Source organism: Arthrobacter sp. 05T423, assembly GCF_056396245.1.
On the sequence record NZ_JBFTLC010000002.1, the window covers coordinates 1 to 57,671 of the forward strand.

The following is a 57,671-nucleotide window of genomic DNA, read 5'->3' on the forward strand; positions in this document are numbered from 1 at the left end:
TCCCTCCACAACCCTGAAGGGTCGGTTATGAGCGCCGGCTTCTTCGAGCTGAAGGCCTCCGAACCCCTGGTGTACACGTACACCTACGACGAAATGAAGGTGGTCGTAGCCGGTGAGTTCATCCTCACCGACGAGGCGACGGGCGAAGTGACGCACGCGAAGGAGCGCGATGTGCTGTTCTTCCCGAAGGGAACGACAGTCAAGTTCGAGACCCCCGAGTACGGTCTCGGGTTCTTCACCGGCCACCGCTCCTTCGCACCGTAAGGACCGGTCGCGCGCCCGCCTGCCTGCACCGTTGCGGGCAGGCGGACGCCGGCAAGGAAGTTGGCGCCAGGGAAAGCGTATGCCGTTGGGACCCTTTGTGGTGAGAGCCCGGACTATCAGTGACCGGGAGCCGGCGTCACGCCGGCGCCTTACGTTAAGCCACACCCTGCCTGACGAGCCAAGAAGGAATTCCACGCCGCCACTGGCTGCAGTCCTGTCTCAGGCACGACCGCGCAGCTTCCCGCTGCCTCCGGTGCATTCAAAGCCTTCCGCAGCCGTCAGCCGGCCAGGGACAATCGGCGAACCCGCCCGGACCGCCTGCGATTGGAACTTCTGTTCCGGGTTTGTTTGGCGTGGGCACCCCCAGTAATCCCGAGGCTCCCCGGGCGCCGGTTTTCTGGCGGACGACCAAAGGGCCGCGAACACACCACAGGATGTGCTGCTGCGCGTGGCACAGAACCAGAATTGGAGTTGGACCGTTGAGCACCACCATGATCAAGAAAGACCCTGACACGGCGCCCGCCGAAGTCAATAAGGACCGCGGGCCCAAGGTCAACTGGCGCGTCCTCATCATCGCTGCAGCCATCACTCTGGCATTCTCCGTCTGGGCGATCCTGACGCCCGGTAACGCGGAGGACACCATAAAGGCGGTGGTGGGCTGGACCGCGGAAAACCTCGGCTGGGTTTACGTCCTCACCGTCACTGTCGTCATCGGTTTTGTTCTGTGGGTGGCATTGTCCAAGGTGGGCTCGATCCGGTTGGGCCCCGACCACTCACGTCCCCAGTACAAACTCTTCACGTGGGTGGCCCAACTCTTCGCGGCCGGCGTCGGAATAGACATGCTGTTCTACTCCGTGACCGAACCCATCACCCAATACATGTCGCCCCCCGCCGGTCAAGGCCAGACCGCGGCGGCCGCCCAGGACGCCGTGGTGTGGACCATGTTCCACTACGGGATGGCCGGCTGGGCCATGTATTCCCTGCTGGGTATGGCAATGGGATATTTCGCCTACCGGCACGGCAAACCCCTGTCGATCCGGGCAGCCCTGTACCCATTGCTGGGCAAACGCGTCCACGGTGGGGTCGGCGACACGATCGACATCATCACCCTGGTCGGGACGGTCTTCGGCGTGGCCACGGCGATGGGCATCGGCGTCGTGCTGCTGAACGTCGGCTTCTCCATCATGTTCGGGCTGGAGCAGGGCCTGGCACTGCAGATCGCGCTGGTGATTGTCGCCGTCGTACTGACCATCGGTGCATGCACTTCCGGTGTTGACAAAGGAATCCGCTGGATTGCCGAGCTGAACATCTGGTGTGCGGCAGCCCTGCTGCTGTACATTCTGGTGACCGGCCAGACCTCCTTCCTGCTCAACTCCCTGGTGGAGAACATCGGCCAGTTCATCGTCACCATGCCCGGCCGCACACTCCAGACATTCGCCTACGAGCACGGCGGTTCGGAATGGATGGGCGGCTGGACCCTGTTCTTCTGGGCCTTCTGGCTGGCCTGGGGCCCGTTCGTCGGCCTGTTCCTGGCACGCATCTCGCGGGGCCGGACCCTGCGCGAGTTCGTGATCGCCGCGATCACCGCCCCGGTACTGTGCGACTTCCTGGTCGTGAGCATCTTCGGCAACAGCGCCATGCACGAGGTCCTGGGCGGTAACACCGCATTCGCCAAACTCGCCATCGAAAGCCCGGAACAGGGCTGGTACGCGCTGCTCGGGATGTTCCCCGGAGCCCCTTTCCTGATTGGTCTGGGCACCTTGTCCGGCATGCTGTTTTACATCACCAGCGCCAACTCCGGCGCCATGATGATGTCCAACTTCTCCTCCACCATCCCCGACCCCTCCCAGGACGGGCCAAAGTGGCTTCGAATCTTCTGGGCCCTGGTCACCGCGCTGCTCACCATCGCGATGCTGGTAGCAGGCGGCGTGACCACCATGGAACACGCCACACTCATCTTCGCCCTCCCCGTGACCATCATCGCCTGGCTGATCATGGCCTCCTTCACGAAGGCACTGCGCATCGAGCGCGCCCAACGTGAAGGCCGGATACTGCGCCGGCGGTCGACGGCAGCGGACGGCGGGCACGTGCCGGAGCGCACCTGGCGGCACAGGCTGGCCGGAATATGGTCCTATCCCTCGAAAAAGCAGGCAGCCCAGTTCATGGAAGACACTGTGCATCCGGCCCTGAACGAACTTATCGGGGAGTTCACCAAGCAGGGCCACCAGGCCACCCTGGACATTGTCCCGAACGACCAGACAGGCATTTCCAGTTACGCCCTGGTGGTCAGCATCCCGGACCATCGCGACTTCCTCTATCGGGCGCAGGCCGTGGAAGCACGCATGCCGGTGTTCGGTGGGCGGATGTTCCCGGAAACCGACGTCTATTACCGGGTGGAAGTCTTCACCGAGACCGGCTCCGAGGGCTATGACCTGATGGGTGTAACGCACGAGCAAATGATCGACGACGTCCTGGCCAGGTACGAGGCACACCTCGGCTTCCTCACCTACCTGAACCCCCAAGACGCCCAGAGCACAGGCAGCCGCATCGAGGACTGACCCGGACACTGGCCAGCAGAACCACCCCTCCATCCTGTCGGCAAGCTCTGCGGGCGCCGTAGGGTCTCCGAGTAAGAAACCCTGCACCTGGCTTCAATACAAAGAAAACCAACCGGCATGGGGGCGGCGAATTCGCCGCCCCCATGTTGATTCTCCGGCGTGCACATCTACCCGTTTCTGGCAGACCTGGCCACCGCGTAACCAGTGCAGCGGAGGCAAGACCTCGTTGCCGAACTCAGAGCTGGCCGCCGCCTGTCCAGGGCGGTTCTTTCTGGAAGGCCTCGGCTCCATCTTTTCCTGATCCTGCCGAACTGGCTGCCGCGTGGCGCAGGATGAGAGCTTTAACTTGTAGGCCGGTGGCAGGAAGTCTAGACGCCGGCCTTGATCAGAAGCGCATCGAGCATCATGAAGAACATGGTCCGGTGATCGGCTGCCTTTGGGTCGGTCAGGTACTGAATGACCGCTCCGTCGTAAATCATCAGGAAGGACCTCACCAGCAGAGGAAAGCTTATGAGACATTCTTCGCCGCTGTTTGTTGCCGCGGACGAGAAGATGTTTCCCAACTCTGTTACGTAGGCGGGATAGATTTTCGCGGCCAGCGGGCTGACAGCGATATTGCGTGTTGCCCACAGAATCATTTCGATCTCAGCAAGGAGGCTGGCCGGCTCTTCTTCCAGCGCCCGCCAGTAGCCTTCGGCGACTTGTTCCACGGCCTTACGCAACCCCAGATCGACCGGGACGTCACTGGAAAATAGGCTCAAATTTTTCAGCCATGCCTCGGCGGCCGCGTCCAGGATCTCGTCTTTCCCCGTGAAGCAATAATGCGCCGTGGCCAGGGGCGCATTGGCTTCCTTGGCTATCGCCCGGATGGTCACGGCCTGAACGCCCTCACGACGCATCAGTTCAACAGTCGCCGCTATCAGCTGTTCTTTTCGTTCTTCTGCGGGTACCCGCATAGCTCACTCTCCAGTCTCCCGTTTCCGGCCGGGTGGGGCCTGTTCCTTAACACTAGTGTCCTACCCATTTGTCCCGAACCACTGACTGGAACAAACGTCCCGTCGGGGTTTGCGAAGCGCAGCGCCTCAGTCCCCCTGCCCGCTATGAACGCGCGTTCCATGACCGGGAAGGCTACTTTCGTCGGCACCTGTCCAAACTTCGGTCGCGGTGAGCTGCTGAAGGTCAAGGCGAAGGTGCAGGAGCGGGACCGGATAAGGCGTGGTTGGCTTGCCACCGCGGGCCGAGAAAGCGGTCACCATGCTTTCCCCCTCAAACAGGGGTAACAACCACGCCCTGACCCGAACGAACATCCACACTTTTCATAAGGTGCGGAACAGAGACTGGTCATGTCCCTGGAGCAGAGTGGCTGTGAACCGTAGCTTCAGAACGCCGGGTCCGAGCGCAATTCCGAATCGCGCTCGGGACCCGGCGGACAGGCGGGCAAGCAGCACGCTTCAATACGCGGAGCGCGGGACTCAGAACCCGACCCGTCAGCAGAGCCTGCACGCAGCAAGCCCACCCGGATGGTGACCGCCACGGTTTGAATGTCCTACCTGCTGCGCCCACCTAACGGGCCTTTCAACTTCCGCGGGTTCCAAGTTCCGCCATCTGAAGACTCCCCGCATTCGTGTGGCCGCCCTCCGGGCGTCCAGCCTTTGACCAATCTCTTGCCTGCCCCCGCTGCTGCCACATAGGCTCATGGTGTGAGTGGCGGGGACGGCAATCCGAAAAGCGGATCCGGCCCGCGACCCGTGAAGGAAACAAGCATGGCAACAGGTACAGTCAAGTGGTTCAACGCCGAAAAGGGCTTCGGTTTCATCGCCCCCGACGACGGAAGCGCTGACGTGTTCGCACACTTTTCGGCAATCGCCTCCAGCGGTTACCGCTCCCTCGACGAGAACCAGAAAGTTCAGTTCGACGTCACCCAGGGCCCTAAGGGTCCGCAGGCTGAGAACATCCAGCCGCTCTAAGCGGTTCTTAAAAAGCTGACCGGCACAAGCCGGTCAGCTTTTTTGTTCCCACAGTGCCCCTTGCCGGAAACATGCTCAGCATGACCACGATGAAGGCCCGCCAGCCTAAGGCGTCAGCTCCGGCGGGCGATTCACCGAAACCGGCCGCGAGGAAGCGCCCGTCCAGTTCGCCGGCGAGGAGAAGTTGGACAAGCCCAGAAGCCAACCTCACAGGCAGAGGGTTGGAGGCTACGGTGAGCGGACGGCGGACCGGGTACGCGCGGGTCAGCACGCTGAACCAGAACGAGAAACGCCAGCTCGAAGGCCAGATTCTTGATCGGGGGGTGTTTTCGGACAAGGCCTCCGGCGGGGACACCCCCAGATCTCAACTCGCCGAGCTGCTGGTGTCCGCCGGAGACGTGGACACCGTGGTTGTGCAAACCATGGACCGGCTCGCTGGAGTGTATCGACCCTGCCTGCAGGGCTTGTAGGCCGAGGCAACCGGCTTTACAGAATAATAATTATCGGCGTTTCAAGTGGGCTGTCACTAAACGAGAGAGTCGTGCGTGTGCCCCCGTTTTCGGCGTATCTCACCGGACGCCGGCCCAAGGAGTCCATCTGCTGCATGTCTGTTCGAGGTTCACTTTGGTACAGGACCGGTTCCTGCGACGCCCCGCTTCTTGGTGGCTTCCCTACCGCGAGAGTTTCGTGTGGATACTGCTCTCGATAGGCATAGGCCAGCAGCGGAAAGGCCCGGGTACCTACCTGCTACAGGTGCAGCCCGTCCCTATCAAGGCTGGAGGGTGTGGCTCGAAAGTGGATTGCCCGGCCGGAAAAGTGCTTCCAGAATGTGTCTAGGTCTACGCGGAGGTCCTTTCCTTCCCTCGGGTGTTGGCTTGATGGCCGGTGGAGATGGATCTGCCCGGCGTCCGTGATCCCCACCAGCACCGCGAGGTGCCCGGAGCTGACGGGAGCGTCGAAGGAGTGACCAATGGAGACCACGAGCACTCCCGGGCCCGTGGCCAGAGAGGTGAGTTCATCTGGGTTTTCAGCCTGTGCACGCTCGGCTTCGAGTCCGTTGCGATGCGCATGCCGGGCCAGGCCGGCATGGTTCCGCCCGGAGTGTTCGGTGTAGGCATGATCCCGCAGAAGCTCTTCAGTTATTGCTGATGGAAGCATCACTGATCCAGGGAGCAAGCGTGCGTAGACCATGCGCAGGCAAGCGACCCCGCATGACCTGGTGTCCCAGAACCGTGCGGCTTTTTCGCTGGGGTAGCCCAGCGCTTCCCAGTCGTGACCGACCATCGAACTGTGGAAGGGAACTGCTGCAGGGGCCTCTGTCGTCAATCTGCTCACCGGGCTGTAATACGTGATATCGCCGCGGATATCGCAAGAGCAGCCTCGGATGCTTCTTCGGTGGTTGTCGTTCGTCCGAAACCGATGCGGATACTCGAACGTGCGTCGTCGGGGCTTAGGCCGATGGCCATTAGGACGTGGGAGGGTTTCTGGTCGTTGCTGTTGCAAGCAGAGCCGGCCGACAGGGCTAGCTGTGGGACACCGGCCATCAGGTCTCCTGCGTCCACGCCTGGGATCGTGAGATTAAGGCAGTTGGGCAGACAATCGTTCGTCGGCGAATTGGCCAAGATGCCGGGGTGTCGGGTCATTAGCAGGTCCATGAATGTGGACTTGAGTCCATGGACTCTTGCCCGTTCACTGGTCAGTGCTTTCCGGGATATTTCCAGGGCTTTGGCGAAGCCAACAATAGCCGGAAGGTTCTCCGTGCCGGGGCGCTTGCCGCCTTCCTGGCCTCCGCCGTGGAGCAGCGAAGGAACTCCATTGTTGGATGCCTGGAATGTATCGCTGATGTAGAGTGCACCCACTCCCTTGGGTCCATAAATTTTGTGGCTGGAGAAACTGATCAGGTCCGCGGGAAACTGATTCAGATCCTCCAGAAGGTAGCCGATGGCCTGTGTGGCGTCGGAATGCAGTGGTATGCCGGCCTCCTTCGTCACCGAGGCGATGTCCGTGATGGGCTGGACCGACCCGATTTCGTTGTTGGCTGCCATGACGGAGACAAGGCGTGTGGTTGGCTTGATGGCCTTCGCCACGTCGGCAGGATCAACGAATCCGTCGCCGTTGACCGGCAAGATGGTCAGGTCGCCTCCTCTGCGTTCGAACGCCCTGGCGGAGTCAAGCATCGACTTGTGTTCGATTGCCGTAGTGATGATGTGGCTTCCCGGAGAAGGCTCAACCATGGAGATGGCCCAGTTGTTGGCCTCAGTGGCGCCTGAGGTGAAATACAGCTCACGGGGCTTGCAGGCCAGCAGACGAGCCATCTTGCGCCGTGCGCTGTCGATGGCTTGCTGGCTCTTCATGCCGGCCATGTGGGGGCTGGATGGGTTCGCCCAAAACCGACGTCCGGCGTCATTGACGACGTCTGCGACCTCATCGTCAAGCGGGGTCGTTGCCTGATAGTCAAGGTAGATCATGCTGCGTTCCGTGCCATATCTTCGGAGTTGTAGGAGATGAACACAGAGTCGTGTGTCTCCGGATCGAAAAATACCTGGACCACGGCTTCCTGTCCTTCGGCTTTGCGGGTGAGATACATCTCAGTCCCCTTGATCACTTTGTCCTTGTCCGCGACCCTGTTGAAATCGAAGACAACGCGGCTGGATCGCTGCTTTGACGCGCTCAACCGCTTGAAGGACAGCTCGAGGTATTCGCTGACGATAAGTGGGCATCGTGGGATGCCCACCCCTGCCGGGTTCAGTGCACCGGCGATGACCTTTGGATAGAGGCTGGAATCGAAGAGGATTTCGCCTTCCTGGAGCCGGATCGTTCCGTCGCTTGCTGGATTCTTTTGCCACCGCTTGAGAAACCTGGCGGCCCGGTTCCTCAGTGTCCTCTCCCTTGCCACGTCAAACGTCGCTTCGAAGGGTGCGCAGATATCCTGCAAAACGGAAGTGTCGATGTCGGCCGGCGCTACCGGCTTGAGCTCACATACATCCTGAGAACAATCCATGCCCAGATCGTTGACGATGACGGTGTACACCGGTTTGCGTGCCAAGGCGTAGGTTCTCTGCAGTTCTTCCCCCAGCCGGAGCCCTGCTTTCAGCGATTCCACCGAGAATTCGTCGATGCCCGTAGCGGTGTCGAAGTATCCGCAGGCAATCAGGACCTGAGCGTCACGTCGAATGGGAAACGGCAAGTCCAGTTCAGACAACAATTCGATCGTTTTCAGCTTCTGCTCCTCGTTCTTCGTTAAGTGTTTGGGTGCGGACATCAGCCCGGACTGCCAGGGCCGCACAACCGGTGAGGATGATCAGGCCCATAATCTGGCGTCCGTTGAGGAACTGGTGCAGGCCCAAGACACCTACGGCTGAAGCCAGCGCAGGGTCGATGGCCGACACCAGCGCGAAAGGCAGCGCCCGCAGGCGCTTCATAGCGAAAAGTTCCATCGCAAATGGGATCACCATCGTCAGCAAGGCAACGATGAGTGCCTGGGCGCCGATGCCAACGGATGCGGGAATCGCCGGTGACGGAGCCAGGAACAGCCCCGCCAGAACGACAGCGAACGCGACCCACAGCGCCTTGGACAGCACCACCAACGGGTGAGCGGCCGCAGGCATTGCAGTGCCGACCCGGATGTATACGCTCAGCAAAATGCCAGTCGCAAGAGCCCACAGGATCCCGGAGACGTCAGTCTCGCCACCGTAGTCGGCGATCAGGAAAAGCCCGGCAACAGACCCACAAACCGGTCCCCTAACGGCCCAAGGTCTTGTCTTCATGCACCCGAGGACAAGGGGGACTACAAACTCAATCGAAACAGCCAAGGACAGCGGCAGCAGGGAAATTGCTTGATAAAAACACAGCTGCATAAATCCCAGAACGAGACCGTAGACAATGGTGCGCCGCTTAGGAATAACAGCGGAGCGCCGTGCCAGCCAAAATGCCGGGAGCAGCAACGTAGCCCCAAATCCCACACGCAGGCATGTTGCCAGTGCTGGGCCAACCGCCTCGATCAGGCCAATCGCGACACCATTACCGAACTGAAGGGCAGTCAAACTCGCACCAACGGCTAATACACCCGCCGGCGCCTTCCCGAAGTTCCTCAAAGAAACCGCGCACGCAATAACAACACGCCAAACGTTCCCCACAGCGCCATGCGCTCATCCCCCAAAGATGTCGTCCTACTTCGCAACACCGGGGACGCTACATGAGGTTATCAGAACGTCAAAGTCACACACACCGCACCGCGTCAGGAGCAGGAGTCGGTCAATCCCTGAAAACACAAGCTATTCCAGTCCTTTTGTCCCCAAACAGACCGCACGGTTGACGTCAAGTCAACCGAAATATTTCTCACTTGGCATGGGTTGACTGTTGGTGCGCCGCTCCAGACCAATCACGAATCCGCAGGTCAGAGGCGCTTTGTGTGCCGTAAACCCCACGGCGGCAGCGTCTTCGCCGACCCCCGATGCGCGGACAGCACAACGCGTTCTTTTATTGGAAATAGTTCCCTCCGGAAGGCTAAACGGACTCGGATCGCCCCTCTGGAAGGGGGCCAATTGATTTATCGGAACACATTCACCAGGTACAGCACGACATATGGTCGATTACCGGCGTTCAAACCACGGGAGTGGAAGTAGCTGCGAGAGGTCCCGTTGGGTTGCTGATAGTGGATATCACGTCAAGTAGAAGTGCTCCGATTGCAGAATCTGCAAGACGCCGCATGCACAAGTGCGGTAGCGGGACCCTGCCGACCATTTCATGCGTGCCCCAGGGCCGGGACGTCCCCTTCTTGCGCTGTCATCTGCCATGCACTCAGGCGGCTCGTTATTAAAGTGGTCGCTCACATGCTCCTTGACACCCCAGCCCAATGCGGGCTATGTTCTATTTCACATCCACTAACTCGCGTTAGTAACGCGCATCAGTGGACTAACCTGACGCTCAAAACTGAGCCCTTTTACTAGACATCGGACGGTCAATGAAGACGAACTCACGGCAGGCCAAAGTGACGATGCAGGATGTCGCCAACCATGTCGGAGTCTCCCGGACGACTGTTTCATTTGTTCTGAACGGCGGAACTGACAACGGGATTCCACAAGAAACCCGTGACCGCGTCCACCGGGCCGTAACCGAACTGGGCTACCGCCCGAACGCGGGAGCGCGAGCGTTGGCAGCCAAGCAAACCAAGCTCTACGGGCTGATTACGGAAATCGTGACCGCGCCTTATGCTGCCAACATCGTCCGGGGGGCCCAGGAACAGGCCGCGCGGGAGGGCAAGACCCTTCTGATCGCGAGCACCGACGGCAGCAGTGACGGCGATCGGCGGGCCATCGAGACGATGCTTGAGCACCGTGTCGAGGGTCTGATCTATGCAACAAGCTGGCATAGGGGGGTGCGGTTGCCTGCTGTTGCAGACGAGGTGCCGACGGTCCTGGTTCACTGCTTTGACGAAGCGGCCAACCTCCATTCCGTCATTCCTGACGAGACTCAGGGCGGCTACGCTGCCACAATGAGGCTCATCGGAGCCGGACACGACCGGATCGGGCTCATCAACCTTGATCCGGTCATTCCGGCTGCCATCGGCCGCCGGACCGGTTACATCCGTGCCCTTGAACAGGCGGGTATAGGTCTGGATGAGAAGTTGGTCATTAACGAGGACGGCGAGGCAGATCAGGGCTACCGCGCGGCGTCCTCGCTCCTTGACAGCGCTGTGCCGCCTGCCGCGATCTTCTGTGCCACTGACCGTATGGCCATGGGCGCTTACGACGCCATCAAAGAACGACGGCTTCGTATTGGTGACGATATCTCCGTGGTTGGCTTCGACAACCAGGAAGTTATCGCCAACTACCTGCGACCGAGCCTGACGACCATCGCACTGCCGTTCCGGCAAATGGGCGCAACCGGCGTCGGGCTGCTGGCAAAACTGGCAGCGAACCGCGATCTGGCCCCGCTCCAACACGTTATCGAATGCCCTCTGGTGGAGCGTACATCTGTGCGCCAGGCCGTCCTGACGTCCACCACCCGCTAACCCCATCTCCACTTCACTGACGAATCGAGTTCCCTCATGCCCAAAATCCATCCCAAAAGGTCACTGACGGTTGTTGCAGCCACCTTGGCGATCGGCGCCCTGGCTCTGACCGGCTGCAGCGCCGGAAACACATCTGGAGGCGCAGCAAAAGGTGGAGGCTCCTCCAACGGGCTCCTGACAATCCCCCGGGAGGACACCGCAACGTTCACCAGCAACTTCAACCCGTTCTCCCCGAACGCGCTTCCGATGACGCAGCAGTCGGTCTTTGAGCCCCTGCTGATCGTCAACCCCGTCAAGGGCGAACCCGTACCATGGCTCGGGGCATCGTGGAAAGCCGACAAAAACGGCGAGGGAGTGACATTCACGCTCCGCGACGGGGTCAAGTGGTCAGACGGACAGCCTCTGACCGCCGACGACGTTGTGTACACCTTTGAACTCCAGAAAAAGATCCAAGGCGGATTCGACTACCTGGCCAAGGTCTCCGCCGTCGACGCGCACACCGTCCGCTTCGATTTCAACAAGCCCTACGCACCCGGACTTTACGAAGTCGGCCAGCAGGTCATCGCCCCTAAGCATGTCTGGTCCAAGATCGCGGACCCGGCAAAGGCCACCAACGACAACCCGGTGGGCACCGGCCCCTACACACAGGTCTCCCATTTCCAGACACAGTCATTCGAACTGGATAAGAACCCCAATTACTGGCAGCCGGAAAAACAGCAGCTTACCGGGATCAGGATGCTGGCATTCGCCGGCAACTCCGGGGCCAACCTTGCCCTGCAGAACGGCGACGTGGACTGGAGCGACCAGTTCATCCCCAACGTCCAGAAAACCTTTATCGACAAGGATCCGGCACACCGCCACTTCTGGTACCCCACCACCGGGGGCACGATCAACTGGCAGCTGAACACCACCAAGGCTCCCTTTAACGATCCAGTCGTACGCAAAGCACTCAGCATGGCCGTGGACCGCGATCAGGTCGCCAGCCTGGGCATGTCAGGCTACACCCACCCGGCCGACTGCACCGGCCTCAGCGACGCCTACAACAGCTGGCGCGACCAGAGCATCGTCGAGAAGTGCGACTGGACGAAGCTGAACACGGACAAAGCCAACCAGATGCTCGATGCCGCCGGCTACAAAAAGGGAACCGACGGGATCCGCACCCTCAAGGACGGCAAGCCGTTCCAGTTCAAGTTCTCTGTCGGCTCGGCATCTTCGGACTGGCTCTCCGTCGGGCAGATCATCTCCAAGAACATGGAAAAACTCGGTGTGAAGGTCGAGGTCAACTCCCCTGACTGGTCCCAGGTCGTCTCCGGGTACACTGACGGATCCTTCGACAGCGGCATCGTCTGGAGCAACTCCGCCGCGACGCCCTTCGAGTTCTACCGCGGCGTAATGTCGCAGAAGGTTGTTGTGCCGGTCGGCAAAAAAGCCAACGAAAACTACCACCGGTTCGGCGACGCGGAGGCGACCGCAACGCTCGACAAGCTGGCGGCAACGGCAGACCCGGCAGCGCAGAAGACCCTCATTGACTCCCTGGAGGCCCGCTTCAATGACGTGGCCCCGGTGATCCCGCTGTTTTCCGGTCCGGCGTGGGGCGCCTACACCGACCAGCGATTCACGGGCTGGCCCAGCAACGATAACCAGTATGCAACTCTTTCGGCCCGCTCGGCCACCACAGTGCTGGTTCTGACCTCACTCAAGCCGGCCCAGTAGGCATCAGGTGGCTGTTCGGTGCCACCGGCCCCGAACAGCCACCAAGCCGCTGCACACGGCATCCGCACCCGTTACCACCTGCCGGACCCGGACCGATCCCCGGGCGGCGCAACAATCATCAAGAAAGAAGCGGAATCATGGTATTCCTCCTCCGCCGCCTGGGGTTCTACGTAATCGCCTTCTGGGTCTGCATCACCCTGAATTTCTTCCTCCCGCGGCTGATGCCCGGGGACCCCGTCAGCAGAATGTTCTCCCAAGTCCAGTCTCAGATGCGCCCGGACCAGGTGGATGCGCTCCGCCGGCTCTTCGGTCTGGACGACCGGCCCCTCTGTGAACAGTACCTCGCCTACATCGGCAACATCTTCCGTGGGGACATGGGCATCTCGCTGTCCCGGTTCCCCTCCCCCGTTTCGGAGGTGATCGGATCACAGATCGGATGGACCCTCCTGCTCGGCGGCACTTCCCTGGTTATTGCCGTCATTCTGGGTAATTTCCTCGGCGTCCTGGCTGCATGGCGGCGCGGAAAGTTCCTGGATTCCGTCTTTCCTCCGCTGCTGATTTTCGTCGGATCATTTCCCTACTTTTGGCTGGCCATGGCCGCTCTGTATCTGTTCGGGATAACCCTGGGCTGGCTGCCTCTGAGCCATGCCTTCTCCACGGGGCTCAGCGCCTCGTTCTCCTTCGAATACATCGGCGACGTAGCCGCTCACCTCATCCTCCCGGCCCTGACCATTGTCCTGGTCTCCATCGGCGGCTGGATGCTGGGGATGCGCAACACGATGATCGCCACCACCGCTGAGGACTACATCACGATGGCCCGGGCCAAGGGACTCCGTCCGGCACGGATCATGTTCCAGTACGCGGCGCGCAACGCCATGCTGCCCTCAGTGACGTCGTTCGGCATGTCCCTTGGCTTCGTCGTCGGCGGCGCTCTCCTCACCGAAACCGTGTTCGCGTACCCGGGCATCGGCTACCAGCTCCTGACCTCCGTCCAGGCGCTGGACTACCCGCTGACCCAAGGCATCTTCCTGACCATCACCGCCGCCGTGCTGGCAGCTAACTTCCTGGTCGACATCATTTACGTACGGCTGGACCCCCGGGTCCGGGTCAGCTAGAAACAGGTCCCCCATGTCACTTACAGACTCAACACCTACCGCGACCGCCACGGCCGGCAATCCCACCGTTCAGGTACCGGAACCTCCGGTCCCCGGACGCCTGGCCCACGGAGGGTTCGTCCACGGCATCCTCACGAACAAGAAGGCCCTCTTCGGGCTGGCCGTCCTGGTCGTATTTGCCCTCATGGCACTGCTGGCACCCCTACTTGCCCCGGGAAACCCCTCCGACTTCGGCCCCGACGCATCCCTGGCGCCATCCGCGGCCCACCTGCTCGGAACCACCTCCAAAGGCCAGGACGTGCTCGCTTTGACCCTGTGGGGATCGCGAAGCTCACTGACGGTCGGATTCATCGTGGGCATAGCGGCGACCTTCATCGGCTGTCTCGTCGGCATCGCCTCCGCGTACTTCGGCAAGGCCATCGACGAACTGCTCTCGCTGCTGACCAACATTTTCCTGCTCATCCCCGGACTTCCACTCCTGGTGGTCCTCGCCGCCTTCCTGCCCCCGGGCCCCGCCACTGTCGTCATCGTCCTGGTCATCACCGGCTGGGCCGGCAGCGCTCGTGTGCTCCGCTCCCAGGCACTGTCTCTGCGCAGCAAGGACTTCGTCGCCGCGGCCGTGGTGACCGGTGAGAAAGCCTGGCGCATCATGTTCCGGGAAATCCTGCCGAACATGGCCTCCATCGTCATGAGCACCCTGCTCGGCTGCGTCATTTACGGCATCGGCGCACAGGCAGGCCTGGAGTTCCTGGGGCTCGGCGATACCGGCTCGGTCAGCTGGGGAACCAACCTCTATTGGGCAAACAACGACGGCGCCCTGATGACCGGCGACTGGTGGGTGCTCCTGCCCTCGGGCGTAGCCATCGCCGTCGTCGCATTTGCCCTGGCCCTGATCAACTACGCCGTTGATGAAATCACCAACCCCCGCCTGCGCGTGGAAAAGAAAGGCTGACAGATGGAAACCCTGACTGAACAGGACCGGGGAAACATCGGCCGTACCGCCGCCGCTCCCGTGCTGAGCGTGAAAAACCTGCAGGTCCAATACACGGCAGAAATCGGAAACGTTACGGCCGTCGATGGTGTCAGCTTCGACATCGGCGCAGGAGAAGTGTTCGGCCTCGCCGGTGAATCAGGCTGCGGCAAGTCCACCATCGCAAACGCGGTCATGCGGCTCCTGCAGACCCCGGCAAAAATCACCGGCGGCTCCATCGAGCTCAACGGAAAGAATCTCCTGGATCTGGGTGAAGAAGAACTGCGACGCACCCGCTGGCGCGACGTGGCGATGGTCTTCCAAAGCGCGATGAACTCCCTGAACCCCGTCATGACCATCGGAGATCAGATCGTCGACGTCTTCACCACGCATGAAAGGATGCCCAAGAAATCCGCCCGCGAACGTGCCGCGGAGCTGCTGAAGCTTGTCGACATCAGCCCCGACCGCCTCAAGTCCTACCCGCACCAGCTCTCCGGCGGAATGCGCCAGCGGGCAGTGATCGCGATCGCGCTGGCGCTCAAACCCTCCCTTCTGATCATGGACGAACCCACCACGGCCCTGGACGTGGTCGTTCAGCAGGACATCATGCACCAGATCAAAGAACTTCAGCAGCGGCTGGGGTTTTCCATTCTGTTCATCACCCACGACATCTCACTCATGGTCGAGCTCTCCCACCGCATGGCCGTGATGTATGCGGGAAAGCTGGTCGAGGTCGCTCCCTCCAAGGACATGCTGGAGGACCCGCTTCACCCCTACACCAACGCCCTCATGGGAGCGTTTCCGCCGCTGACCGGCCCGAGAGTGGAGTTGACAGGCATCCCGGACGCCCCGCCGAACATGGCCCACCCTCCCACCGGATGCCGCTTCCACCCCCGGTGCCCGCTCGCTATCGACGCGTGCCGCACCGTCGCGCCACCGCTCCTTCCAAAAGCCGAAAACCACGACGCAGCGTGCCTGCTCGTACCCGAATACGTCGTCCCCCGCGAAAGGTCACGCCGATGAGCCCCGCACACAGCACCTCATCCCGCCCCGAAAGGGCGACCGAGTCCCTGGTCCAGGTACGCAACCTGAGCAAGGACTATCATCTGGGAAGCTTTCCCTTCCGTTCGACCGTACGCGCGGTAAACGACGTCTCCTTTGACATCAACCACGGCGAGATTGTGGCACTTGTCGGGGAATCCGGCAGCGGAAAAAGCACTATCGCCCGCATTCTCGCCCGCCTTGAGCAGCCCACCGGCGGCCAACTCTTCATCGACGGACAAGACATCTTTGCCACCGAACGGCGCAAGGCATCAATGAAATTCCGGAGCAAGGTCCAGATGGTCTTCCAGGACCCCTTCGGATCCCTCAACCCGGCACACCGCATCGAGCACTTCCTGACACGTCCCCTACAGCTTCACGGAGACAACGACAGCCCGAAGGCCCTCAAGCTCAAACTGCGGGAACTGATGGCAACGGTCGGCCTGGGCGAGCAGATGCTGGACCGATACCCCCACCAGCTGTCCGGCGGACAACGGCAGCGCGTCGCCATCGCCAGAGCCCTGGCCGTGGAACCGGAAATCATACTGGCCGACGAACCCACCTCAATGCTCGACGTCTCGGTCCGCATCGGAATTCTCAATCTGATGCGCAAACTCCGCGATGAACGGGGCGTGTCCATGCTCTACATCACCCACGACCTCGCATCCGCACGCTACATCGCGGACACAACCCTGGTGATGTGCGCCGGGGATCTGGTCGAGGGCGGTGAGAGCATCGAGCTGATGGCCGCCCCCCATCACCCGTACACACAGTTGCTGCTCTCCGCCGTCCCCGACGCCCGCAGGACCCAGACCGTCCGCCCGCCGACGAGGGATGCCACGGAACGGAACGCCAACCGGGGAACCGGCGAACGTATCACCCTCAGCGGATCCCATTGGGCGCTCAATGTGCCAGAGTCTGCCGCCTGACCGCCCCCAGCCCGCCACCGACCGGCCGCTTTCTCCCCGCAACCAAGACCCAAACAGCTTCGCTGCAGGCTGCCCGAAACCCAGGAAAGAATCCCATGATGAAACCCGCTGCCGCACTCTCCGGCGCACCCGAGGTGATCGTTGTCGGTGAAGCACTCGTCGACGTGATCCACACCGGAGACGGCGTTACCGAACACCCCGGGGGCTCACCGGCCAATGTGGCCTACGGAGCCGCCCGTCTGGATGTTTCAACAGGGTTCCTGACCTCAATCGGCCCGGATGACCGGGGTCTTGCCATCAGCAGCCACCTCACCGGCGCGGGTGTCCATACTCCCGGGCTCCCAGTCCGCCGCCGCTACATCGACCGCCACAGCAACACTGGCCGAGGACGGCTCCGCAACCTGTTCCTTCGACCTCGCCTGGCAACTGGCCCCGTTTGCACCGACATACCTGCCCGAGCTCCTGCACGCCGGGTCTATCGCCAGCTTCCTGGCCCCGGGAGCCACCGCGGTGCAGTCCATCCTGCAGCACTGCGCAGACATCAGCACTGTCACCTATGATCCCAACATCCGGCCCGAACTGCTCGGCAGCGCCAACACGAAGCCAGAACCACCTTCGAAGAGCTCGTTCCCCTCACGGACGTCGTGAAACTCAGCGACGAGGACGCGGCATGGTTGTATCCGCGCAGGTCACCGGAGGAGGCTGCCCGCCACATACGCGGACTCGGCACGGATCTGGTCGTGGTCACCCGCGGATCAGAAGGATCCTTCCTGCTCACCGCAGACACGGAAATCAGCGTCCCCTCCGTGGAAACCGTTGTCGCGGACACCATCGGTGCCGGGGATGCCTACATGGCTTCCCTCATCCTGGGACTTCTGACCAGAGGAGGGCAGGGCCTGGCTCCGCCCGTCCTCGAACAGATCGCCCGCATGGCATCCATTGCAGCCGCCATCACCGTCGGCCGCACCGGAGCGGACCTACCCTCCGCGGCCGAAGTGCGGGCAAGCCTGGTCAGCTGACCACCAACCACCCCAACACCGCCGCAAACCTGCCGATCACCGCACGGTCCAGGGCCCTTTCCTTGCCTCATCCCGAACCTGAAACGAGACACCTCCCATGACGGCCGTGACCACCACACACCCTGAAACCTTCCGGCCCGCCCTGCATTACACGGCCCGAAACACGTGGCTCAATGATCCCAACGGGCTGATCCACCATCAGGGCGTGTACCACCTCTACTATCAAAACAATCCCTTCGGAAACACCTGGGGAAACATGTCCTGGGGCCACGCGACCTCGGAAAACCTCGCCGACTGGACCGAACAACCTGTCGCGATTGCCTGCGACGAGCAGGAGGACATCTTCTCCGGCAGCATCGTATTCGACAGCCAAAACAGCAGCGGGTTCGGCACCGCAACGGCGCCCCCGCTGGTAGCCGTCTACACCAGCGCCTACAAGAGAGCCTCGCCGTTGCGCGGCATCCAGGCGCAGTCACTGGCCTACAGTCTGGACGGCGGCTTCACGTGGGAAAAATACGCGGGCAATCCCGTGCTCAGCCGTAACTCGGCCAACTTCCGTGACCCAAAAGTTTTCCGCTACGACGGCGGGGCCGGCTCCTACTGGGTGATGGCGGCCGTCGAAGCCGAAGACTACAAAGTAGTCCTCTACAAGTCCGAGGACCTGAAAGCCTGGGAACACCTCAGCGATTTCGGCCCCGCCAACGCCACCGGCGGCATCTGGGAATGTCCGGACCTGTTTGCCCTGCCGATGGACGGCAATCCACAGGAGCTGAAATGGGTTCTGACGGTGAATCTGAACCCCGGCGGCCCGAACGGCGGTTCAGCCGGGCAGTACTTCACAGGAGACTTCGACGGCGTCAAATTCACCTCCGACTCCACCATCACCAGCGGGGCGCAGGACCCCGACCGCCTTCACGAGTACAACTGGCTGGACTGGGGACGGGACTATTACGCCGCCGTCTCCTTCAGCGACACCCCCGACGGCAGGCGAATCATGATCGGCTGGATGAACAACTGGGACTATGCCAATCAGATCCCGACGTCACCCTGGCGCAGCCCCATGTCTCTGCCCCGGGAACTCTCCCTGGCCACCGTTGGCGGCCGCACCAGATTAGTCCAGAATGTCGTCGAGGAAGCCGTCTGCCGCGGTGAGGTGCCAGCAGTTCAGTCCGGCCCCATCCATTTGGCCGGCGAAACACGCCCGATCCCCTCCGCCACGGGCACGGTCCAGCTCATCGAAGCCGACTTCACGGCCGGAACGGCCGAGGAATTCGGCCTCATCGTTCGTGGGAGCGGCACGGAAGGAACCCGAATCGGCATCAACCCCGCCCAGGGCCGCCTCATCCTTGACCGGACCGCCTCGGGCGACACGGGCTTCCATGATGGATTCCCTTCCGTCGACACCGCGCCAATCAACGCCCAGAACGGCCTATACAGGCTGAAGATCTACGTCGACCACTGCTCCGTTGAGGTCTTCGCCCAACACGGTGAGGTGGTGCTCACGGACCTGATCTTCCCGGACAAATCAAGCACCGGAGTCTCCATCTACGCTCACGGCGGCTCGGCAACACTCGATAGCCTGACGATCACGCCCTTGATATAGGCCCGGCCAGCTCGAAGGCCAGGTGCTTGACCGTGTGTTCACGGACAAGGCATCTGGCCGGGACACGTCCAGGCCAGAACTGTTAGAACAGGACGAATTGATGTGGCCGGCATCCACCAACCTGAGAGGTCTTGACCTATTCACAATGTAACCAACGTCTTGACTCCGTACATCTACGCGTCGATCGGCCGGATTTGGCCTGGGAAACCGAACGTACGAAGCAACTCCTTCTAGACGCCGGGGTCGCCGAGTTCAGCGCCCTAGGGCTTGCTGGTGCCCGTGTGGACCGCATTGCCTCTTCCGCGGGCGTGAACAAGGAACGCATCTACCAGTACTTCGGCAACAAGCAGCAGTTCTTCGGGGAAGTGCTGACGCGCGAGCTGGGGATTGCTATCGATGCGGTACCGATCACCGGGACCGGAATCGACGCGGTCATCGATTACGCCGGCCGGGTCTTCGACTACCAATGCGCTCACCCGGAGCTCTCGCGCCTGACCTTCTGGGAGGGACTGGAACTCGGCGCGCCGGTGGCAGAGGAACTCAGACGCGCGAGGATAGCTAGCAAGGTGGACCTTATTCTTGCCGCCGTTCCTCATCTATCGCGCGAGCAGGTAGAGGAATTACTGCTAACAGTCATGACCTTGGCCGATAGCTCCCAGGCACTCCCGAACCTCAACGCTCTTTACACGGGTGGTTCACTCCACGCTGACCCTGCCGGGGTCGCCCGCCGCGGGGCGACCGTCGCCACCGTCGTCCGAACGTGGGGCCAGTCAACCGCTGGAACCCCATCGAAGCCTTCGAGCTCGTAGCCGCTCGCTCACATGTCCCACTGCAGCCTTCACTCAAAGCCGTCCTTCAGGCTCCTGCCAAACTGGACTACACCTCAACGTGACGTCAGCTACCCCGCTCGAAAGACGTCGGAATAGGGCCCGTTTTCCTGTTTGTCTGACGCACCCACCAAAGGTCCCAGCTCTCAACCTGACACATGCGCAGTCGCGTTTGACGGTCCTCTAGCGCGACACGACACCTCGGGCCTACTCCCCTCTCGCAAGAATTCCGCGTGAATGCTGCCCCCTCGGTTGGCGTTTACCCTGCCCGAGAAACTGCCCGCCCGGGGTGCCCCAAGAGCTACACTGGCGCGCCGCCCACAGTGATGGCCACGCCGGAGTCGGGTTAGCCGACGGATACCCAACGTCACACAAAGCGACGGCATCCTGATCCGGACCGGCAACGTCCTACCCTTGACTGGTGACTTTGACTAAGATCCGGACCGCCGCCGCGAGCTCCCTCGCCGCCGCAGGCCTCCTGTTTACTCTCGCCGCCTGTTCCACGCCGGCCGCCACCCAGCCATCCACTTCTGCACCGGCTTCCCCGACTACGGCTTCATCCAGCGCCGCCGCCGGGCCCTGCGCCGGCGTGAAGGTCATCGTCGATTCGGGCGCCCTGAAGCAGGCCGCCGCTGACACGTCCGTTTGCGTGCCTGCGGACGCGCCGACTCTCGCTTCCAAGGTCCTCGACGAGGCCAAAGTGAAGACCGAGGGCACTGACCAATACCCCAAGGAACTGGTGTGCCGTGTAAACGGTGTGCCCGCCGCAGACTTCGACATCACCCACAAGGGCGGCACGTACAAGGAAGAATGCAAGAAGACGCCCGCCTCCTTTGCGTACTGGGCACTGTGGGTTAAGCCGGCCTCGGGCGCCTGGGGATACGCCCAGGAAGGCCTCGCCACCCTGAAGGTGAGCCCGGGACAGAGCGTGGAACTGCTCTTCACGGTCGACGGCGCACCGGCCGCACCCGCGGCGTGACCTTCCGACCCGCGCCGTTACGCGCAGCGGCGGCTCTCGCCGCCGTCTTCATCGCGGCGCGGGTCATCTACCGCATCCTCTTCAACGGGGCGGCCACCGGCAGCCCGGTTCTGCTCAACATACCGCCGGTGCCGCTGCCAGCCCCGTACGCTCATGTGATCCTCCTCGGTCCGGTAACGGCCCCCGGCCTGTGGGAGGCGGTCCTGTCCGCCCTTCCGATTGCCGGGATGATCCTCGGCTTCGGCATGCTCAACGCCTGGGTGGACGTGGCCCGCGGCTTCGTGCATCTGGCCCGCGGCGGCCCCCTGCAGGGCATAGCCCGGATGCTTGTGGTGGCTTGGGCGGCGCTCCCGGCGCTCTCCGACGCCGTGAACTCCGTGCGCCTGGCTTTCCGATTGCGGGGTGAACGCTTCGGGCCCCGCGCCCTTGTTCCCGTGCTCGAGCGCACCCTCGAACACGCCAGCCGGGTTGCCGCGGCCCTGGAGCTGCGCGGCTTCGGGAGCCGGGCAGCCCACCAACCCTGCCGCGGTACCGAAGCACCGGTTCTGGTCCGGGACGCACAATTCCGCATTGGTGACACGCGGGTGCGCGTCGCCGGGTTTGCGCCGCCGAGCGGCTCAATTACGGTGATTACCGGGCCGACCGGCTCCGGCAAGTCCACGATCCTGCGGGGTATCGCGGGCCTCCTCTCCCACGTCGACGGTGGAGAAGTTTCCGGCACGCTGCGCGTCGCCGGAACGGACCGTGCCACCACGCCGCCGCGCGATACCGCCCGCCTCGTCGGCGTCGTATTGCAGAATCCCCGGGCCGCATTCGCCACCACCCGGGTCCGGGACGAAATCGCCCTCGCACTTGACCTGCGAGGCCTGGCATCCGGTACCGCCAAGGCCCGGGTGCTGGAGGTCGCGGAGCGTATCGGGGTGTCGGCGCTGCTGGACCGGAATGTCAGCACCCTCTCGGCGGGTGAGGCAACGCTCGTAGCCATCGCCGCCGCAGTGGTGGAGCATCCGGCCCTCCTCCTGGTTGACGAGCCCCTGGCCGACCTCGACACCGCAGCCCGCGGACGGGTCATCGCCGTACTCAACGCCCTCGCCCGCGAAGCGGGTGTCTGCGTCATCGTGGCGGAGCACCGGGCGGAACCGCTCGTACCCGTTGCCGACTTGTGGTGGAACATCGACGACGGCGCCCTGGTGCCGGGTGTTGCGCCATCCGTGCCTACGCCCCCGGTCGTTGCCCGTCCAGCACCGGCACGGCCGGCGGGGCACGCGCCCGTGCTGACGGCGACAAAGCTCGCGGTACACCGCGGGGGCAAGCCGCTCGTCCGCAGCGCATCCCTGACCCTGGACCGCGGTGAAGTGGTTGCCCTGGTGGGGCCTAACGGTGCCGGGAAGTCCTCCCTCCTCGTGGCACTCGCCCTCGGGGAAGGCACGCGCGGTGAAGGCACATCCGGTGAAAGTACGGTCGACGGCGGCCGAGTCACCCTTGTGCCGGACGCCTCGGACGACCTCTTCACCAGGGATACCGTCGCAGCAGAGCTCCGCGCGGCAGAGCGACGCCAGGCGCGCGCCTGGCGTCGCTCAAAACAGAAAAATGCAGGCCGGCGCCGCCCGGGCAGTGACCAGCTTGCCCCGGGGCCTGCCGAACGCCTTGCCCGTTTGCGGGGCGACGTTCGGATTCCCCTTGGCTACGAGCACCCGCGGGACCTCTCTGCAGGCGAGCGAAGGATCCTTGCCATCGCCCTGCAGACCATGGACAGCCCACAGGTGCTCCTGATCGATGAGCCGACCCGCGGGCTCGATCCTGCGGCGCGCACAGCCGTCTCGGCGGCCCTGCGGGCCGCAGCGGACGCTGGTGCGGCGGTCCTGATCGCCACACACGACCTCGATTTTGCGCACGGCCTCGGCGCCCGGATCCTCCCGATGCGTGACGGCGTCGCCCCCTCATCCGGAACAGAATCCGCCCCGACCGGTGCCGCCACAGCGCAGGGCGTCACAGCACAGCGCACCGAAACAGCACAGCTCACCGCAGCACCACGGTTCATCGACCGGCAAGACATTCCCGATGCGGAAAAACGCCGCCACATCCGGATGCCACGAGCGGCGGAGCTCACGGTTCTCGCAGCTGCAAACCTTCTGGCTCTCGGTGCATTTTGCTGGCCCTTGATCGCTGCGGCCCTCCCGGAGGATGCCGCCGCGGCCGTCCCCTACGCGGCGCTGGCCATCGCACCCCTTGCCGTCGTTGCCGTCGTGGTGTCCCTGGACGGCTCGGTCCGTTCCGCACACACGGTGGCATTGCTCGGCGTCCTGGCCGCCATCGGCTCGGCGGTGCGGGTGGCCAGCACCGGCGTCGGGGGCGTGGAGGCAGTCTTTATCCTGCTGATCCTGGCCGGACGGGCCTTCGGTGCCCGTTTCGGCCTGCTCCTCGGCGCCGCGACGATCGCCGTCTCAAGCGCCTTGTGGAGTGGCATCGGCCCTTGGTCACCGTTCCAGATTTTCGCCTGTGCGTGGGTGGGTGCCGGGGCAGGCCTGCTCCCCAAACGCGTGCGCGGAAAAGCCGAGCTCTGGATGCTTTGCGGCTACGGCGTCCTGGCATCCTACGTGTTCGGCCTGCTGACCAATCTGTGGTTCTGGCCCTTCGCAGTGGGCGCCGGCACCGGCATCTCTTACGTGCCCGGCGCGCCGCTGGGCACCAATCTCTCCAGCTTCCTGCTCTATTCGCTTTTGACCTCGACGGCGGGCTGGGACACCCTGCGTGCCGTCACCACGATCATCGGAATTACTGTGGTGGGGCGGGCAATCCTCGCCGCGCTGCGGCGGGTGAAGCCGGTCTCCTGCCCGGGCGGAAGCGCCGGCGGCCAAGCCGCGCGGGCACAATCCTCCCGGACCAGGGACCGGCGTCAGCTCACACCTTGAAGTACTTCGCCTCCGGGTGGTGGAACACGAAGGCGTCGGTGGACTGTTCAGGGTGCAGCATCAGCTCGTCGCTCAGGACCACACCCATCCGCTCGGGATGCAGCAACTCCACCACCTTGCGGCGGTCCTCCATGTCCGGGCACGCGGGGTAGCCGAGCGAGAACCGCGCACCGCGGTAATCGAGCTTGAACAGGCCGGCCTTGTCCTTGGGGTCCTCGGCGGCGAAGCCCAGCTCCGAGCGGATGCGTGCGTGCCAGAACTCGGCGAGTGCCTCGGTGAGCTGCATGACCAGGCCGTTGAGCTCGTAGTAGTCGCGGTAGTGGTCGCCGGCGAAGAGCTTGGCGGTCACCTGGTCGACGTTGCCGCCGGCGGTGACCAACTGCACGGGCAGGACGTCGACCTGCCCCGATTCGCGCGAGCGCACAAAGTCGGCGAGGCACAGGTGCCGGTCGCGGCGCTGGCGCGGGAAATCGAAACGCAGCCGCTCGGTGCCGAGCGGACCGCCTGATCCGCCGTCGGGGGCGAGCAGGCCCGGGGTGCCGAGGACGCCGTCGCGGTCCTCTCCGTGGTGCAGCACCACCACCTGTTCCCCCTCGGAGACCACCGGGAAGTAGCCGTACGCGACGGACGCATCGAGCATTCCCTCGCCGAGGATGCGGTCCATCCAGTACCGCAGGCGCGGCCGGCCCTCGCGTTCCACCAGTTCCTCGTAGGAGGCGCCGTCCTCGCCGCGGCCGGGCTTGAGCCCCCACTGCCCCATGAAGGTGGCGCGCTCGTCGAGGAAAGCACCGAAGTCGTGGAGCGAGACGCCGCGCACGATGCGCGTGCCCCAGAACGGCGGCGAAGGAACGTGGTTGTCGGCGGCGACGTCGGAACGCCCGGGCATGGCCTCCGGCTCGGTCAGAGTGACCTTCGCACCCGTCCGGTGGAGGCGCTTCTTCAGGGGCGGAAGACCGACGGCGTCCGGCGCCTCACCGCGCGCAACGCGCACCAGCGGTTCCATGAGGGACAAGCCTTCGAAGGCGTCCTTCGCGTAGCGCACCTCGCCGTCGAACTGGCCTGCCAGGTCCTGCTCGACGTAGGCACGGGTCAGGGCTGCGCCACCGAGGATGATCGGCCACTTCTTCCCGAGGCCACGGGACTGCAGCTCCGCAAGGTTCTCCTTCATCACCACCGTGGATTTCACGAGCAGGCCGGACATGCCGATCACGTCGGCGTCGTGTTCCTCGGCCGCGGCGATGATGTCGGCGATCGGCTGCTTGATGCCAAGGTTGATCACCTTGTAGCCGTTGTTGGTAAGGATGATGTCCACCAGGTTCTTGCCGATGTCGTGCACATCGCCGCGCACGGTGGCGATCACCATGGTGCCCTTGCCCGAAGCATCCGACTTCTCCATGTGCGGCTCGAGCAGTGCCACCGCGGTCTTCATCACCTCCGCGGACTGCAGCACGAACGGCAGCTGCATCTCGCCTGCACCGAAGCGCTCGCCCACCACCTTCATGCCCTCGAGCAGGTAGTCGTTGATGATGCCGAGCGGCGTCAGTCCTTCGGCGCGGGCCAGGTCCAGGTCCTCTTCCAGGCCCTTGCCTTCGCCGTCGATGATGCGCCGCTCCAGGCGCTCCCCGGTGGGCAGCGCCGCGAGTTCCGCCGCGCGCTGGTCCTTTAGCGCTGCGGTGTCGACGCCGGCGAACAGGTCCAGCATGCTGGCCAGCGGGTCGTACGTCAGGTTGCCTTCGGCGTCGTATTCGCGGCGGTCCCAGACGAGGTCCAGAGCCACCTTGCGCTGGTCCTCCGGGAGTGAAGCAAGCGGCACGATTTTGGCCGCGTCGATAATGCCGCTGGTCAGGCCCGCCTGCACGGCCTCGTGCAGGAACACCGAGTTCAGGACGATGCGCGCCGCCGGGTTCAGGCCGAAGGACACGTTCGAGACGCCGAGGGTGGTTTGGATGCCGGGGTACTTCGTGGTGATCTGGCGGATGGCTTCGATCGTTTCGATGGCGTCCCGGCGGGTTTCTTCCTGGCCGGTGGCGATGGGGAAGGTCAGGGCGTCGACGATGATGTCTTCGACGCGCATCCCCCATTCGCCCACCAGGGCGTCGACGAGGCGCGAGGCGATGGCCACCTTGCCGTCGGTGGTGCGCGCCTGGCCGTGCTCGTCGATGGTCAGGGCGATCACTGCGGTGCCATGTTCCTTCACGAGCGGCATGATGCGGGCGAAGCGGCTGTCAGGGCCGTCGCCGTCCTCGTAGTTGACGGAGTTGACCACCGGGCGTCCGCCGATGTGTTCGAGCCCGGCCTGCAGGACGGGCGGTTCGGTGGAGTCAATGACGAGCGGGAGGGTGGAGGCCGAGGCGAAACGTGAGACGACCTCCTTGATGTCGGCCACGCCGTCGCGCCCCACGTAGTCAATGCACACATCGAGCAGGTGCGCGCCGACGCGGACCTGCTCGCGGGCGATGTCGACGCAGTCGTCCCAGCGCTCGTCAAGCATCGCCTGGCGGAACGCCTTCGAACCGTTCGCGTTGGTACGCTCGCCAATGGCGAGGTAGGCAGACTCCTGGTCGAAATTCACGTGATGGTAGAGGGAAGCGATGCCTGCTTCGCGCTCGGTGGGAAGGCGGCCACCGTCGGCGCCCCTCCCGCCGGTGGTGACCGGGGCTGCGGTGCGGAAGGGCGCAAGACGTTCGACGACGGCGGCCATGTGTTCCGGCGTCGTACCGCAGCATCCGCCCACGAGGCCCAGGCCGAATTCCCGCACAAACTGCTCGTGCGAGGTGGCGAGTTCGGAAGGCGACAGCGGATAGTGCGCGCCGTCGGCGGTGAGGACCGGCAGGCCTGCGTTGGGCATGCAGGCGATCGCGACGGAGGACTGCTTGGACAGGTGGCGCAGGTGCTCGCTCATCTCATCGGGCCCCGTGGCACAGTTCAGGCCGATGGCATCCACGCCGAGCGGCTCGAGCGCGGTGAGCGCCGCGCCGATCTCGGATCCCATCAGCATGGTTCCGGTGGTCTCGACAGTCACCTCGACGAAGATTGGAAGCCGGACGCCGCGGGCCACGATCGCCTGCTTGCAACCGTTGACCGCGGCTTTGGTCTGCAGGAGGTCCTGGCTCGTTTCGATGAGGAAGGCATCGGCTCCCCCGTCGATGAGCCCCTCGGCCTGCAGGGCGAATGTCTGCTTGAGGTAGCCGTAGCTGGTGTGCCCGAGGCTGGGGAGCTTGGTGCCCGGCCCCATCGAGCCCAGGACCCACCGCATTCGTCCGTCTGTTTTTTCTGCCGCTTCGGCGCGGTCGCGGGCGATTTCGGCGCCCTTGCGGGCGAGCTCTTCGATGCGGTCGTCGATGCCGTAGTCGGAGAGGTTTGACCAGTTCGCGCCGAAGGTGTTGGTTTCGACTGCGTCGATGCCTGTGGCGAAGTAGGCGTCATGGATGTCCCCGATGATATCGGGGCGCGTGTCATTCAGGATCTCGTTGCAGCCCTCGAGGTTCTGAAAGTCGGCCTCGAGCGACAGTTCCCGGTCCTGCAACATGGTACCCATCGCACCATCGGCAATGACGACCCGTTGGTTCACAGCATCCAGAAGCGCCTGGGAGCGAACAGGACGGGGGACGGAGTCTATATCAAGCGCAAAACGAGGCATGTAAACAGACTACGGCCGGGGTCCGTAACAGTGCGCCGTATTTCCAAAGTGCTACGACGGCGGATGACCGCTTGAAGAACCAGTTACTTGTATTACAAGTAACTAACTTATATCCTAGGCAAGCGGGCAATGCCGCCCTACTTCCCAAGGAGAATCCATTGAGCACCGTCGATCTCATCCGGCACGTCAAACTTTCCACCGCACGCCTCCCGCTGGCCGTCCCGATCAGCGACGCCAAGGTGTTCACGGGCCGCCAGAAGCCCATGACGGAGGTCGTTTTCCTTTTCGCCGAGATCACCACGGAGCAGGGCCACACCGGCCTCGGCTTCAGCTACTCCAAGCGCGCCGGCGGTCCCGCCCAGTTCGCCCACGCCAAGGAAGTTGCCGAAGGAATCATTGGCGAGGACCCCAACGACATCGGCAAGCTCTACACCAAGCTGCTCTGGTCCGGCGCCTCGGTGGGCCGCTCGGGCGTCGCCACCCAGGCTCTCGCCGCCATCGACATCGCACTGTACGACCTCAAGGCCAAGCGCGCCGGGCTGCCCCTGGCCAAGCTCCTGGGCTCCTACCGCGACTCCGTCCAGACTTACAACACCTCCGGCGGCTTCCTGAACGCCACCCTCGACGAGGTGAAGGCCCGCGCCACGCAGTCCGTCGAAGAGGGCATCGGTGGCATCAAGATCAAGGTTGGACTCCCGGACACCAAGGAGGACCTGCGCCGTGTGGCGGGCATCCGCGAGCACATCGGATGGGACGTACCCCTCATGGTCGACGCCAACCAGCAGTGGGACCGCGCCACGGCACTGCGCATGGGCCGCCAGCTCGAGGAATTCAACCTCATCTGGATCGAAGAGCCGCTGGACGCCTACGACTTCGAGGGCCACGCGCACCTCGCCCAGGTCCTGGACACCCCCATCGCCACCGGCGAAATGCTCGCCTCCGTGGCCGAGCACAAGGGCCTCATCGCCGCCAACGGCTGCGACATCATCCAGCCCGACGCCCCGCGCGTCGGCGGCATCACCCAATTCCTTCGGCTGGCAGCCCTCGCCGACGAACGCGGACTGGGCCTGGCGCCGCACTTCGCGATGGAAATCCACCTGCATCTGGCTGCCGCCTACCCGCGCGAACCGTGGGTGGAGCACTTCGACTGGCTGGACCCGCTGTTCAACGAGCGCCTCGAGACCAAGGACGGCCGGATGATCGTTCCGGACCGCCCCGGCCTCGGCGTCAGCCTCAGCGACCAGGCCCGTGCGTGGACCACCGAAACCGCGGAATTCGGCGCGTAACCTTGAACCCATGAGCCGGAACCTGACCGCGGACCTCGCCGCCGATCTTCGCACCCGCATTGTGGACGGCGTCATCCAGCCCGGTGAGAAGCTTCCGAGCGAAAACACTCTCATCGGTGAGTTCGGCGTCAGCCGGACGGTGGTCCGGTCCGCGCTCACGCGCCTCCAGGCAGAGGGACTCGTGGAAACCGAACGGGGGCGGGGCAGCTTTGCGCTGACCCCGCCCCCGGCGGGTCCGACGTCGGGCCAGCCCACCAGGGCTGTGGTCACGGCCGAGGACCGGCTGCATCTGTTGGAATTCCGGATAGGCGTGGAAACTGAAGCGGCAGCCCTGGCTGCCGGAAACCGGACGGAGCGGCAACTGAACGCCCTGCGGCAGGCGCTGGCGGAGTTCACTGACAGCGTGGAGCACCCTGCCCATGCGATGAAGGCGGACTTTGAGTTCCACAAAGCCGTCGCCGCAGCCTCGGGAAACCCCTTTTACACCGACTGCCTCACAGCGCTGGGCCAGACGATGATCGCGATGCCGCGCACGCGGCTGATGACCGGCGTCGAGCACTATGCACGGGACCACTTCGAACAGGTGGTCCACGAACACGGGTCCATTTTTGCGGCCATTGCGGACAGCGATGGCGCGGCAGCGTCCGCGGCGATGCGAAATCACCTGGCCAACTCCCGGCGCAGGCTCCGGGCCGGACGGGACTAAGGGCCCCGGATCACGCCCCGCCGGCCGCGGGCTGGCCGCGCCGCTCACTTCCGGGCGAGCCAGCCGATTCAGGCGACCCAATCAGTTCCAGAAGCCTCAAAACCGCTGGGTTGGCCGTCTCTTCATTCCACGCGAGCTCCAGTTCCACGCGGTTCAGCTCCTGCACGCCGTTCCGTCCGTCGATCTCGTGGAATTCCACGCCCGGTGGGGCAAATGCCATGGCCGAGGCAGGAACTAGCGTCACTCCCAGCCCCGCTTGGACGAAGGCGAGGAGCGCCGGAACCTGGCTGGCGTACTGGGTGGTGTTGGCATGTGCTCCGGCGCTGGCGAACAACCGCAACACCAGGTCGTGGAAGTAGCGGGCCTCCTTGGTGGAGTACATGAGCAGGGGCAGCCTGTCCAGGTATCCAAGCGGCAGCGGCTCGCCGTCGCGCCCAACCATGTTGCCCAGCAGCGAACTGCCTTCGGGCAGCGCCACCACCAGGCGGTCCTGCATCAGCGGCCGGGACACCACACCGGGCCGGGCCACGATGGGGCGCAGCAGGCCGATGTCCACGTTCCCTTTCACCAGCCCGTCCATCTGGTCCGTCGAGACAAGTTCCCGAAGCACGAAAGACACCCTGGGCATGTTCTCGGCCGCAAGGCGCAGCATCAGCGGCAGCGCACTATGCCCGGCTATCGCCGTGTAGCCGACCGTAATGGTGCCTGCCTGGCCTGACGAGACCCGGCGGACGTCCAGATCGGTCTTGATGCACATGTCCAGGATCTGGCGTGCCCTCGGCAGCAGCGTGGCACCCGCTGCGGTGAGCTCCACCTTCCGGCTGGTCCGGCCGAAAAGCTGGGCACCCAGCTTCTTCTCGAGCATCTGGATCTGGCGGCTCAGGGGCGGCTGCGTCATGTTGAGCCGCTCCGCCGCAGCGCCGAAGTGCAGTTCTTCAGCAACGGCCACGAACGCCTCTAGCTGGGGTAGCGAAAACATCCATACCTTTACTGAATTATCGAGTGCAGAAATTAGCTTGGACTTGTATTGATGACTCCCCTTATGGTCGTGAACAAAGCAGCTTTTATCAACCCCCACGGGCCGAAAAGCTCAGCCCACCCAAGGAGCACAGCGCAGTGAACCAGGCATGCGAACCCGCCCAGCGCGTCAACCAGGCAAATCTCAACCAGGCCAGGATCACCGGCGTCTCCATCACGCCAGTGGCCTTCAAGGATCCGCCCCTGCTCAACACCGTGGGCGTGCACGAGCCGTTCGCGCTGCGGGCCATCGTCGAGGTGCAGACGGACGCCGGCGTCTCGGGCTTCGGCGAGACCTACGGCGATGCCGGCCACCTCGCACGCCTCCAGTTGGCAGCCTCCGTCCTGCCGGGGACGGACGTGTTCAACATCAACGCGTTGCGCAGCAGGATCGCCCAGGCACTGGAGCAGGACACCGTCCAGGGCGGCCACGGCATGGGCGGCATGGTCACGGGCTCGAGCACCGCTGACCGCGTGCTGTCCGCCTTCGACGTCGCCGCCCTGGACATCCAGGGCAAGCTGCTGGGCCTGCCCGTCAGCGACCTGCTGGGAGGCGCCGTCCGCGGGTCCGTCCAGTTCAGCGGCTACCTGTTCTACAAGTGGGCAGGTCACCCGGGCCAGGCCGACGACAGTTGGGACGCCGCGCTGGACCCCGCAGGAATTGTTCAGCAAGCCCGGACAATGGTGGACAGCTACGGCTTCAGCGCGCTGAAGCTGAAGGCAGGCGTCTTCCCGCCGGAGGAAGAGATTGCCGCCATCCAGGCGCTGAGGGTTGAATTCCCCGGCATGCCGCTCCGCATCGACCCCAACGGCGCGTGGACGGTGGAGACCTCCATCCGGGTGGGCAAGGAACTGCACGGGGTCCTTGAGTACCTCGAAGACCCGACGCCGGGCATTGAAGGCATGGCGGCCGTCCGCCGCGAGGTAGGGATGCCCCTGGCAACGAACATGTGCGTGGTCAGCTTCGCCGATGTTGCCCCCGCCGTGGCCGCCGGCGCCGTCGACGTTATCCTCTCGGACCACCACTTCTGGGGCGGCCTGCGGCGGACCCAGTCCCTCGCCGGCATCACTGAGACGTTCGGCCTGGGACTGTCCATGCACTCAAACTCCCATCTGGGCATCAGCCTCGCCGCCATGGTCCACCTCGCGGCTGCCACCCCCAACCTCGACTATGCGTGCGACACGCATTGGCCTTGGAAGGACTCCTCCGAGGACGTCATTGCCGACGGCGTGTTCACGTTTACGGACGGTGCCGTGCAGGTCCCCACCGGTCCTGGGCTCGGAGTGGAAGTCGACCGTGACGCCCTGGAACGCCTGCACCGCCAGTACCTGGAGTGCGGGCTCAGGAGCCGGGATGACACCGGCTATATGAAGCGGCTCCACCCGTCGTACGAGCTCCAAAGCCCCCGGTGGTGACGGCGGGGGCTGGCTCGTCGGCCATGGAATCCCTGAGGATTGTGGTCACCGACCCCATCATCAGCCGCTTTTCTGACCAATTAACGGCCGACGGCGGCACTCACTACTGGGATATGGCGGCGGCTTGGACTCCGGAACGCCGGCTTGACGCGCTGGCGGGGGCCGACGTCGTCGTCTGTTCCTCCCTCAGCCCCGTGGAGGCCCAGACGGCCTCCCGGGTGCGCCTGGTCCACGTCACCGGCGCCGGCTACGACAAGATCTGCTTCCCCCGGCTGGCGCCCCCGGCCCTGGTGGCCAACACCTTCCACCACGCGCGGCCCATCGCGGAGCATGTCCTCATGGTCACCCTGATGCTGTCGCGCAACGCTGCCGTTGCCGAGCGCGCGCTCCGGCGAGGAGAGTGGCGAACCATCGCCACGGACGCCGACGTGCCTTTCCATCCCATCCTTGCCGACCTGACGCTGGGGCTGGTGGGCCTGGGTTCCATCGGCGCCGAGGTGGCCCGCGTGGCGGGCTCGCTGGGGATGAAGGTCCGGGCCGTTCGGCGGAACCCGGCAGCTTCCCTTCCTGACGGCGTCCGGCTCGACTGGGTGGGCGGGGACGGGCAGCTCCATGAGCTGCTGGCCGCGTCCGACGTCGTCGTGGTCACGGTGCCGCTGGATGCCGGTACGAAGGGGATGATCGGTGCAGCAGAACTGTCTGCCATGAAGGCAACAGGACTGCTCATCAACGTGGCGCGGGGCGCCGTGGTGGACCAGTCCGCGCTCTACGCGGCGCTTAGGGAAGGGCGCATCGCCGGGGCCGGCATCGACGTCTGGTGGGGTTTGCCGGCGGACGGCGCGGTCCCGCCCGCCGAGCTGCCTTTTGCGGAACTGCAGAATACGGTGCTCACACCGCACCATTCCGGGCATGCGCGCATCACGTTCGAGCGCCGGGCGGACGACATTGCCGCCAATATCGCCCGGCTTGCCCGCGGCGAGGACCTGGTGAACCTGGTGGCCCGTCCCGCTACAGAACCAGCAGTATTGCCGGCTGCACAATAAGCAGCACGCTTATACCGAAACTTCCCCGGCGATGACGGCGTACTCTGCACCCGTCACAAGGCGGTGGCCGCGGCGCCGGTGAGCCCCTTGATGGAATCGAGCGGGAAGTGGCACTCCGCGACGTGCCGGGTGCCGTCGGGGGCCGCCAGAACCTGCGGTTCCGGCGGTACTTCGGCACAGATGTCCTGCGCCTTCCAGCACCTGGTCCGGAAGCGGCAGCCCGACGGCGGATCCAGCGGCGAGGGCAGCTCGCCGCGGAGAACGATCCTGTCCCGCGGCGTTCCGCTGACGTCCAGCTTGGGGGACGCCGACATCAGGGCCGCGGTGTAGGGATGTTTGGGGTGGTCAAAGACCTCCTCTGTGGCGCCGGATTCGATGATGCGCCCGAGGTACATCACGGCCACCCGGTCCGCCACATGCCGGACCACCGTCAGGTCGTGCGAGATGAAGATGTAGGAAACGCCAAGTTCCTTCTGGAGCTCATTGAGCAGGTTCAGGACTTGCGCCTGGACGGAAAGGTCAAGGGCGGACACTGGCTCGTCGAGGATGATGACGTCCGGGTTGAGCGCCAACGCCCGGGCGATGCCAATGCGCTGGCGCTGGCCGCCGGAGAACTCCTGGGGCGACTTGCGGGCATCGGAGGGACGCAGCCCCACCATGTGCAGCAGTTCGCGGACCCGGGCGTCGCGTGCCCTCGACGTCGGATACAGGCTGCGGTGGGTGGCCCATGGTTCGGCGATGATGTCGGCGGCGTTCATGCGGGCGTTCAGCGAGGCAAAGGGGTCCTGGAAGACCATCTGCACCCGCCGCCGCCAGTTCAGCAGTTCCTTGCCGCGGAGACCAAACGGGTTGGTACCTTCAAACGTCACGGTTCCTTCGTCGGGCGTTTCCAGCATCATCAGGGTCCGCGCCAGGGTGGACTTGCCGCAGCCGGACTCGCCGACAAGGCCGAGCGTTTCCCCGCGGCCCACTGTCAGGCGGATACCGTCCAGGGCCTTGAGCCGGGTGTTGCCGCTGGCGCTCTTGGCAACGTGGAAAGTCTTGGTCAGGCCGTCAATGGCCAGAAGCGGCTCAGGCATTGGTGATCTCCTCGCTGAAGTGGCAGGCGGCGGTGCGTGTGGGTGAGTTATCAACTGCCCGCAGGGCGGGCCGCTCGGCCCGGCAGATGTCCTGGACCAGCGGGCAGCGCGACTGGTAGACGCAGCCCGCCGGGATGTGGTGGAGCTCGGGCGGGCTGCCGGGGATGGATTTCAGCTGGGCGCCGCGCTCCAGGTGGACGGGCACTGATTCGAGCAGCCCTTTTGTATAGGGATGCCGGGGGTCGGCGAAAACCTCGGACACCGGTCCGCTTTCCACCACGTTGCCGGCATACATCACTGCCACGGAGTCCGCTTCCTCCGCGACCACCGCCAGGTCGTGGGTGATGAGAATGACGGCCATCTGGCCCTCTTCGCGCAGCGTCCGGAGAAGTTGCATGATCTGGGCCTGGACGGTGACGTCCAGCGCGGTGGTGGGTTCATCGGCGATCAGCAAGCGCGGATTGAGGGCCACGGCCATCGCGATGAGAATGCGCTGGCGCATGCCGCCGGAGAACTGGTGGGGGTAGGAGTTGACCCGTGATTCGGGTTCGGGGATGCCCACCCGCTTCATGAGGTCGATCGCCTCAAGCCGTGCCTGCTTTGCATTCAGGCCGCGGTGGATGCGGAAGGCCTCGCCCAGCTGGGTTCCTACTGTATATACGGGGTTCAATGCGGTCAGGGCGTCCTGGAAGACGATGCCCAGGCCGGGGCCGGCGAACTTGAGCCGTTCCTTGGGGCTGAGGGCGGCGAGGTCGGTGCCGTTGAGGAGGATCTGGCCGTCGGCCAGGTCGCAGACAGGGTCCATGATGCCGGCCAGTGCCTTGGCTGTCATGGATTTACCGCAGCCGGATTCCCCGAGCAGGGCCAGGGTTTCTCCGGCGCGGGCCTCGAATCGCACGCTGTTCACGGCGCGGACGGTGCCGCGGTGGGTGCGTATGTCCACGGCGAGGTCGCGGACCTGCAGGACGACGTCGCGGGCTTTTGCCTGCACGGCGGGCGTGCCGGCGGTGACGGGGCACTTGCTGGACGCTTGTTCGGCAGCTGTTTTCACGGCTGGGTCTCCTTCACTGGAATGCGGGCGATCAGCCGCTTGCGGGGAAGGGCCAGGCGCCAGCGCTGGGCCGGGTCGGTGGCGATTCGGAGCCAGGCGGCGAGGACGTTGGCGGCTATGGTGGTGACCACGATGGCGGCGCCGGGGAAGATGGACAGCCACCATGCGGTCTGCAGGTACTGCCGGCCCTGGGAGACCATGAGGCCCCAACTGACGTCCGGCGGCTGGATTCCGATGCCAAGGAAGCTCAGCGAGGATTCGGCGAGCATCACGTAGCAGAACTCGAGGGTGGCCAGCGTGAGCAGGGTCGGCAGTACCACCGGGATGACGTGCCGGACGATGATGGCGCTGGGCTTGGCCCCGAACGTCCGGGCAGCATCCACAAACGTCCGGCTCTGGAGCTCCGCCGATTCAGCGCGGGCGGTGCGCAGATATATAGGAAGGCGGGTGAGGGCCAGGATCAGCACGATGTTCGCGGCGCTGGGGCTGAAAACATAAAGCACGACGACGGCGAGCAGCAGGGAGGGGAAGCTCATGATGACATCCGCGATGCGCATGGAGACGTTCTCCCGCCAGCCGCGGTGGTAGCCGGCCCAGACACCCCACAGGGAACCGATGACCAGGGCGACCGCCACGGCGGGCACGGCGACCGACAGGGTGGTGCGGCTGGCCACCACCAGCCGGGCCAGCATGCTCCGGCCGAGCGAATCGCTGCCGAGGAAGTACTCCCAGCCGTGCGCAAACGTGAACGGTGCCTTGTTGGCGAACAACAGGTTCTGTCTGGTGGCCAGGTCGCCCATCAGGGCGGGGCCCAGGATCGCAGTCAGGCCAACGAACACGAGGATCACCGCCGAGACGGTGGCGAAGCGGTCCTTGAGCAGGAGCCGGAACAGGTTCAGCTTCCCGTCCTGCTTGCTTTCCTTGCCGGCTTTGTTGCTGCCCTCTGGTTGCTGGGTATCCGCCGGCAGCTGCTCCGCGGCCGCCCCCTCAGTCAATGAACTCTGCATGGCTACTCCTAAGCCTTTACCGTGATGGGACGGACGCGCGCGTCCAGTAGCGCATAGCCCATGTCGATGAGGATATTCAGGGCGAAGATTGCGACGGCGGTGAGCAGGACGGCTGCCTGCAGGACGGCAAAGTCGCGCTGCAGGATCGAATCGATCATGAGCTTTCCAATGCCAGGCCAGCCGAAGATGGTCTCCACCACGACGGCGCCGTTGACCAGTCCCACGGTCAGGTCGCCGGCCACGGTCAGCGCCGGGGCCGCCGCGTTGCGCAGCGCGTGGTGAGTGACCACCCGGAGCTCACCGGCCCCGCGGCTGCGGGCCAGCTTGATGTAGGGCTCCGAGAGCGCGGACACCATGGAGCCGCGGACGATCTGGACCAGCACACCGAATGGCCGCAGGAGCAGGGTGGCGATGGGCAGCACCCAGGAGCCGGCTCCCGACACACCCGATGTCGGCAGCCAGCCCAGGGTGATGGCGAACACCCAGATACCCACGATGGCCAGCCAGAAGTCCGGGATCGAAGCCGCAGCCATGGAGACAAAACTTGAGATCCGGTCCGCGATGCCGTTTGGCTTCAACGCGGCCCAGCACCCCACCACGAGTGCCAGCAGCACGGCCAGCACCATGGTGGTGGTGGCCAGCTGCAGGGTGGCGGGGAAGGCGCGAAGTGCCATGGCGGCGGCGTCCTGCCCGGTGCGCAATGAGTGCCCGAAATCGAGGCGGAACACCCCACCGAAGTACTCGGCCATCTGTACCAGCAGCGGCTGGTCCAGGCCGTTGCGCGCGCTGAAGTCGTCGCGCATCTGTTGGGTTGCGTTCAGGGGCAGGTAAAGGCTGGCGGGATTTCCCGTCATCCTGGCCAGGGCGAACACCCCGACGATCACCACCACCAGCGGCAGCGCGCTGGAGACAATCCGCTTTCTCAAGTAGATCAGCATGGCTGTCCTTCTCTCCCGGACGTCCGGGCTAGCTTGCCGGCGTCATTTCCGAAACACGCAGCTCATCGCCGCTGGACGAGTTGGGCGTGTAGTTCACGGACTTGGCCTTGCCGATGATGCCGGTCTGGTGCGAGATGTTTGCGAACTGCACAATCTTGTCGTTCTGGTAGGCGAAGATCTCCTCGAAGTCCTTCTTCCGCTCGCTGCCGGACGCCGCATCGGCCTTCTTGATCATGGCGTCAAACTCGGGGGTACCGAAGTAGCTCTGGGCGCCGGTGGACAGCATGTACTGGTCCACGGTGAAGGCTGCGTCGCCGGCCTGGTTGCCGTGCTGGGTCATCAGCGCCACTGCGCCTTCGCCCTTGGCGAAGGGACGGACCTGGTAGGTCAGGTGCTGGCTGGTCTCGAGCATCTTGAGCTTGACGTTGAGGCCGGCCTGGCTGAGCTGCTCCTGCAGGACCTGGCCGAGTTCAGTGATCTTGGGGAACTGGGCGCTGCGGACCACCAGCGAGATCTGCTTGGAAGTGTCCACGCCGTCGGCCTTGGCCTCGGCAACGAGGGACTTGGCCTTGACCAGGTCGAATGGCCAGCCTTTCAGCGCGGAGTTGTGGCCCACGATGCCCTCGGGAACCAGCTGCGCAGCCACCTTGTGCTTGCCTTGGTAGAGGGAGTTCACGATTCCCTCTTTGTCGATGGCGTAGTTGATGGCCTGGCGGACACGGATGTCATTGAGCGGGGCGACATTTCCGTCAAGGCGCAGGGCAACTGTTTCGTTGTTGGGGTAGTCGACGCCAAGATCACCGATGTTGTCGTCCGGGCTGAGGCCCATGGCAATGTCGGCCTCGCCGCTGGTGATCATGGCGGCCCGCACGGAGCTTTCGGAGCGCCACTGGTATTCGGCCTTGGCGTAGGCGGGTTTGTCGCCCCAGTAGCCGTCCCAGGTGGAGAGCGTGATCTTCTGCCCTGCGTCCCACTGCTCGATCTTGTAGGGGCCCGTGCCGATCGGTTCGCGGACCTTCTCGGTGGTGCTGGTCGACGTCGGAACCACCTCGAGGAAAGAAAGGCGCAGCGGCAGGATGGGATCGGGTGCGGGAGTGGAGACGGTCAGCGTGGTGGCGTCCACGGCCTTCACTTTGAGGTCGGCATCGCCGAACACGTAGCCCTCCACGTTGCAGCCGAGCTTGGAGTTGACTGCCCTGTTGATGGTGAAGGCGGCAGCTTCGGCGTTGAACGGCGTGCCGTCCTGGAACTTCACGCCTTCACGCAGCTTCAGCGTCCACTCGGTAGGGCTCGTGGCTTTCCATTCGGTGGCGAGCTTCGGTTCGAGTTCGCCCGTCTTGGGGTTCCTTTCAATCAGTGGCTCGGTGACGTTCGAGCGCACCACAACGCCGGTGGAGGTCAGGTTCGACTCACAGGCTTCCAGGGTGGGCGGTTCCTGTCCGAGGACCACGCGCACCGTGTTCGAGGAGGGGGCGGCTGCGTCGGAGTTGGCCACTGAGCAGCCGCTCAGGCCCAGCACTGCGACGGAGGCGAGTGCCGGCCACTTGAGCATGGCTGCGGCAAAAGGAAGCTTTGAAGAAGACGTCATTGTATTTCCTCCGGATCGGGTGATTGCGGCAGCGGCTGGTCCTGCGCTGGTGGAACTGCCCATGGGGATCAGGTGCTTGGGGCCGCGCTGGACTCAAGCTAATTGAGGTCCAGGGGGTCCACAAGGATTTGGCCGGGCATCAGCGGCGCGTGCAGGACGGCCAAGGCCGCACTAGGGCCCTGTGACGGCCACCTCGTGATCCGGAAATCCGCGTGATTCCGCAGGCGAGGGCGTATCAATTCACTCCGGGCATCGATCCATGCCATTTACATGTTGGACCTGTATGAATCGAAATCCTTAGGGTGCAGATATGAAGAGCATCGCCGTCCTGCAGGTCGGACCCCTCATGCCAACCGTCCAAGAATCAATCACGGAAGAATATGGAGCCGTCCGGTTCCCCGATGACCCCGCCGGGCAGGAGGAGTTCCTGCGGGTGCACGGCCGGGCCTTCGAAGTCGTCGTGACGTCCGGGAAGTTCGGCGCCGGGGCGGACCTGATGAGCGCTCTGCCCAACCTGCGCGCCGTCATCAATTTCGGCGTCGGCTATGACACCACTGACGTTGCCCAGGCTGCCGAACGTGGCATCACCGTCAGCAACACGCCAGATGTCCTCAATGACTGCGTGGCGGATATCGCCGTCGCCCTTTATCTGGACGTGCTGCGCAAAGTCAGCACGGCTGACCGCTACGTCCGCCGCGGCGACTGGCTCGCGAAGGGCAACTTCCCGCTGGCCACCAAGGCCAGCGGCAGGAAAGTGGGGATCCTGGGCCTGGGCCGAATCGGACGGGTCATCGCACGCCGGCTGGAAGGCTTCGACTGCGACATCAGCTACCACAGCCGCAATCCGTTGGACGACGTCGCATACCCGTATGCGGCTTCCCCCGTTGAGCTGGCCGCCGGCTGCGATGTGCTGATCGTGGCTGCCGCGGGAGGTCCAGGCTCAGCCAAGCTGGTGGGCGCCGACGTCATCCACGCACTGGGACCCGAGGGCTACTTGATCAACATCGCCAGGGGCTCCGTCGTGGATGAGGAAGCCCTCGTGGCTGCCCTTCTGGCCGGCCGGCTGGCTGGCGCAGGGCTGGATGTTTTCGCGGACGAGCCGAAGGTTCCAGAGGACCTCCTCAGCCTCGACAACGTCGTCCTCCTACCCCACCTGGGGAGCGGCACCCACGAGACTCGGGCCGATATGGCCGAACTGACCCTCGCGAACCTGCGTTCATACATCAGCACCGGCAGCGTCCTGACGGCGGTGCTGTGATCAGCGAGGATGCCGCAGTAGTTCCTGCGGGTATCACGCCATGCAATATGTGTGTTGGACGGGCATGAAACCGACTGTTTACAGTTAACGCGTGCTGTGGCGAGGACCACAACGGGCTGCCCACGTAACCCCCGCAGCGTGATCTTGCTGATCTATCAAAGAGGATTCCCCCATGCAGTCTGTAGACACCGCTGTCACGGATCTGGCTTCGGCCATGAAGAAGTTTTTCCGGCGCGTGCTGCCCATCATGCTGGTCATGCTCGTGTGCAACCAGTTGAACAGGTCCAACATCGGCTACGCCCAGGACCATCTGCAGGCTGACGTCGGCATCGGCGCCGCAGCCTACGGCTTCGGCGCCGGGCTGTTCTTCATCGCCTATGCCATTTTCGAGCTTCCCAGCAACGTAATGATGGAAAAGTACGGCGCCAAGATCTGGCTGACCCGGATCATGGTCAGCTGGGGCATCGTGTCCTTCCTGATGACTTTTGTGCAGAACGAGATGATGTTCTACGTCTTGCGGTTCCTGCTTGGCGCTGCCGAAGCCGGCTTCTTCCCGGCCGTCATCTTCTACTTCGCCCGCTGGGTCCCCGCTGGCCAGCGGGGCAAGGCGACTGCCGTCTTCATCGCCGGATCGTCGGTGGCAGCCGCCCTGTCGGGCCCCATCGCAGGCCTGCTCCTGAGCCTGCACGACGTCCTGGGCCTGCGCGGCTGGCAGTTGCTGTTCGGCTTTGAAGGCGTGCTCTCCGTCGCCGTCGGCATCATCGTATTCTTCTTCCTCGACGCCAAGGTCCAGGATGCCAAGTGGCTAACGGCCGGCGAAAAGTCGGCTCTGAACGCAGAGATCGCCCACGAGGACACCCAGCACGCCGAGGCCGACGGCGGCAAGGTCAACCGCTGGAAGATGCTCCTGAACCCTCAGATTCTCCTGCTGTGCGGCATCTACTTCTCGGTGCAGCTCTCTATCTACGCGAACACGTTCTGGCTGCCGACCATCGTCAAGCAGATTCCCGGCACCACGGACCTCAGCGTCGGCTTCCTCTCCTCTATCCCGTGGGTGTGTGCCGTCTTCGCCATGTACTTCGCCGCCAAGTGGCAGGACAAGGCAAAGTCCAAGCGCCCGCTGCTGGTCGCCGCACTCCTTGTGGCCGCCGTCGGCACCCTCGCCGCAGCCGTTGCTTCCCCGGTCCTTGCCTTGGTGTTCCTCGCCGTCGCGGCCATGGGCTTCAAGAGCGCGTCGCCGCTGTTCTGGACCATCCCCCAGTCCGCTCTGCACCCGCTGGTCCTGGCCCCCGCAATTGCCATCATCAACTCGCTGGGCAACCTCGGCGGTTTCGTGGCACCGTTCGGATTCGGCATCATCAAGGAGCAGACCGGCAGCGTGGTTCCCGGCCTCTTCGCCCTGGCCGCGGCGTCAACGCTGGCAGCCATCCTGGTGTACTTCCTCAAGGAGCGGAAGCCCGTCTCCGAGGTCGCCGAGAAGGCACCGGCCGCCGTCGCAACACCGCTGGAGCCGTCTACGGCGAAGTAGTGCAGCAATACTCATTGATCGTCCCGCATTGGTGGGACGGGGCCGTTCGAATGAAGCTTTGGGCGGGTGTCGGGATTCCGGCACCCGCCCAGCGGCGTTTTGGGGTAGCGGGCTCAGGGCTACACAGTCCCTCAAACAAGAAAGAACCCCGGGAAATCATCGATTTCCCGGGGTTCTGATGCGTGCGCGAGGGGGGATTTGAACCCCCACGCCCTTTCGGACACTGGCACCTGAAGCCAGCGCGTCTGCCGTTCCGCCACTCGCGCGCAACTTCTTCCACTTGGCCCAGCCGGAATCCGGCTTGCAACCTCGTAAAAGCAGCGAGATCAAGCATAACGGACACTCACCGCAAATTCCTAATCGGGGCTTTCGGCCGCCCTGCAGCCACGATCTGCGCCGGCACAGTCGGCCGTTGCGAGGCCATCAAGGCGTCCGTGTGCGCAGATTCCAGCCTGTGATCGCGCCCACAACCACCGGGGAGAAGTGAACGAATCGGGTACCCGGCGCGTTGTGGATTAAGGTCATTCCCAGACGTGGCAAGTAGTATCGGATACATAAGGGCCCGCTTCCGGCGGGCACGGTGTTTTGTTGTGACTGCATTGCCAGAATGAGTTCCTCGGGACGTACTGTCCCTCAGCAGCAAGGAAAGGAGAGGACCATGGGTTTGCTGGACAAAGTCGAACGCGGCATTGAAAAGGCGGTCCGCGGCGTCTTCTCCACCGGCTCCAAAGCCCAGGTTGAGCCCGTGGAAATCGCGAGCCGCCTGCGCCGGGAAGTGGACCATAAGGCCATCACCATCGCTGCCGGACGCACCTTGGTGCCCAACGTCTTCGATGTGCTCCTGAGTGACGAGGATTTTCAGCGCGCCCAGGAATGGGGAACCCCACTGGCCGAGGAACTCTGCGACGTCGTTATTAACCACGTCCGCAGCCAGGGATACACGCTGCAGGGCCCGGTCCGCATCTCGTTCCGCCGGGACGAATCCCACCGGGCCGGCGACTTCGAGATCACGTCAAAAACCGAAAAGTCCTCCGGTTCAGCGCCGGCCGCCCCGCGGGCAAACGTCCCGGCAGCGCCAAACCGCCAGCCAGTCCGGCTGCAGCCCGTCCTGGACATCGACGGCCAGCGGTATTCACTCAATGCGCCCTCAGTCGTCCTGGGCCGTTCATCAGAGGCTGACATCCTGGTGGACGACACCGGAGTCTCCCGCCGGCATCTGGAAATCCAGACCCACAGCGGCACCACCACCGCCGTCGATCTGGGCTCCACCAACGGCAGCTACGTCAACGGACACAAAGTGGCCGGCAGCATCGAACTCACCGACGGCTCCACCATCACGATGGGACGGACCAAAATTATCTTCCGCCTCCTGCCCGCCAACACCGGCGGCCGCCCATGAGCGAACTGACCATAACCGCCCTGCGCTTTGGATTCCTGCTTCTTCTCTGGGTACTCATCTTCAGCATCGTCTCAGCCATGCGCCGCGACCTCATGATCGGCCGCAAGGCCGCCACTGGCGCCCCCACGGCCAGGCAGGTGCGGAAGAACCCCGAACTGGCAGAGCCGGCGCCCGCTCCCGCCAAGCAGCATGCCCGCCAGCTGGTGGTGACCGAAGGCCCACTCAAGGGCCGCACGGTCCCATTGGCTGCCAGCCCCATCCTGCTGGGGCGCGCGCAGGAGGCCACACTGGTTCTTGAGGACGACTACGCTTCCGGCAGGCACGCCCGGCTCTTTCCACAGGGAAGCCGGTGGTTCATCGAGGACCTCGGCTCCACCAACGGCACCTATCTGGCCGAACAGCAGCTCACCAGGGCCCTGCCCGTGGACCTTGGTGTACCCGTGAGAATCGGCAAGACGGTCATTGAATTGAGGCCGTAGCCATGGCCGCTCCGGACATGCCCGCAGGCGAGGTGCCAGCCTCGCCCCGGCCCCTGATCCTGCGCTATGCAGCGCGATCTGACGTCGGCCGCATCCGCGCCAAGAACGACGACTCCGCTTACGTGGGCCGGCACCTCGCCGTCGTGGCGGACGGCATGGGAGGCCACGCCGGCGGCGACGTTGCTTCCGCCGCCACCGTTCTGGACATGATCCATCTGGACACCGATGATTACGACGACGACGCCGGCACCGTGCTCGCCGACGAAATCCAGACCGCCAACTCGCTGCTCTCGGAACTCGTCCACATCAATCCCAAGCTCGCGGGCATGGGCACCACCGTGACCGCCCTGCTGCTGGCCGAGGGCAAGCTTCATTTCGCCCACATTGGCGACTCCCGTGCCTACCGGCTGCGAGACGGCGAATTCGAACAGATCAGCGTGGACCACACATTCGTTCAGCGCCTTATCGACGAGGGCAGACTACGCCCCGAAGAGGCCGAAACCCATCCGCACAAGAACGTCCTGATGCGCGTCCTCGGCGATGTGGACGCGAGCCCCGAACTGGACCTCGCCACCATCGAAGTACAGCCCGGGGAGCGCTGGCTGCTCTGCTCGGACGGCCTGAACTACGTTGCCGGCCACGTCGTGGAACGCACCGTGCGGGAAACGCCGGATCTCCGCGAATGCGTCGAGACGCTCGTCGATCTCACCCTGGAGGCAGGCGCACCGGACAACGTCACCGTGGTCATGGTGGAAATCGTGGAGGAAACGCCCGACGACGTGAGCACGGCCGCCGTCGACATCGTTCCTGACGCCGGGCAGCCGGAGGCCATAACCGGCACCAAGGCTGCTGCCCCGGCTGAAGCTTCTGCTGCCTCTGTTGCCGAACCGGCCGCCGGGGCAGTCGGGAAGCAGACCTCAGATATCCCGGATGCGGTGCCGGTTGATTCCGGCCCGGCTGACGAAAAGCCAGGCTCCGCGCTTCCACCCATCCCACCCGCCGCATCACCCGCGGCGGCAGTATCCGAGCCTGACGGGGCAGGAGATGGCACCGGCAACCCGCCGTCGAGCGAACCGGCAACCAGCACCGATCCCCACCTGGGTGAACATCTGTCCGCCGAAGTGCTTCGCGAGGAGCTGTCCTCCCGGCCGCACATCCTCGTCGGCGCAGCTGTTGCTGCGGCCGAAACCGGTTCCATCCCCACCATTGCCGGCCGGACTGTCGCGCGCCGCGCAGCCACGGTCCTGACCCACAAATCGGACCAGGCCCGCGAGGAGGCAGAGGAATTCCCGCCCGCCAGGCGTCCGCGCCGCTGGCTCACCCTGGGAATCGCAGGCGCGGCACTCGTGATCCTCGCCGTCGGCCTGTGGCTGGGGTATGCATGGACCCAGACCCGCTACTACATCGGTGAGTTCGACCAGCGGGTGGCCATTTACAACGGCGTCTCCCAGCGGCTCGGGCCCATTCAGCTCTCCACCCTGGAAGCTGTCACGGACATCCGAATGGATTCGCTCCCCCAGTTCTCCCAGCAGCGGGTCCGTCAGACGGTCCCCGCCCGCGACCTCTACGACGCCCAGCGGATCGTCAAGAACCTGGAGCGTACCGGCAGCACGGCGCCGTCGGACGAATGCCTGACCCCGTCGCCGACCCCCACGCCTTCGGCTTCGGCCTCGGCGAAGGCAACGGCGACAGCCACGGGAACGGCCAAGGCAACCGCGACGCCGAAACCGACAACCACGGCATCGCCAAAGGCGACCTCGACCCCCAAACCCACGGCATCGCCGACCGCAACAGCCGGAGCCTCGGCAGTGCCCACCCCAACCGCAACCTGTGAGGGGGGCCAATGAGCCACGCCGACACCATGCCCAAACCCCGGCGCAACGTGGAACTGCTGTTGCTTGTGCTCGCCCTTTCCGTGAGCATCGGAGCCAACGCGCTGATCAGCATCGATGAACAGACCTCACTGGACACGGACTTCTGGTTCCAGTCCAGCCTGTTCGCCGTCGCGGCACTCGTGTTCCACGTGGTTCTGCGGCTCCGCGCGAAATATGCTGACCCGGTAATACTTCCGCTGGTGATCACACTCAACGGTCTGGGCCTGGCGATGATCCACCGACTCGACGCGCCCGGTGAGGACACCGGCAACAACCAGCTGCGCTGGACCGTCATCGCCATGGCCGTGGCCATCGCCGTGATCTGGTTCCTTAAGGATCACCGCGTCCTGCGCCGCTTTACCTACATTTCCCTGGCCGCCAGTGCCCTGCTCCTGATTCTGCCGCTGGTGCCGGGCATCTCTGCCGGTGAAATCCTCGGGGCCCGGGTCTGGATCCGCCTCGGTCCCATGACGTTCCAGCCGGGTGAGGTCGCCAAGATCACCCTGGCCGTATTCTTTGCCGGTTATCTTTCCTCCAACCGGGACCTCATCATGCTGGCCGGACGCAAGATCGGCCCCATGCAGTTCCCGAGGTTCAAGGACATGGGACCCATGATCACAGCCTGGCTCGTGAGTATTGGCGTGCTCATCTTCCAGCGCGACCTCGGCTCATCCGTACTGTTCTTTGGCCTGTTCATCGTAATGATCTACGTGGCTACCAGCCGCATCAGCTGGGTGGTCATCGGTGTGGCCCTGCTCCTCGGTGGCGGCTTCGTGGCGTCCAAGGTGTTTGAGCACGTTGCCCTGCGCATCGACAGCTGGCTCAATGCCTTCACCGAGGAAGTCTTCGGGCGTTCCCCCGGCGGCAGCGGCCAGATCGTGGAGGGCCTGTTCGGCATGGCCAGCGGCGGGCTCGTGGGCACCGGCCTCGGACAGGGGCGCCCCAACCTGGTGCCGTTCGCCAACAGTGACATGATCATCGCCTCCTTCGGCGAGGAACTGGGCCTGATTGGCCTCTTCGCCATCGTGATGATGTACCTGCTGCTCTTCACCCGCGGTTTCCGTGCGGCGCTCGGCACCCGCGACGCCTTCGGGAAACTCCTCGCCTGCGGCCTCTCCTTCGCGGTGGCGCTGCAGTGCTTCGTCGTGATCGGAGGCGTCACGCGGCTGATCCCGCTGACCGGCCTCACCACGCCGTTCCTGGCCGCGGGTGGGTCCTCACTGCTGGCCAACTGGATCATCGTGGGCCTGCTGCTGATGATCTCGCACTCGGCCCGGGGCCCGGTAGACACCACACCGATGCAGCCCGGCCGGACTCCGGAGGCGCAGAAGCCGATGACCGCAGCAGGCGGCCGGCAGGACCGGAACACCACCCAGACCCTCCCAGACACTCCCACCGAGGCGGTGAAACACCTGTGAACCAGGCCATTCGACATTCGTGGATCGCCGCGATCGCCATGTTCGCCCTGATTTTCGGTGCGATCAGCTACGTCCAGGTGGTGGGCGCGGACGAGCTCAAGGCCAACCCGTGGAACCGGCGGGCCATCCTGCAGAACTACTGCAACGACCGCGGCGCGATCATCGTGGGCGGTTCCGCCATCGCCGAATCCGTGCCGGGCAATGAATCCTGCAAGTTCCAGCGGAAGTACAACCAGCCCGAGTTGTATGCCGGGCTGACGGGATACTTTTCCCGGAGCTATGGCGTCACCGGCCTCGAAAGTGCCATGGATTCCCAGCTGGCCGGAAGTTCCGACCAACTGTTCTTCGACCGGATCGGGCAGCTCTTCCTAGGCAACCAACCCAAGGGTGCCTCCGTCGAGCTAACCATTGACCCGAAGATCCAGAAGCTGGCGTACGACCTCATTCCGGACGGCCAGCGTGGCTCGATCGTCGTCACGGATCCGAAGACTGGCAACATCCTGGCCATGGTCAGCAAGCCGTCCTACGATCCCAACCTCATCGCCACCCAGGACGTTGCCAAGGAGCAGGCTGCGTACAACCAGGCCATCAAGGTCCCGGGCGTCAACCTGAACCCCTCGGTCAGCGGACCCACTGGCGCCCTGCTGGCACCCGGCTCGGTTTTCAAGCTGGTGGACACGGCAGCAGCCCTGAACTCCGGCAAGTACAACGCAGACAGCGTGCTGCCCAACCCGGCGCAAATGAGCTTTCCGGGCATCCAGTACCAGCTGCCCAACTACGCCGGTGGCAACTGCTACACCCGTAACACGGCCAGCTTCGCGTTCGCGCTGCAGCAGTCCTGCAACACACCCTTCGCCAGTATTGCCCGCGACCTCGGGGAAAACGCGATTGCCCAGCAGGCCAGCAAGTTCGGATTCAACTCCGGGCTGGGCGACCAGCTCAAGCTGGACTACGCCAAGAGTATTTTCCCCTCGGACCTCGACGCGGCCGGCCTGGCCCAGTCCGCCATCGGCCAGCGCGACGTCCGCGCAACGCCGCTGCAGATCGCGCTGATGACCTCGGCCATTGCCAACGGCGGAGTGCAGATGGCTCCGAACCTCATCAAGGCCGTCCGTTCCCCCGACCTCCGGGTGCTTGACGAACCGAAGCCGGTGGCTTTGCGGACGTCCACGACGCCGGAGATTGCCGGCCAGATCACCCAATGGATGACCAGCGTGGTCAGCGAGGGCATCGCCTCGGCCGCTGGCGTTCCCGGTGTCCAGGTGGCCGGCAAGACCGGCACGGCCGAGCTGGGGAACGGCCTGAACAATTCTTGGTTTACGGGGTTTGCCCCGGCTAATGATCCGCAAGTGTCCGTCACCGTCGTCATGCAGGGCGTAGACATCACTACCGGAGCACAGCTAACCAGTCCGAACGCAAAGAAGATTTTTGAGGCGGTGTTGAATAAGTGAGGCCTACATCGGGAATCACCCTCGGCGGCAGATTCCAGTTGACCACGCGTATTGCGATCGGCGGCATGGGTGAAGTCTGGAAGGCCAAGGACCTCATCCTGGGCCGGATCGTGGCCATCAAGGTACTCAAAGAGGAGTACACGGGCGATCCCGGCTTCCTCCAGCGGTTCCGCGCCGAAGCCCGCCACACCGCCCTCCTCAACCACGTGGGCATCGCCAACGTCTTCGACTACGGCGAAGAGGAAGGCTCCGCCTACCTGGTAATGGAGCTGGTCCCCGGCCAGCCGCTGAGCAGCATCATCGAACACGAACAGGTCCTCTCGCCGGACCGGACGCTGTCCATCATGGCGCAGACGGCGCGGGCCCTCTCCGTGGCCCATGCCCAGGGCCTGGTGCACCGCGACGTCAAGCCCGGAAACCTGCTGATCACCCCCGACGGACGGGTCAAGGTCACCGACTTCGGTATTGCGCGCCTCGCAGACCAGGTGCCGCTGACGCAGACCGGCCAGGTCATGGGCACGGCCCAGTACCTCGCCCCGGAACAGGCCACCGGCCAGACCGCCACCGGCGCTTCGGACATCTACTCCCTCGGTGTGATCGGCTACGAGTGCCTCACCGGCCACCGGCCGTTCTCCGGCGAATCCCAGATTGCCATCGCACTGGCCCAGGTCAACGACGCCCCGCCGCCCCTGCCGGAGTCGCTCCCCAGGCCGGTCCGGGCCCTCCTGATGTCCATGCTGGCCAAGGACCCGAAAAACCGCCCGGCCAACGCCATCAAACTGGCCGAGGCGGCAGAGGCGATCCGCAACGGCGACATCGCTGCGGCGCACGCTGCCGTCCCCGGGATGCTGCTGTACGAGGCGGCCACCGGCGCCATGACGGCCCCGGTGAACGTCGCCACGGCGCCCACCGGCGTGATCGGTTCGGAGCAAAGCTCGACGACGGCAACTTCGGCGCTGCCTGTGCTGGGTGCAGCGGCCGCAGGCGCTGCCGCCGGCGGAGCCGCTGCTGCTGCCGCCGGGAACGCCTCGGATGCTGCCCCCACCCGCGCGGGGAGCACGCTGTCCCGTGCCGATGCCCTGGCCGCCGAGCGCAGCTGGGACCAGGACGAGGTCCAGTACGCGGAGCCGTACGACAGCGACCCCGCCGATGAGCCCGAGCGCCGGAAGCGCAGCCCGTGGACGTGGCCGCTGATCGCCCTGATCCTGCTGGTGCTGTTCGCCGTCGCAGGTATTCTCCTGAGCCAGGCGGGCTTCCTGTTCCCGGGCCAGAGCCCGGCAGCCAGCACGTCGAGCACACCCAGCCGCAGCGTGAGCACCAGTTCCACTCCCACGCCTACGCCGACGACGCAAACTCCGACGCCGACGCCTACACCGACACCCACGCAGTCCACCCCCGCAGCCATCAACGTCATTCCGGACGCATACCTCGGCAAGCAGTACAACGAGGTCCGCACCGAACTGATCGCGCTCGGCCTCAAGGTAAACGGCGAGGAAGTCTTCAACCCGGCCACGCCCGGAACGGTCACGGACCTCAACCCGTCCGGCCCGCTTCAGGCAGGCGACACCGTCAAGGTCACGTATTCCAAGGGGCCGAAGCAGATCGCCGTCCCGGACATCAGCACGGGCAGCAGCGAGTCCGAAGTCCAGTCAGCCATCGAGAAGGCCGGTCTGCGCTGGCAAAAGGGAGCCGATGAGCCCGGCGAGCCGGACCAGGACGCCGGAACGTTTGTCCGCTCGGAGCCCGAAAGCGGCCGGGAGGTCGACGCCGGATCGGTCGTGACCTACCACCTGTCCCAGGCGCTGATCCCCACGCCCACTTCCACGCCAACGCCAAGCAGTTCGCCGACCGGACGATAAGCCGTGACCACGCCACGAACTCCGTCACACCGGGAAGACAAGGTCCCGGTGACAAGTCAGCGCGTCCTGAACGGACGCTACGAACTTGGCGAACTCATCGGCCGCGGGGGCATGGCCGACGTGCACCGTGGCCTGGACACCCGCCTCGGCCGGACTGTGGCGGTCAAGCTGCTCCGTCCCGACCTGGCCCGGGACCCTCAGTTCCAGGCCAGGTTCAAGCGCGAGGCCAAGGCCGTCGCAGCCCTGAACCATCCGTCGATCGTGGCCATCTACGACACGGGCGAGCACACTGTGCCGGGCGACGCGCATGACCAGGTCCGGGTTCCTTACATCGTCATGGAGTTCGTGGCGGGCAAGACCCTCCGGGACCTGATCAGGGCCAGCGACATCACCATTGAGCAGGCGGTGGAGTACACGCTGGGCGTCCTCTCGGCACTCGAGTACAGCCACAAGGCCGGCATCGTGCACCGGGACATTAAGCCGGCGAACGTGATGTACTGCGAGAACTCGGACATGGTCAAGGTCATGGACTTCGGCATTGCCCGCGCGGTAGCCGATTCCTCCGCCACGATGACCCAGACCCAGGCCGTGGTGGGCACCGCGCAGTATCTGTCGCCGGAGCAGGCACGCGGCGAGGCGGTGGATGCGCGCAGCGACCTGTACTCGGCAGGCTGCCTGCTGTACGAAACGCTCACCGGACGCCCGCCGTTCGTGGGTGAAAGCCCCGTTTCCGTGGCCTACCAGCACGTCCGCGAGAAGCCCCAACCGCCCAGCAAGTTCAACCCGGACGTTTCCGAAGCGCTGGACAGCGTGCTGGAAAAAGCCCTGCAGAAGGACCGCGCCGACCGCTTCCAGGACGCCGCGGCCTTCCGTCGTGCCCTGCGGGCCGCGAAGAACGGGATTGCCGTTCCGGCGTTGTCGCCAAGCGAAGCGCCGACGGACCCGAATGACATTCCCGAGCCGCACCGCACGCCGCCCACGGCAGCGTTTTCCATGACCGGGGCCAGTTTCCTCGACGACGCCCCCGCTGGCCGGCTGCGACGTTCCCGGGACACCGACGACGAGTCCGTGCTGCCGGCCGAAGCCGCGGCGGTATACGAGACGGCTGACCACGACGAGCTTCCGCTGGGGTTGCCCCGCGAACGGGAACGGTCAGGCTTACAGAAGTCCCGCCGTCGGGCCTGGATCACGACGTTCGTGATCTTTACCCTCCTGGTGCTGGCCGGCGGCGGCCTGTGGTTCTACAACTTCCTCAACCAGCCGCCTGCTGCACCCTTGCGCGTCGCCATTCCCTCCGTGGAGAAGCTCTCCGAATCCGAGGCGCTGCAGACGCTTTACGACGCCAAGCTGCGGCCCCAGATCAAGCGTGTACAGCACGACTCGATCGCGAAGGGCACCGCCATCGGCACCGCGCCGCCTGCCGGATCATCGCTGGAACCGAACTCGGAGGTGGTCCTGAATATTTCGGCAGGCCCCAGTGCCGTCAAGATTCCGGAGACGCTGCCGGGGCGGACTGAGGCGGCAGCCCGGGACATCCTGCGGCAAGCAGGACTGGTTGGCGCGCCGTCCACCACCATGGCCAACAGCGCCACTGTTCCGGCGGGCCTGGTAATCACCACCAAGCCGGCGCCGGGCCAGCAGGTGGCAGTGGGGAGCACCGTCGAGATTCTGGTGTCCACGGGCAAGGTGGCCATGCCGGAGCTTCGCGGCATGACCCGTGCCGAGGCCGAGGCGGCGCTCAAGGCGCTCGGACTGACGGCCGACATCCGTGAAGTGGAGAATTCCCAGGTCCAGCCCGGTAAGGTGACCGGCCAGAGTGACCCGCTGAACTCACTGGTCGAACAGGGGCAGGTCATCACGGTGACAGTTGCAGTAGCCCCGGCTCCGGTCCCCACGCCGACGCCCACGCCCACGCCGACGAAGACCAAGTAGCCCGCGACCGAACGCATGAGGAAGGCGCCGCATGATCGAAATCCTGAACCCTGCCGAGCTGGCCCGGGCACAAGAGACAGGCGCCCTGGTCGCTGACATCCTGCAGGCGCTGAAGAGCCGCAGCGCAGTCGGCACGAACCTGCTGGAGATCGACCGGTGGGCCGAGGCCATGATTGCCGAGGCCGGAGCGCAGTCCTGCTACATCGACTATGCGCCATCCTTCGGACGCGGGCCGTTCGGGCACTACATCTGTACGGGAGTCAACGACGCCGTGCTCCACGGACTGCCCCGCGACTACGCGCTTGCCGACGGCGACCTGCTGACGCTGGACCTCGCCGTCTCCAAAAGAGGAGTCGCTGCGGACGCTGCCATCAGCTTCATCGTGGGCGAGTCACAGCCCCCGGAGAGCGTGGCGATGATCAGCGCGACCGAACGCGCATTGAGCGCAGGGATCGCCGCTGCCCGACCGGGGGCCCGCATCGGCGACATCTCCCACGCCATCGGCACGGTCCTCAGCGAGGCGGGGTATCCGGTCAACACCGAATTCGGAGGCCATGGCATCGGATCGACGATGCACCAGGACCCGCACGTTCCCAACACCGGACGGCCAGGCCGCGGTTACAAGCTGCGGCCCGGTCTGCTGCTCGCCCTGGAGCCATGGGTCATGGCCGACACCGCTGAACTCACCACTGACGCCGACGGCTGGACGCTCCGAAGTGCGACAGGCTGCCGGACAGCACACAGTGAGCACACGATCGCGATCACCAGCGACGGAGCAGAGATCCTCACCCTGCCGACGCAGGCGCACCCGCGCGGTTGATCCGCAACTGACCAATGCCCCCGGCCAGCCAGCCTAGTGCTGGATGAGCGGGCTGAGCTTGGCTGCCCGCGCGGCGGCACCCTTCATGCCCAGCGACTCGAGCCAGTTGCCCAGCATCTGGTAGCCGCCCTCGGTCAGCACGGATTCCGGGTGGAACTGAACGCCGCACAGCGGCGCGGTGCGGTGCTGCAGTCCCATCACGACGCCAGTGGCTGTTTCCGCCGTCACCTCGAGGATCTCGGGAATCGTGTCGCGGACAGCGGCGAGGGAATGGTAGCGCGTGGCCGTCACCGGAGAGGGCAGGCCAGCGAAAACGCTGCCGCCTTCATGCTGGACCAGCGAGGTCTTGCCATGCATGAGCTCGGGGGCGTGGGTCACCGTTCCCCCGTATGCCTCCGCCAGAGCCTGGTGGCCCAGGCAGACGCCGAACATCGGCTTGGTTTTCTCCCCGCACCAGCGGATCAGCTCGATGCAGACCCCGGCTTCGGAGGGCGAACCGGGACCGGGAGAGATGAGTACGCCGTCGCGCGTTTCCGCCATTTCGATCGCCTCGGCGAGCGTCACGTCATCGTTGCGGACCACTGTTGTCTCGGCGCCCAGTTCCTGGAGGTAGCCAACCAGGGTGTAGACGAAGCTGTCGTAGTTGTCCACGACCAGAATCTTTGTGCTCATGGGTTTTTTGGCGCACCAATCGTTGAGTCGGTGAATTGGGTGAATTGGGACATCCAGGGGAAAAGGAACTCGACCATCAGGAACAGGGCGCCGGCAACCAGCACCAGCGAGGTGAGGACACGGAGCCACAGCGGGCCGGGCAGATGACGGAATATCCAGCCGTACATGCTTAGCCTTCCCCTCGTGCGCGAGCCACCTGCGATGCGATTTCCGCCGGCGGCCCGGCAGAGGCGGGCTGCCAGTGGTCCAGCACCGAGTATGCGATGATCCGTTCCTCGGAGCCGAAGCGGGGATTGCAGCTGGTCATGGTGAGGAGTCTTTCGGTGGGGCGCACTCCGGGCTGGTTCGGCACCGGCAGGAGGACTTCGGCCTCGGTCGGCATGACAATCCGGTTGTTGCGGAAGACGTAGACGTAATAGCCGTCCCGCGTCTGGACGTAGATCTTGTCCCCGGGCACCAGCGTGTGGATATTGTCCAAGACGGCACCATGCGTCTGGCGGTGGCCGGCCACGGCGAAGTTTCCCACGCCGCCGGGCATCGAGGTGTTGCCGTAGTGGCCGAGGCCCAGGGTGTCCAGTACGTCCGCGCTGGTGCCCTCGACGATGGGCCGGGTGTAGTTCTCGCCGAACCGGGGAATGTACATGATCCCGATGGTGCCGCCGTGCGCGGGAGCTTCTCCCACAGCCGGCGCCCCGTAGTCCTTGGCGCCGGAAGCGGCGGCGGCGCCCGTCGGAGCCGGCGTGGGCGCGGGTGTCACCGGTCCACCCAGATCCCGGGCAAAGTCCTTGACGGCGGCGCTTTGCTTGGCGTCGGATTCCACGTTGGTCCACCACAGCTGCCAGGCAACAAACAAAAGCAGCACAATGCCGGCCGTGATGAGCAGCTCGCCGAAGATCTGGACCGCTTTGCGCAGGATCACGACGCCGGTCGCCGGCTTGGCGGTGGCCGTCACCTTCTCCTGCAATACCACGCGTTCTCCTCCAAGGCGGTTGCGGGGCACCGGTGCGGACTGAACTACAGCTAGAATTGGCTGCTAGTAAGACTTCAGACCTGACCAAGAGTGTGCAGACCGCCGGCAATCCCCTTCCAGCAGGATATCAAGCCCCGGTCCATCCTCTTGATTCAGCCGCCAAGGAGGACATGTGCCCGAGTCAAAGCCACGTAAGAAGACGGCCCGGCCGGCCGAACCCGTCTCCACGCAGGCCATCTACAAGCCGAACCCCGTCTGGTTCAAGCCTGTGATGTTTGGCCTGATGATCATCGGCCTGCTGTGGATCATCACCTTCTACATCAGCGAGGGCCAGCTGCCCGTCCAAGCATGGCAGTCCTGGAACATCCTGGCCGGCTTCGGGATCGCGATCGTAGGGTTCCTGATGACCACACGCTGGCGCTCCTGACCCGACGCCCATGACCGCAGAAGGCATCATCATCGGCGAGGATGGTCTGGCCCGACCGCTGTGGGCTTCTTCCGATCCCCTTCTGCGCGAGTACTACGACAACGAGTGGGGGCTACCCGTCCGGGACGAGCAGGGCCTTTACGAGCGCATCAGCCTCGAAGCTTTCCAGGCAGGCCTGTCCTGGGCCACGATCCTGCGCAAGCGCCCTGCCTTTCGTGCGGCCTTTTCCGACTTCCATCCCGAGACCGTCGCCGCCTTTACCGAGGCCGACGTCGAGCGGCTTCTCCAGGATCCCGGCATCGTGCGCAACCGCCTCAAGATCCGGGCCGCGATCACCAATGCCAAGGCCACCATCGCGCTGCGGCACGAGGGCGGCCTCGTTGACTTCGTCTGGAAGTTCCAGCCGTCATCCACCCCTGCGCCCCTCACCTACGCCGACGTGCCCACTACGTCCCCAGAGTCCATTGCCCTTTCCAAGGCACTGCGGAAGAAGGGCTTCGCCTTCGTGGGGCCCACCACCATGTTTGCCCTGATGGAGGCCATCGGCATGGTGGACACACACCTTGTGGACAGCCACCGCCGGGGAACCTCGGGGGTCTGGGCATAAGTGTCCGCCGCCTGAGCGCCGGTCCACAGGTGTTGGTAAAGTTTTCCACAGTGTTGATAACCCGGCCGGCTGCATCCGAAGAAATCGACGGCGTGCGCCCCGTTAGCGCCGCCGGATGGGCCAAACTTGCATTTCCCAAGTTATTAACAGTTGTGGAAAGCGCTGTGGAAAACCCGCCCGGCTAGCCCTTGTCGGGGCGGACGGGATGCTGGCTGGTGATGGAAACACGGTTGAACGCATTCATTGCGATGGCCAGCCAGCTCACCGCCGAGTATTGCTCGTCCGTGAGGTGCTCGCGCGCATAGGCGTCTTCCAGCTCCCGCGTGCGGGCGGCCGGAAGATCCGTGATGTTCTCCGCCAGGGCCAGCGCAGCACGCTCGTGGTCCTCAAACACGGCCGTGTCCCGCCAGGCAGGCAATACTGCGAGGCGCTGGGTGGACTCGCCGCCTTTGATGGCATCCGTGACGTGCATGTCCAGGCAATAGGCACACCCGTTGATCTGCGATATGCGGACGTTCAGCAGTTCAATGAGCTTCAGGTCCAGGCCGGCCTCAAGCATGGCTTCCTTGGCCTTCAGTCCCAGCCCGTTCAGAGCGCGCCAAGCGGCAGGGTGGTGCTTGTCCAGGAAGATGTGGCCGGTGCTGTTGGTACTCACTCGAAGCTCCTCGAGGTCGGACGGGCTGTCAGTCAGAGACTACACGCGGACAATGGCCAGCCACGGAGGGCTTATCCACTTAGCAACAGGCGACTACCCACCACTTATCCACAGGTGGGGAAAACTTGTGGGTAGCCGCCCCAGCGATCGGCGGAATCTAGGCGTCACCGGGACCTCGGGCTGAGGAAGGACAGAGCCGTGGGTTATTAACAGTGTGCATAACCCTGTTGAAAGGAGTGCCGCCCGGCACCTTCATGGGCCTCCTGCGCCCTGTTTTCTCCCACACCGTCCCCAGGGGTCCAAAATCAGGCGAGGTTTTCCACATAACCACAGTGGCGTCCAGCAAAGTTGTCCACAGGTGTGGATTGAAAGGTGCGTACCCCGCGAAACTGGGGGTATGCCACGCCATTCCGGGGTCCTGCGCCAGAACTTACACGCATGTAAGTTATTAACAGTGTGGATAACCGCTGTGGAAAACTTTTCCCCCGCGTGGGCCGTGTGCAGGCGGCTCGGAAGCGGTGTGCAAACGGAACGGAACCGCAGCACTACCTGCGGGCACAAAAATGCCCCCGCTTGGCGAAGCAGGGGCATTGTTAAAAGGGGCTACCCGTCAGGACGCCACCAGCACCCGGTACCAGGAGGCAGCGACCAGCAGGGCCATGACGAGCGCGAGCCCTCCGGCCTGCAGGATGTGGCGCCGCGCCCCACGGGGAGCGTAGGCGATGACGGCCGCGCACAAGGCCCCGGTGATGAAACCGCCAAGGTGGGCCTGCCAGGCGATCTGCGGCACCATGAAGCCGATGACGCCGTTGATCGCGATGAGTACCCAGAGCTGCCGGGTCTCGCCGCCGCGATGCCGCTGCACCACGAGCATGGCGCCGAAGAGCCCGAAAATCGCGCCTGAGGCGCCCACGAGTCCCACGGGACCGCCCTCGGGCAGGATCGGTGTCATGAGCAGATATCCCACCGAGCCGCCGATAGCGGACAGCAGGTAGACGGCAAGGAAGCGTATCCGGCCCAGCAGCGGCTCCAGCGCCTGGCCGAAGATCCACAGCGTGTACATGTTCAGCACGATGTGGAGCAGGAAGCCCTGGGAATGAAGGAATGCCGACGTCAGCATGCGCCACGGCTGGAACACCCCGTACTCCGGCGTGGCGTAAACCGACGCGTACGCGAGGGTCCGGAACACAGCATTTCCGGGAATCAGCAACTGCAGGACGAACACCAGGACACACACGGCGATGATCGCGAACGTCACCACAGGCTTGCCCGAGGCAACGGCACCGCCGTAGACGGTCCTGGCTGCCGGCGTCGTTCGCTTTGCTTCGTTGACGCAGTCTACGCATTGGAACCCGACGGCGGCCGCGCGCTGGCACTCGGGGCATGCCGGCCGCCCGCAACGCTGGCAGCTGACATACGAGGGCCGGTCCGGGTGCCGGGGGCACACCGGTACCTGCGCTGACGGCTGCGCCGCCGGAGTTCCGTAGCTCATGTGGTTAGAGCTGCTCGATGTCGATGCTATTGATGGTCACGTCTTCAACCGGGCGGTCTCCCATGCCGGTGCGGACAGCTTCGATGGCGTCCACAACCTTCTTGGACTCCTCGTCTGCAACTTCACCGAAGATACTGTGCTTGCCCTGC

48 protein-coding genes, 1 tRNA gene and 2 pseudogenes (1 of these 51 running past the window's edge) are annotated in these 57,671 nt (G+C 64.4%); 32 read left to right on the plus strand and 19 right to left on the minus strand.

The window, feature by feature from the left end:
- Together AC1DFE_RS02695 and betT are read left to right on the plus strand one after the other, a co-directional pair.
- Positions 1 to 264: cupin domain-containing protein (locus AC1DFE_RS02695; protein WP_476904383.1), on the plus strand; the 264-nt coding region annotated here is incomplete at its 5' end.
- Positions 265 to 743: 479 nt separating this feature from the next.
- Positions 744 to 2,822, plus strand: coding sequence for a choline BCCT transporter BetT (gene betT, locus AC1DFE_RS02700; protein WP_476904384.1), 2,079 nt, complete (start codon positions 744 to 746; stop codon positions 2,820 to 2,822).
- Positions 2,823 to 3,190: 368 nt separating this feature from the next.
- On the opposite strand, the gene AC1DFE_RS02705 is transcribed toward betT, so the two are convergent.
- The gene (locus AC1DFE_RS02705; protein WP_476904385.1) at positions 3,191 to 3,778 is read right to left on the minus strand and encodes a TetR/AcrR family transcriptional regulator; all 588 of its coding nucleotides are present in this window, start codon (positions 3,776 to 3,778) and stop codon (positions 3,191 to 3,193) included.
- 807 nt (positions 3,779 to 4,585) lie between these two features.
- On the opposite strand from AC1DFE_RS02705, the gene cspE reads away from it, so the two are divergent.
- Positions 4,586 to 4,789 carry a transcription antiterminator/RNA stability regulator CspE gene (cspE, locus tag AC1DFE_RS02710; protein ID WP_104046164.1) on the plus strand — a complete coding sequence of 68 codons (204 nt, stop codon included), beginning with the start codon at positions 4,586 to 4,588 and terminating at the stop codon, positions 4,787 to 4,789.
- A 233-nt stretch (positions 4,790 to 5,022) separates the two neighbouring features.
- Complete coding sequence (locus AC1DFE_RS02715) at positions 5,023 to 5,259, plus strand: recombinase family protein (RefSeq protein ID WP_476904386.1); 237 nt, start codon at positions 5,023 to 5,025, stop codon at positions 5,257 to 5,259.
- 277 nt (positions 5,260 to 5,536) lie between these two features.
- Here AC1DFE_RS02715 and AC1DFE_RS02720 read toward each other — a convergent pair whose 3' ends face one another.
- From AC1DFE_RS02720 to AC1DFE_RS02735, 4 genes are read right to left on the minus strand one after another with little or no spacing between them, the layout of a single operon-like run.
- Positions 5,537 to 6,073: a cysteine peptidase family C39 domain-containing protein gene (locus tag AC1DFE_RS02720; protein WP_476904574.1), complete on the minus strand. Its 537-nt coding sequence runs from the start codon at positions 6,071 to 6,073 to the stop codon at positions 5,537 to 5,539.
- 47 nt (positions 6,074 to 6,120) lie between these two features.
- On the minus strand, positions 6,121 to 7,257 hold the full coding sequence (locus AC1DFE_RS02725; protein ID WP_476904387.1) for a cysteine desulfurase family protein: 1,137 nt from the start codon (positions 7,255 to 7,257) through the stop codon (positions 6,121 to 6,123).
- Positions 7,254 to 7,991, minus strand: coding sequence for a hypothetical protein (locus AC1DFE_RS02730; protein ID WP_476904388.1), 738 nt, complete (start codon positions 7,989 to 7,991; stop codon positions 7,254 to 7,256). Before AC1DFE_RS02730 ends, AC1DFE_RS02725 begins: the two co-directional genes overlap by 4 nt.
- Complete coding sequence (locus AC1DFE_RS02735; protein ID WP_476904389.1) at positions 7,984 to 8,832, minus strand: EamA family transporter; 849 nt, start codon at positions 8,830 to 8,832, stop codon at positions 7,984 to 7,986. The genes AC1DFE_RS02730 and AC1DFE_RS02735 overlap by 8 nt, the downstream gene beginning before the upstream one ends.
- 920 nt (positions 8,833 to 9,752) lie before the next feature.
- Here AC1DFE_RS02735 and AC1DFE_RS02740 point away from each other — a divergent pair.
- The 12 genes and pseudogenes from AC1DFE_RS02740 to AC1DFE_RS02795 all read left to right on the plus strand — a co-directional run bounded on the left by AC1DFE_RS02740 (position 9,753) and on the right by AC1DFE_RS02795 (position 23,910).
- Positions 9,753 to 10,802, plus strand: coding sequence for a LacI family DNA-binding transcriptional regulator (locus AC1DFE_RS02740; RefSeq protein ID WP_476904390.1), 1,050 nt, complete (start codon positions 9,753 to 9,755; stop codon positions 10,800 to 10,802).
- Between the two features lie 36 nt (positions 10,803 to 10,838).
- The gene (locus tag AC1DFE_RS02745; RefSeq protein WP_476904391.1) at positions 10,839 to 12,515 is read left to right on the plus strand and encodes an ABC transporter substrate-binding protein; all 1,677 of its coding nucleotides are present in this window, start codon (positions 10,839 to 10,841) and stop codon (positions 12,513 to 12,515) included.
- A 137-nt stretch (positions 12,516 to 12,652) separates the two neighbouring features.
- Positions 12,653 to 13,630, plus strand: a complete 978-nt coding sequence (locus AC1DFE_RS02750; protein WP_476904392.1) for an ABC transporter permease — start codon at positions 12,653 to 12,655, stop codon at positions 13,628 to 13,630.
- Between the two features lie 13 nt (positions 13,631 to 13,643).
- The gene (locus tag AC1DFE_RS02755; RefSeq protein ID WP_476904393.1) at positions 13,644 to 14,582 is read left to right on the plus strand and encodes an ABC transporter permease; all 939 of its coding nucleotides are present in this window, start codon (positions 13,644 to 13,646) and stop codon (positions 14,580 to 14,582) included.
- Positions 14,583 to 14,585: 3 nt separating this feature from the next.
- On the plus strand, positions 14,586 to 15,623 hold the full coding sequence (locus tag AC1DFE_RS02760; RefSeq protein ID WP_476904394.1) for an ABC transporter ATP-binding protein: 1,038 nt from the start codon (positions 14,586 to 14,588) through the stop codon (positions 15,621 to 15,623).
- On the plus strand, positions 15,620 to 16,570 hold the full coding sequence (locus AC1DFE_RS02765) for an ABC transporter ATP-binding protein (protein WP_476904395.1): 951 nt from the start codon (positions 15,620 to 15,622) through the stop codon (positions 16,568 to 16,570). The genes AC1DFE_RS02760 and AC1DFE_RS02765 overlap by 4 nt, the downstream gene beginning before the upstream one ends.
- A gap of 98 nt (positions 16,571 to 16,668) precedes the next feature.
- Positions 16,669 to 17,589, plus strand: a pseudogene (locus AC1DFE_RS02770) (PfkB family carbohydrate kinase).
- Between the two features lie 97 nt (positions 17,590 to 17,686).
- Positions 17,687 to 19,192 (plus strand): glycoside hydrolase family 32 protein, encoded by a 1,506-nt coding sequence (locus tag AC1DFE_RS02775; protein ID WP_476904396.1) that lies wholly within the window; start codon positions 17,687 to 17,689, stop codon positions 19,190 to 19,192.
- Positions 19,193 to 19,199: 7 nt separating this feature from the next.
- Positions 19,200 to 19,280, plus strand: a pseudogene (locus AC1DFE_RS02780) (recombinase family protein); the annotation flags it as partial.
- Positions 19,281 to 19,386: 106 nt separating this feature from the next.
- Positions 19,387 to 20,001, plus strand: coding sequence for a TetR/AcrR family transcriptional regulator (locus AC1DFE_RS02785; protein WP_476904397.1), 615 nt, complete (start codon positions 19,387 to 19,389; stop codon positions 19,999 to 20,001).
- A 439-nt stretch (positions 20,002 to 20,440) separates the two neighbouring features.
- Positions 20,441 to 20,998, plus strand: a complete 558-nt coding sequence (locus AC1DFE_RS02790; protein WP_476904398.1) for a hypothetical protein — start codon at positions 20,441 to 20,443, stop codon at positions 20,996 to 20,998.
- Positions 20,995 to 23,910 (plus strand): ATP-binding cassette domain-containing protein, encoded by a 2,916-nt coding sequence (locus tag AC1DFE_RS02795; RefSeq protein WP_476904399.1) that lies wholly within the window; start codon positions 20,995 to 20,997, stop codon positions 23,908 to 23,910. Before AC1DFE_RS02790 ends, AC1DFE_RS02795 begins: the two co-directional genes overlap by 4 nt.
- Here AC1DFE_RS02795 and metH read toward each other — a convergent pair.
- Positions 23,900 to 27,550: a methionine synthase gene (gene metH / locus AC1DFE_RS02800; RefSeq protein ID WP_476904400.1), complete on the minus strand. Its 3,651-nt coding sequence runs from the start codon at positions 27,548 to 27,550 to the stop codon at positions 23,900 to 23,902. The genes AC1DFE_RS02795 and metH overlap by 11 nt on opposite strands.
- A gap of 158 nt (positions 27,551 to 27,708) precedes the next feature.
- Here metH and AC1DFE_RS02805 point away from each other — a divergent pair, with 158 nt between their 5' ends.
- Together AC1DFE_RS02805 and AC1DFE_RS02810 are read left to right on the plus strand one after the other, a co-directional pair.
- Positions 27,709 to 28,836 (plus strand): L-talarate/galactarate dehydratase, encoded by a 1,128-nt coding sequence (locus AC1DFE_RS02805; protein ID WP_190606351.1) that lies wholly within the window; start codon positions 27,709 to 27,711, stop codon positions 28,834 to 28,836.
- Positions 28,837 to 28,846: 10 nt separating this feature from the next.
- Positions 28,847 to 29,542 (plus strand): FadR/GntR family transcriptional regulator, encoded by a 696-nt coding sequence (locus AC1DFE_RS02810; RefSeq protein WP_190606348.1) that lies wholly within the window; start codon positions 28,847 to 28,849, stop codon positions 29,540 to 29,542.
- Between the two features lie 10 nt (positions 29,543 to 29,552).
- Here the strand turns inward: AC1DFE_RS02810 and AC1DFE_RS02815 are convergent, their stop codons facing one another.
- Entirely contained in the window at positions 29,553 to 30,521 is a 969-nt protein-coding gene (locus AC1DFE_RS02815) for a LysR family transcriptional regulator (protein WP_190606346.1), read from the minus strand.
- Positions 30,522 to 30,658: 137 nt separating this feature from the next.
- Between AC1DFE_RS02815 and AC1DFE_RS02820 the strand changes: the two genes are divergently transcribed.
- Positions 30,659 to 31,975 (plus strand): glucarate dehydratase family protein, encoded by a 1,317-nt coding sequence (locus AC1DFE_RS02820; RefSeq protein WP_476904401.1) that lies wholly within the window; start codon positions 30,659 to 30,661, stop codon positions 31,973 to 31,975.
- Between the two features lie 23 nt (positions 31,976 to 31,998).
- On the plus strand, positions 31,999 to 33,018 hold the full coding sequence (locus AC1DFE_RS02825; RefSeq protein WP_476904402.1) for a 2-hydroxyacid dehydrogenase: 1,020 nt from the start codon (positions 31,999 to 32,001) through the stop codon (positions 33,016 to 33,018).
- A 53-nt stretch (positions 33,019 to 33,071) separates the two neighbouring features.
- Here the strand turns inward: AC1DFE_RS02825 and AC1DFE_RS02830 are convergent, their stop codons facing one another.
- Genes AC1DFE_RS02830 through AC1DFE_RS02850 form a run of 5 tightly spaced genes read right to left on the minus strand, consistent with a single transcriptional unit; the run spans position 33,072 to position 38,681 of the window.
- A complete protein-coding gene (locus AC1DFE_RS02830; protein WP_190606343.1) occupies positions 33,072 to 34,097 on the minus strand; it encodes an ABC transporter ATP-binding protein in 1,026 nt (341 codons plus the stop codon).
- Positions 34,090 to 35,148: an ABC transporter ATP-binding protein gene (locus AC1DFE_RS02835; RefSeq protein WP_311764365.1), complete on the minus strand. Its 1,059-nt coding sequence runs from the start codon at positions 35,146 to 35,148 to the stop codon at positions 34,090 to 34,092. Before AC1DFE_RS02835 ends, AC1DFE_RS02830 begins: the two co-directional genes overlap by 8 nt.
- The gene (locus tag AC1DFE_RS02840; RefSeq protein ID WP_476904403.1) at positions 35,145 to 36,155 is read right to left on the minus strand and encodes an ABC transporter permease; all 1,011 of its coding nucleotides are present in this window, start codon (positions 36,153 to 36,155) and stop codon (positions 35,145 to 35,147) included. Before AC1DFE_RS02840 ends, AC1DFE_RS02835 begins: the two co-directional genes overlap by 4 nt.
- Before the next feature lie 8 nt (positions 36,156 to 36,163).
- Positions 36,164 to 37,093 carry an ABC transporter permease gene (locus AC1DFE_RS02845; RefSeq protein ID WP_476904404.1) on the minus strand — a complete coding sequence of 310 codons (930 nt, stop codon included), beginning with the start codon at positions 37,091 to 37,093 and terminating at the stop codon, positions 36,164 to 36,166.
- 28 nt (positions 37,094 to 37,121) lie between these two features.
- Positions 37,122 to 38,681 (minus strand): ABC transporter substrate-binding protein, encoded by a 1,560-nt coding sequence (locus tag AC1DFE_RS02850; protein WP_476904405.1) that lies wholly within the window; start codon positions 38,679 to 38,681, stop codon positions 37,122 to 37,124.
- A gap of 310 nt (positions 38,682 to 38,991) precedes the next feature.
- Here AC1DFE_RS02850 and AC1DFE_RS02855 point away from each other — a divergent pair, with 310 nt between their 5' ends.
- Both AC1DFE_RS02855 and AC1DFE_RS02860 read left to right on the plus strand, forming a co-directional pair.
- The gene (locus tag AC1DFE_RS02855; protein ID WP_476904406.1) at positions 38,992 to 39,939 is read left to right on the plus strand and encodes a 2-hydroxyacid dehydrogenase; all 948 of its coding nucleotides are present in this window, start codon (positions 38,992 to 38,994) and stop codon (positions 39,937 to 39,939) included.
- Positions 39,940 to 40,111: 172 nt separating this feature from the next.
- Positions 40,112 to 41,467: an MFS transporter gene (locus AC1DFE_RS02860; RefSeq protein ID WP_476904407.1), complete on the plus strand. Its 1,356-nt coding sequence runs from the start codon at positions 40,112 to 40,114 to the stop codon at positions 41,465 to 41,467.
- 183 nt (positions 41,468 to 41,650) lie between these two features.
- On the opposite strand, the gene AC1DFE_RS02865 is transcribed toward AC1DFE_RS02860, so the two are convergent.
- Positions 41,651 to 41,733 (minus strand) — tRNA-Leu (locus AC1DFE_RS02865).
- Positions 41,734 to 42,125: 392 nt separating this feature from the next.
- Between AC1DFE_RS02865 and AC1DFE_RS02870 the strand changes: the two genes are divergently transcribed.
- Genes AC1DFE_RS02870 through map form a run of 8 tightly spaced genes read left to right on the plus strand, consistent with a single transcriptional unit; the run spans position 42,126 to position 52,699 of the window.
- Positions 42,126 to 42,866 carry an FhaA domain-containing protein gene (locus tag AC1DFE_RS02870; protein ID WP_476904408.1) on the plus strand — a complete coding sequence of 247 codons (741 nt, stop codon included), beginning with the start codon at positions 42,126 to 42,128 and terminating at the stop codon, positions 42,864 to 42,866.
- Complete coding sequence (locus tag AC1DFE_RS02875; protein WP_190606328.1) at positions 42,863 to 43,345, plus strand: FHA domain-containing protein FhaB/FipA; 483 nt, start codon at positions 42,863 to 42,865, stop codon at positions 43,343 to 43,345. Before AC1DFE_RS02870 ends, AC1DFE_RS02875 begins: the two co-directional genes overlap by 4 nt.
- 2 nt (positions 43,346 to 43,347) lie before the next feature.
- The gene (locus tag AC1DFE_RS02880; RefSeq protein WP_476904409.1) at positions 43,348 to 45,192 is read left to right on the plus strand and encodes a PP2C family protein-serine/threonine phosphatase; all 1,845 of its coding nucleotides are present in this window, start codon (positions 43,348 to 43,350) and stop codon (positions 45,190 to 45,192) included.
- Positions 45,189 to 46,637: an FtsW/RodA/SpoVE family cell cycle protein gene (locus AC1DFE_RS02885; protein WP_476904410.1), complete on the plus strand. Its 1,449-nt coding sequence runs from the start codon at positions 45,189 to 45,191 to the stop codon at positions 46,635 to 46,637. The genes AC1DFE_RS02880 and AC1DFE_RS02885 overlap by 4 nt, the downstream gene beginning before the upstream one ends.
- Entirely contained in the window at positions 46,634 to 48,088 is a 1,455-nt protein-coding gene (locus AC1DFE_RS02890) for a peptidoglycan D,D-transpeptidase FtsI family protein (RefSeq protein WP_476904411.1), read from the plus strand. Before AC1DFE_RS02885 ends, AC1DFE_RS02890 begins: the two co-directional genes overlap by 4 nt.
- Positions 48,085 to 49,947 carry a protein kinase domain-containing protein gene (locus AC1DFE_RS02895; RefSeq protein ID WP_476904412.1) on the plus strand — a complete coding sequence of 621 codons (1,863 nt, stop codon included), beginning with the start codon at positions 48,085 to 48,087 and terminating at the stop codon, positions 49,945 to 49,947. The genes AC1DFE_RS02890 and AC1DFE_RS02895 overlap by 4 nt, the downstream gene beginning before the upstream one ends.
- Positions 49,948 to 49,950: 3 nt before the next feature.
- Positions 49,951 to 51,879: a Stk1 family PASTA domain-containing Ser/Thr kinase gene (gene pknB / locus AC1DFE_RS02900; RefSeq protein ID WP_476904413.1), complete on the plus strand. Its 1,929-nt coding sequence runs from the start codon at positions 49,951 to 49,953 to the stop codon at positions 51,877 to 51,879.
- 31 nt (positions 51,880 to 51,910) lie between these two features.
- On the plus strand, positions 51,911 to 52,699 hold the full coding sequence (gene map, locus AC1DFE_RS02905) for a type I methionyl aminopeptidase (RefSeq protein WP_476904414.1): 789 nt from the start codon (positions 51,911 to 51,913) through the stop codon (positions 52,697 to 52,699).
- A 33-nt stretch (positions 52,700 to 52,732) separates the two neighbouring features.
- Here map and AC1DFE_RS02910 read toward each other — a convergent pair whose 3' ends face one another.
- From AC1DFE_RS02910 to AC1DFE_RS02920, 3 genes are read right to left on the minus strand one after another with little or no spacing between them, the layout of a single operon-like run.
- The gene (locus AC1DFE_RS02910) at positions 52,733 to 53,371 is read right to left on the minus strand and encodes an aminodeoxychorismate/anthranilate synthase component II (RefSeq protein ID WP_476904415.1); all 639 of its coding nucleotides are present in this window, start codon (positions 53,369 to 53,371) and stop codon (positions 52,733 to 52,735) included.
- Positions 53,368 to 53,538 carry a hypothetical protein gene (locus AC1DFE_RS02915; RefSeq protein ID WP_043418205.1) on the minus strand — a complete coding sequence of 57 codons (171 nt, stop codon included), beginning with the start codon at positions 53,536 to 53,538 and terminating at the stop codon, positions 53,368 to 53,370. The genes AC1DFE_RS02910 and AC1DFE_RS02915 overlap by 4 nt, the downstream gene beginning before the upstream one ends.
- Before the next feature lie 2 nt (positions 53,539 to 53,540).
- The gene (locus tag AC1DFE_RS02920) at positions 53,541 to 54,341 is read right to left on the minus strand and encodes a class E sortase (RefSeq protein ID WP_476904416.1); all 801 of its coding nucleotides are present in this window, start codon (positions 54,339 to 54,341) and stop codon (positions 53,541 to 53,543) included.
- A gap of 172 nt (positions 54,342 to 54,513) precedes the next feature.
- Between AC1DFE_RS02920 and AC1DFE_RS02925 the strand changes: the two genes are divergently transcribed.
- Both AC1DFE_RS02925 and AC1DFE_RS02930 read left to right on the plus strand, forming a co-directional pair.
- On the plus strand, positions 54,514 to 54,768 hold the full coding sequence (locus AC1DFE_RS02925) for a cell division protein CrgA (RefSeq protein ID WP_476904417.1): 255 nt from the start codon (positions 54,514 to 54,516) through the stop codon (positions 54,766 to 54,768).
- A gap of 10 nt (positions 54,769 to 54,778) precedes the next feature.
- A complete protein-coding gene (locus AC1DFE_RS02930; protein WP_476904418.1) occupies positions 54,779 to 55,375 on the plus strand; it encodes a DNA-3-methyladenine glycosylase I in 597 nt (198 codons plus the stop codon).
- 181 nt (positions 55,376 to 55,556) lie between these two features.
- Here the strand turns inward: AC1DFE_RS02930 and AC1DFE_RS02935 are convergent, their stop codons facing one another.
- The 3 genes from AC1DFE_RS02935 to AC1DFE_RS02945 all read right to left on the minus strand — a co-directional run.
- Complete coding sequence (locus tag AC1DFE_RS02935; RefSeq protein WP_476904419.1) at positions 55,557 to 56,030, minus strand: carboxymuconolactone decarboxylase family protein; 474 nt, start codon at positions 56,028 to 56,030, stop codon at positions 55,557 to 55,559.
- A 610-nt stretch (positions 56,031 to 56,640) separates the two neighbouring features.
- Positions 56,641 to 57,522, minus strand: a complete 882-nt coding sequence (locus AC1DFE_RS02940) for a rhomboid family intramembrane serine protease (RefSeq protein WP_476904420.1) — start codon at positions 57,520 to 57,522, stop codon at positions 56,641 to 56,643.
- Between the two features lie 4 nt (positions 57,523 to 57,526).
- A protein-coding gene (locus AC1DFE_RS02945; protein WP_476904421.1) for a peptidylprolyl isomerase crosses the window boundary here: on the minus strand, positions 57,527 to 57,671 show its final stretch. It continues 401 nt past the right edge of the window; the window shows 145 of its 546 coding nt (coding positions 402-546); its start codon lies beyond the right edge, outside the window; its stop codon occupies positions 57,527 to 57,529.

What these genes read in the sequence shown, in the direction of transcription:
- AC1DFE_RS02725 (WP_476904387.1), bottom strand. Translation starts at nt 7,257, where the DNA reads ATGATCTACCTTGACTATCAGGCAACGACCCCGCTTGACGATGAGGTC.
- AC1DFE_RS02705 (WP_476904385.1), bottom strand. Translation starts at nt 3,778, where the DNA reads ATGCGGGTACCCGCAGAAGAACGAAAAGAACAGCTGATAGCGGCGACT.
- AC1DFE_RS02750 (WP_476904392.1), top strand. Translation starts at nt 12,653, where the DNA reads ATGGTATTCCTCCTCCGCCGCCTGGGGTTCTACGTAATCGCCTTCTGG.
- AC1DFE_RS02915 (WP_043418205.1), bottom strand. Translation starts at nt 53,538, where the DNA reads ATGTACGGCTGGATATTCCGTCATCTGCCCGGCCCGCTGTGGCTCCGT.
- AC1DFE_RS02855 (WP_476904406.1), top strand. Translation starts at nt 38,992, where the DNA reads ATGAAGAGCATCGCCGTCCTGCAGGTCGGACCCCTCATGCCAACCGTC.
- AC1DFE_RS02910 (WP_476904415.1), bottom strand. Translation starts at nt 53,371, where the DNA reads ATGAGCACAAAGATTCTGGTCGTGGACAACTACGACAGCTTCGTCTAC.
- AC1DFE_RS02760 (WP_476904394.1), top strand. Translation starts at nt 14,586, where the DNA reads ATGGAAACCCTGACTGAACAGGACCGGGGAAACATCGGCCGTACCGCC.
- AC1DFE_RS02775 (WP_476904396.1), top strand. Translation starts at nt 17,687, where the DNA reads ATGACGGCCGTGACCACCACACACCCTGAAACCTTCCGGCCCGCCCTG.
- AC1DFE_RS02845 (WP_476904404.1), bottom strand. Translation starts at nt 37,093, where the DNA reads ATGCTGATCTACTTGAGAAAGCGGATTGTCTCCAGCGCGCTGCCGCTG.
- AC1DFE_RS02745 (WP_476904391.1), top strand. Translation starts at nt 10,839, where the DNA reads ATGCCCAAAATCCATCCCAAAAGGTCACTGACGGTTGTTGCAGCCACC.
- AC1DFE_RS02825 (WP_476904402.1), top strand. Translation starts at nt 31,999, where the DNA reads ATGGAATCCCTGAGGATTGTGGTCACCGACCCCATCATCAGCCGCTTT.
- AC1DFE_RS02810 (WP_190606348.1), top strand. Translation starts at nt 28,847, where the DNA reads ATGAGCCGGAACCTGACCGCGGACCTCGCCGCCGATCTTCGCACCCGC.
- AC1DFE_RS02850 (WP_476904405.1), bottom strand. Translation starts at nt 38,681, where the DNA reads ATGACGTCTTCTTCAAAGCTTCCTTTTGCCGCAGCCATGCTCAAGTGG.
- map (WP_476904414.1), top strand. Translation starts at nt 51,911, where the DNA reads ATGATCGAAATCCTGAACCCTGCCGAGCTGGCCCGGGCACAAGAGACA.
- AC1DFE_RS02840 (WP_476904403.1), bottom strand. Translation starts at nt 36,155, where the DNA reads ATGCAGAGTTCATTGACTGAGGGGGCGGCCGCGGAGCAGCTGCCGGCG.
- AC1DFE_RS02880 (WP_476904409.1), top strand. Translation starts at nt 43,348, where the DNA reads ATGGCCGCTCCGGACATGCCCGCAGGCGAGGTGCCAGCCTCGCCCCGG.
- AC1DFE_RS02765 (WP_476904395.1), top strand. Translation starts at nt 15,620, where the DNA reads ATGAGCCCCGCACACAGCACCTCATCCCGCCCCGAAAGGGCGACCGAG.
- AC1DFE_RS02940 (WP_476904420.1), bottom strand. Translation starts at nt 57,522, where the DNA reads ATGAGCTACGGAACTCCGGCGGCGCAGCCGTCAGCGCAGGTACCGGTG.
- AC1DFE_RS02870 (WP_476904408.1), top strand. Translation starts at nt 42,126, where the DNA reads ATGGGTTTGCTGGACAAAGTCGAACGCGGCATTGAAAAGGCGGTCCGC.
- AC1DFE_RS02720 (WP_476904574.1), bottom strand. Translation starts at nt 6,073, where the DNA reads ATGGTCGGTCACGACTGGGAAGCGCTGGGCTACCCCAGCGAAAAAGCC.
- AC1DFE_RS02860 (WP_476904407.1), top strand. Translation starts at nt 40,112, where the DNA reads ATGCAGTCTGTAGACACCGCTGTCACGGATCTGGCTTCGGCCATGAAG.
- cspE (WP_104046164.1), top strand. Translation starts at nt 4,586, where the DNA reads ATGGCAACAGGTACAGTCAAGTGGTTCAACGCCGAAAAGGGCTTCGGT.
- AC1DFE_RS02815 (WP_190606346.1), bottom strand. Translation starts at nt 30,521, where the DNA reads ATGTTTTCGCTACCCCAGCTAGAGGCGTTCGTGGCCGTTGCTGAAGAA.
- AC1DFE_RS02740 (WP_476904390.1), top strand. Translation starts at nt 9,753, where the DNA reads ATGAAGACGAACTCACGGCAGGCCAAAGTGACGATGCAGGATGTCGCC.
- metH (WP_476904400.1), bottom strand. Translation starts at nt 27,550, where the DNA reads ATGCCTCGTTTTGCGCTTGATATAGACTCCGTCCCCCGTCCTGTTCGC.
- AC1DFE_RS02875 (WP_190606328.1), top strand. Translation starts at nt 42,863, where the DNA reads ATGAGCGAACTGACCATAACCGCCCTGCGCTTTGGATTCCTGCTTCTT.
- AC1DFE_RS02755 (WP_476904393.1), top strand. Translation starts at nt 13,644, where the DNA reads ATGTCACTTACAGACTCAACACCTACCGCGACCGCCACGGCCGGCAAT.
- AC1DFE_RS02930 (WP_476904418.1), top strand. Translation starts at nt 54,779, where the DNA reads ATGACCGCAGAAGGCATCATCATCGGCGAGGATGGTCTGGCCCGACCG.
- AC1DFE_RS02830 (WP_190606343.1), bottom strand. Translation starts at nt 34,097, where the DNA reads ATGCCTGAGCCGCTTCTGGCCATTGACGGCCTGACCAAGACTTTCCAC.
- AC1DFE_RS02885 (WP_476904410.1), top strand. Translation starts at nt 45,189, where the DNA reads ATGAGCCACGCCGACACCATGCCCAAACCCCGGCGCAACGTGGAACTG.